General features: G+C 53.5%; 53 protein-coding genes. 36 read left to right on the forward strand and 17 right to left on the reverse strand.

The window, feature by feature from the left end; all coding sequences use genetic code 11:
* Positions 1 to 116 precede the first annotated feature (116 nt).
* The 4 genes from H7F08_RS07055 to H7F08_RS07070 all read right to left on the reverse strand — a co-directional run bounded on the left by H7F08_RS07055 (position 117) and on the right by H7F08_RS07070 (position 3374).
* Complete coding sequence (locus H7F08_RS07055) at positions 117 to 713, reverse strand: pilus assembly protein TadG-related protein (protein WP_227487833.1); 597 nt, start codon at positions 711 to 713, stop codon at positions 117 to 119.
* 96 nt (positions 714 to 809) lie between these two features.
* Positions 810 to 1088, reverse strand: a complete 279-nt coding sequence (locus tag H7F08_RS07060; RefSeq protein ID WP_010637584.1) for a Flp family type IVb pilin — start codon at positions 1086 to 1088, stop codon at positions 810 to 812.
* A gap of 629 nt (positions 1089 to 1717) precedes the next feature.
* Positions 1718 to 2683, reverse strand: coding sequence for an OmpA family protein (locus H7F08_RS07065; protein WP_193640213.1), 966 nt, complete (start codon positions 2681 to 2683; stop codon positions 1718 to 1720).
* Complete coding sequence (locus tag H7F08_RS07070) at positions 2667 to 3374, reverse strand: helix-turn-helix transcriptional regulator (protein ID WP_010637588.1); 708 nt, start codon at positions 3372 to 3374, stop codon at positions 2667 to 2669. The genes H7F08_RS07065 and H7F08_RS07070 overlap by 17 nt, the downstream gene beginning before the upstream one ends.
* A 325-nt stretch (positions 3375 to 3699) precedes the next feature.
* On the opposite strand from H7F08_RS07070, the gene H7F08_RS07075 reads away from it, so the two are divergent.
* From H7F08_RS07075 to H7F08_RS07125, 11 genes are all read left to right on the forward strand, one after another.
* The gene (locus H7F08_RS07075) at positions 3700 to 4551 is read left to right on the forward strand and encodes a type II secretion system F family protein (RefSeq protein ID WP_237747475.1); all 852 of its coding nucleotides are present in this window, start codon (positions 3700 to 3702) and stop codon (positions 4549 to 4551) included.
* Between the two features lie 236 nt (positions 4552 to 4787).
* Entirely contained in the window at positions 4788 to 5429 is a 642-nt protein-coding gene (locus tag H7F08_RS07080) for a type II secretion system F family protein (protein WP_226831342.1), read from the forward strand.
* A complete protein-coding gene (locus H7F08_RS07085; RefSeq protein WP_193640214.1) occupies positions 5429 to 5812 on the forward strand; it encodes a DUF192 domain-containing protein in 384 nt (127 codons plus the stop codon). Before H7F08_RS07080 ends, H7F08_RS07085 begins: the two co-directional genes overlap by 1 nt.
* Before the next feature lie 14 nt (positions 5813 to 5826).
* On the forward strand, positions 5827 to 7203 hold the full coding sequence (gene ffh, locus H7F08_RS07090) for a signal recognition particle protein (RefSeq protein WP_193640215.1): 1377 nt from the start codon (positions 5827 to 5829) through the stop codon (positions 7201 to 7203).
* A 69-nt stretch (positions 7204 to 7272) separates the two neighbouring features.
* The gene (rpsP, locus tag H7F08_RS07095; RefSeq protein ID WP_065974347.1) at positions 7273 to 7533 is read left to right on the forward strand and encodes a 30S ribosomal protein S16; all 261 of its coding nucleotides are present in this window, start codon (positions 7273 to 7275) and stop codon (positions 7531 to 7533) included.
* Positions 7517 to 8032 carry a ribosome maturation factor RimM gene (gene rimM, locus H7F08_RS07100; protein WP_193640216.1) on the forward strand — a complete coding sequence of 172 codons (516 nt, stop codon included), beginning with the start codon at positions 7517 to 7519 and terminating at the stop codon, positions 8030 to 8032. The genes rpsP and rimM overlap by 17 nt, the downstream gene beginning before the upstream one ends.
* A complete protein-coding gene (gene trmD / locus H7F08_RS07105; protein ID WP_035210727.1) occupies positions 8032 to 8775 on the forward strand; it encodes a tRNA (guanosine(37)-N1)-methyltransferase TrmD in 744 nt (247 codons plus the stop codon). Before rimM ends, trmD begins: the two co-directional genes overlap by 1 nt.
* A gap of 22 nt (positions 8776 to 8797) precedes the next feature.
* A complete protein-coding gene (rplS, locus tag H7F08_RS07110; protein ID WP_010637603.1) occupies positions 8798 to 9142 on the forward strand; it encodes a 50S ribosomal protein L19 in 345 nt (114 codons plus the stop codon).
* A gap of 54 nt (positions 9143 to 9196) precedes the next feature.
* Positions 9197 to 10402 (forward strand): hypothetical protein, encoded by a 1206-nt coding sequence (locus H7F08_RS07115; protein ID WP_193640217.1) that lies wholly within the window; start codon positions 9197 to 9199, stop codon positions 10400 to 10402.
* 12 nt (positions 10403 to 10414) lie between these two features.
* Positions 10415 to 11326 (forward strand): site-specific tyrosine recombinase XerD, encoded by a 912-nt coding sequence (gene xerD / locus H7F08_RS07120; RefSeq protein ID WP_010637605.1) that lies wholly within the window; start codon positions 10415 to 10417, stop codon positions 11324 to 11326.
* Positions 11327 to 11413: 87 nt separating this feature from the next.
* Complete coding sequence (locus H7F08_RS07125) at positions 11414 to 12787, forward strand: hypothetical protein (protein ID WP_010637607.1); 1374 nt, start codon at positions 11414 to 11416, stop codon at positions 12785 to 12787.
* Positions 12788 to 12799: 12 nt separating this feature from the next.
* On the opposite strand, the gene H7F08_RS07130 is transcribed toward H7F08_RS07125, so the two are convergent.
* From H7F08_RS07130 to uvrA, 4 genes are all read right to left on the reverse strand, one after another.
* Positions 12800 to 14320 (reverse strand): Do family serine endopeptidase, encoded by a 1521-nt coding sequence (locus tag H7F08_RS07130; protein ID WP_081577626.1) that lies wholly within the window; start codon positions 14318 to 14320, stop codon positions 12800 to 12802.
* A 99-nt stretch (positions 14321 to 14419) separates the two neighbouring features.
* The gene (gene trxA / locus H7F08_RS07135; RefSeq protein ID WP_024892863.1) at positions 14420 to 15289 is read right to left on the reverse strand and encodes a thioredoxin; all 870 of its coding nucleotides are present in this window, start codon (positions 15287 to 15289) and stop codon (positions 14420 to 14422) included.
* Between the two features lie 85 nt (positions 15290 to 15374).
* Positions 15375 to 15929 carry a hypothetical protein gene (locus H7F08_RS07140; protein ID WP_010637614.1) on the reverse strand — a complete coding sequence of 185 codons (555 nt, stop codon included), beginning with the start codon at positions 15927 to 15929 and terminating at the stop codon, positions 15375 to 15377.
* 41 nt (positions 15930 to 15970) lie between these two features.
* The gene (uvrA, locus tag H7F08_RS07145) at positions 15971 to 18772 is read right to left on the reverse strand and encodes an excinuclease ABC subunit UvrA (RefSeq protein ID WP_193640218.1); all 2802 of its coding nucleotides are present in this window, start codon (positions 18770 to 18772) and stop codon (positions 15971 to 15973) included.
* A 102-nt stretch (positions 18773 to 18874) separates the two neighbouring features.
* On the opposite strand from uvrA, the gene H7F08_RS07150 reads away from it, so the two are divergent.
* Complete coding sequence (locus tag H7F08_RS07150) at positions 18875 to 19354, forward strand: single-stranded DNA-binding protein (protein WP_010637618.1); 480 nt, start codon at positions 18875 to 18877, stop codon at positions 19352 to 19354.
* A 435-nt stretch (positions 19355 to 19789) separates the two neighbouring features.
* Positions 19790 to 20368, forward strand: coding sequence for a Fic family protein (locus tag H7F08_RS07155; protein ID WP_254892805.1), 579 nt, complete (start codon positions 19790 to 19792; stop codon positions 20366 to 20368).
* Positions 20369 to 20431: 63 nt separating this feature from the next.
* Here the strand turns inward: H7F08_RS07155 and H7F08_RS07160 are convergent, their stop codons facing one another.
* Positions 20432 to 20620, reverse strand: coding sequence for a YqaE/Pmp3 family membrane protein (locus H7F08_RS07160; RefSeq protein ID WP_193640219.1), 189 nt, complete (start codon positions 20618 to 20620; stop codon positions 20432 to 20434).
* Between the two features lie 85 nt (positions 20621 to 20705).
* Between H7F08_RS07160 and H7F08_RS07165 the strand changes: the two genes are divergently transcribed.
* Both H7F08_RS07165 and H7F08_RS07170 read left to right on the forward strand, forming a co-directional pair.
* Positions 20706 to 22034 (forward strand): DUF445 domain-containing protein, encoded by a 1329-nt coding sequence (locus H7F08_RS07165; protein ID WP_193640220.1) that lies wholly within the window; start codon positions 20706 to 20708, stop codon positions 22032 to 22034.
* A gap of 224 nt (positions 22035 to 22258) precedes the next feature.
* Complete coding sequence (locus tag H7F08_RS07170) at positions 22259 to 22591, forward strand: hypothetical protein (protein ID WP_065973475.1); 333 nt, start codon at positions 22259 to 22261, stop codon at positions 22589 to 22591.
* On the opposite strand, the gene murI is transcribed toward H7F08_RS07170, so the two are convergent.
* From murI to glgC, 5 genes are read right to left on the reverse strand one after another with little or no spacing between them, the layout of a single operon-like run.
* Positions 22588 to 23373, reverse strand: coding sequence for a glutamate racemase (gene murI, locus H7F08_RS07175; protein WP_193640221.1), 786 nt, complete (start codon positions 23371 to 23373; stop codon positions 22588 to 22590). The genes H7F08_RS07170 and murI overlap by 4 nt on opposite strands.
* A 3-nt stretch (positions 23374 to 23376) precedes the next feature.
* Positions 23377 to 24321, reverse strand: coding sequence for an ROK family protein (locus H7F08_RS07180; RefSeq protein WP_193640222.1), 945 nt, complete (start codon positions 24319 to 24321; stop codon positions 23377 to 23379).
* Complete coding sequence (locus tag H7F08_RS07185) at positions 24314 to 26341, reverse strand: alpha-amylase/4-alpha-glucanotransferase domain-containing protein (RefSeq protein ID WP_193640223.1); 2028 nt, start codon at positions 26339 to 26341, stop codon at positions 24314 to 24316. Before H7F08_RS07185 ends, H7F08_RS07180 begins: the two co-directional genes overlap by 8 nt.
* Entirely contained in the window at positions 26338 to 28044 is a 1707-nt protein-coding gene (locus H7F08_RS07190) for a glycoside hydrolase family 57 protein (RefSeq protein ID WP_193640224.1), read from the reverse strand. Before H7F08_RS07190 ends, H7F08_RS07185 begins: the two co-directional genes overlap by 4 nt.
* 4 nt (positions 28045 to 28048) lie before the next feature.
* Positions 28049 to 29356 carry a glucose-1-phosphate adenylyltransferase gene (gene glgC / locus H7F08_RS07195; protein WP_010637652.1) on the reverse strand — a complete coding sequence of 436 codons (1308 nt, stop codon included), beginning with the start codon at positions 29354 to 29356 and terminating at the stop codon, positions 28049 to 28051.
* Between the two features lie 195 nt (positions 29357 to 29551).
* Between glgC and glgB the strand changes: the two genes are divergently transcribed.
* Genes glgB through H7F08_RS07210 form a run of 3 tightly spaced genes read left to right on the forward strand, consistent with a single transcriptional unit; the run spans position 29552 to position 33141 of the window.
* Positions 29552 to 31744 carry a 1,4-alpha-glucan branching protein GlgB gene (gene glgB / locus H7F08_RS07200; protein ID WP_193640225.1) on the forward strand — a complete coding sequence of 731 codons (2193 nt, stop codon included), beginning with the start codon at positions 29552 to 29554 and terminating at the stop codon, positions 31742 to 31744.
* A 30-nt stretch (positions 31745 to 31774) separates the two neighbouring features.
* Positions 31775 to 32236, forward strand: coding sequence for an NfeD family protein (locus H7F08_RS07205; protein WP_024892872.1), 462 nt, complete (start codon positions 31775 to 31777; stop codon positions 32234 to 32236).
* Complete coding sequence (locus tag H7F08_RS07210; protein ID WP_024892873.1) at positions 32212 to 33141, forward strand: SPFH domain-containing protein; 930 nt, start codon at positions 32212 to 32214, stop codon at positions 33139 to 33141. The genes H7F08_RS07205 and H7F08_RS07210 overlap by 25 nt, the downstream gene beginning before the upstream one ends.
* Before the next feature lie 32 nt (positions 33142 to 33173).
* Here the strand turns inward: H7F08_RS07210 and pgl are convergent, their stop codons facing one another.
* Both pgl and H7F08_RS07220 read right to left on the reverse strand, forming a co-directional pair.
* Complete coding sequence (gene pgl / locus H7F08_RS07215; protein ID WP_193640226.1) at positions 33174 to 33878, reverse strand: 6-phosphogluconolactonase; 705 nt, start codon at positions 33876 to 33878, stop codon at positions 33174 to 33176.
* Positions 33879 to 33902: 24 nt separating this feature from the next.
* On the reverse strand, positions 33903 to 34598 hold the full coding sequence (locus H7F08_RS07220) for a VIT family protein (protein ID WP_010637662.1): 696 nt from the start codon (positions 34596 to 34598) through the stop codon (positions 33903 to 33905).
* A gap of 96 nt (positions 34599 to 34694) precedes the next feature.
* On the opposite strand from H7F08_RS07220, the gene cysM reads away from it, so the two are divergent.
* The 17 genes from cysM to pepP all read left to right on the forward strand — a co-directional run bounded on the left by cysM (position 34695) and on the right by pepP (position 52462).
* Positions 34695 to 35579 (forward strand): cysteine synthase CysM, encoded by an 885-nt coding sequence (gene cysM / locus H7F08_RS07225; protein WP_031571745.1) that lies wholly within the window; start codon positions 34695 to 34697, stop codon positions 35577 to 35579.
* Positions 35580 to 35669: 90 nt separating this feature from the next.
* Entirely contained in the window at positions 35670 to 37658 is a 1989-nt protein-coding gene (locus H7F08_RS07230) for a hypothetical protein (RefSeq protein WP_226852276.1), read from the forward strand.
* A gap of 5 nt (positions 37659 to 37663) precedes the next feature.
* A complete protein-coding gene (locus H7F08_RS07235; protein ID WP_010637668.1) occupies positions 37664 to 38356 on the forward strand; it encodes a DUF1318 domain-containing protein in 693 nt (230 codons plus the stop codon).
* Positions 38341 to 39162, forward strand: coding sequence for a 3'-5' exonuclease (locus H7F08_RS07240; protein ID WP_081577622.1), 822 nt, complete (start codon positions 38341 to 38343; stop codon positions 39160 to 39162). The genes H7F08_RS07235 and H7F08_RS07240 overlap by 16 nt, the downstream gene beginning before the upstream one ends.
* Positions 39149 to 40471 carry a 23S rRNA (uracil(1939)-C(5))-methyltransferase RlmD gene (gene rlmD / locus H7F08_RS07245; RefSeq protein ID WP_031571737.1) on the forward strand — a complete coding sequence of 441 codons (1323 nt, stop codon included), beginning with the start codon at positions 39149 to 39151 and terminating at the stop codon, positions 40469 to 40471. The genes H7F08_RS07240 and rlmD overlap by 14 nt, the downstream gene beginning before the upstream one ends.
* On the forward strand, positions 40440 to 40985 hold the full coding sequence (locus tag H7F08_RS07250) for a L,D-transpeptidase (protein ID WP_031571735.1): 546 nt from the start codon (positions 40440 to 40442) through the stop codon (positions 40983 to 40985). The genes rlmD and H7F08_RS07250 overlap by 32 nt, the downstream gene beginning before the upstream one ends.
* Positions 40986 to 40996: 11 nt before the next feature.
* A complete protein-coding gene (locus H7F08_RS07255) occupies positions 40997 to 43135 on the forward strand; it encodes an APC family permease (RefSeq protein WP_031571734.1) in 2139 nt (712 codons plus the stop codon).
* Positions 43119 to 44156 (forward strand): beta-N-acetylhexosaminidase, encoded by a 1038-nt coding sequence (gene nagZ, locus H7F08_RS07260; protein ID WP_031571732.1) that lies wholly within the window; start codon positions 43119 to 43121, stop codon positions 44154 to 44156. The genes H7F08_RS07255 and nagZ overlap by 17 nt, the downstream gene beginning before the upstream one ends.
* A gap of 110 nt (positions 44157 to 44266) precedes the next feature.
* Positions 44267 to 44674: a 30S ribosomal protein S6 gene (gene rpsF, locus H7F08_RS07265; protein ID WP_010637678.1), complete on the forward strand. Its 408-nt coding sequence runs from the start codon at positions 44267 to 44269 to the stop codon at positions 44672 to 44674.
* Between the two features lie 17 nt (positions 44675 to 44691).
* Positions 44692 to 44964: a 30S ribosomal protein S18 gene (gene rpsR, locus H7F08_RS07270; protein ID WP_010637680.1), complete on the forward strand. Its 273-nt coding sequence runs from the start codon at positions 44692 to 44694 to the stop codon at positions 44962 to 44964.
* Between the two features lie 15 nt (positions 44965 to 44979).
* On the forward strand, positions 44980 to 45897 hold the full coding sequence (locus H7F08_RS07275) for a DUF2232 domain-containing protein (RefSeq protein WP_010637681.1): 918 nt from the start codon (positions 44980 to 44982) through the stop codon (positions 45895 to 45897).
* A gap of 36 nt (positions 45898 to 45933) precedes the next feature.
* Complete coding sequence (rplI, locus tag H7F08_RS07280) at positions 45934 to 46380, forward strand: 50S ribosomal protein L9 (protein WP_010637682.1); 447 nt, start codon at positions 45934 to 45936, stop codon at positions 46378 to 46380.
* 25 nt (positions 46381 to 46405) lie between these two features.
* The gene (gene dnaB, locus H7F08_RS07285) at positions 46406 to 47779 is read left to right on the forward strand and encodes a replicative DNA helicase (protein ID WP_024892885.1); all 1374 of its coding nucleotides are present in this window, start codon (positions 46406 to 46408) and stop codon (positions 47777 to 47779) included.
* Between the two features lie 312 nt (positions 47780 to 48091).
* Positions 48092 to 49186 carry an alanine racemase gene (alr, locus tag H7F08_RS07290; protein ID WP_193640227.1) on the forward strand — a complete coding sequence of 365 codons (1095 nt, stop codon included), beginning with the start codon at positions 48092 to 48094 and terminating at the stop codon, positions 49184 to 49186.
* On the forward strand, positions 49183 to 50541 hold the full coding sequence (gene radA, locus H7F08_RS07295; RefSeq protein ID WP_193640228.1) for a DNA repair protein RadA: 1359 nt from the start codon (positions 49183 to 49185) through the stop codon (positions 50539 to 50541). Before alr ends, radA begins: the two co-directional genes overlap by 4 nt.
* Positions 50542 to 50680: 139 nt before the next feature.
* Entirely contained in the window at positions 50681 to 51040 is a 360-nt protein-coding gene (locus tag H7F08_RS07300; RefSeq protein ID WP_193640229.1) for a DUF4168 domain-containing protein, read from the forward strand.
* 87 nt (positions 51041 to 51127) lie between these two features.
* The gene (gene pepP, locus H7F08_RS07305; RefSeq protein ID WP_193640230.1) at positions 51128 to 52462 is read left to right on the forward strand and encodes a Xaa-Pro aminopeptidase; all 1335 of its coding nucleotides are present in this window, start codon (positions 51128 to 51130) and stop codon (positions 52460 to 52462) included.
* A gap of 10 nt (positions 52463 to 52472) precedes the next feature.
* On the opposite strand, the gene H7F08_RS07310 is transcribed toward pepP, so the two are convergent.
* Positions 52473 to 53057: a hypothetical protein gene (locus H7F08_RS07310; RefSeq protein WP_193640231.1), complete on the reverse strand. Its 585-nt coding sequence runs from the start codon at positions 53055 to 53057 to the stop codon at positions 52473 to 52475.
* A 141-nt stretch (positions 53058 to 53198) separates the two neighbouring features.
* On the opposite strand from H7F08_RS07310, the gene H7F08_RS07315 reads away from it, so the two are divergent.
* On the forward strand, positions 53199 to 53457 hold a 259-nt coding region (locus H7F08_RS07315), incomplete at its 3' end, for a transposase family protein (protein WP_413541257.1).

The following is a 53457-nucleotide window of genomic DNA, read 5'->3' on the forward strand; positions in this document are numbered from 1 at the left end:
GGTTTCAACAGTCTGCTCCAGTCCGCCAAATCCAGGGCACGGGGCTATCGCACCCACAAGAATTTTATTAACATGGCTTACCTCGTACTGGGTAAGCTGGATCTCAAGCTACCCACTTAAAACAGCGAGGAACCTTCAGCAACTGCTGTCATTGCTCCACCGGGATGATTGTTGCCTCCTCCTGGATCGAAAACACCGTTAGCAAGATGATAGGCTTCTTGCGAACCACTCAAAGCCGAATCGGCTAAATCCAATGCGGGTAGTAAGACGTTGCTTGCAGTTTCGATGCTTTGATTCAGCACGTTGGTGCTTTGTGCAATGGCATTGGTAATGGTGGCTATGATTGAGCCTACACCTGGAATGATCTGGGCAAAATTTCCAACATTCCGGATATTAACACCCAGACTATTTATGTATCTTCCCCAGGAAACAAGACTGATTGTCTGACCAATAGCTACTTGATTTGCCACCATAGCACGATTGGTGTAAGCAATAAAATTTAGTTCGCGCGCTTCCATTTGCATGGCTGAAAATGCTGCCGCGTCAGCCGCATTCTGGGTTTTAAGTTTGACAGCTGTTTGCTGTCCGGTATTAAAAACAAACAACACTGCTAACAGTATGACTGGAATTAAAGCAACAGAAAATAACGCTGCCTGTCCGGATTCTGCGATTTTTTTCGCAGTAAATATCATATTTATAGACGTTGAACGCATGATAAATTCCATATTTATATGAAGTTGATGATCCGGATAGGTGCGTGTGAAATTATTTGTCAATTGGAATGAATAAAAATTATAAATTAAGAAAAGTTATTTTCCTAAGTCAGATTTGTAATCGCTCATATTTTTCTGAATGGCGGCATTGCCTGTTGCTTGCCCCGCAGTGCCTTGCGCTGCAGTGATTTCGGTTCCTCCACTTTTACCCGATAGTTCCTGGGAAATACCCGCCATTTGATGGCGTAACGTCTGCCCAAAATAGGAAAATACTGCAATTCCAGTTATGGCTATGAGGGCAACGATGATAAGATATTCTGTCATTCCTTGACCGCACTCTTTTTGCTGGTTTGACGTGGATAAATAATGTTTCATGAATCCTCCATAATGGCCGGTTAATTGATTGGTGTTGTATTATTTAAGCACACTATAAAAACATGGACAATATGGTCAATAGTCACGCATTTTATTTTTTAATTATTTGTAAATATTGAATAAATATTTTTTTGTAATTATGGTTTATGATTTAATTTTTTTAACAATTATTACTTTTTATAGTATAAATATTATTTTATAGTTTTTTTCTGATGTTTTGTATTAAATTTATGACAAATAACGTTATTGTATAGTTTAAATATGGTAACTTTTGTTGTTGAGTTATAGTGTGACGTGTGGCAGATTGATGCTCGTTTTTGTTACAATGGTGTATCAGTTTATTTATGGACGCAGCTGCAACTGCGGCTAACCATGTGCTCGCAGATTTTTATCACATAGTAGTGGGCGAGGATATGTGTGGAAGAAATTTCAGGGTGCTGGATCGCTCGGTTTAAGTGAAGCTAAATTTTGCAGCAAATACTTCTGAGCTGCTGGAGTAATAGCATGAGTACAACTTAAGAGTCGGTTTGCAAACTTACATCCTCTGGATGTGGTTGATGGCTGAGAACGAAATAAGGATTCCCGGCTTGTGAAAGGATCCTGCTCGGTACGATAGAATCAAGTTACGATTATGCCATTTTAATAATTTCTACGCGTCTGTTGATGGCTCTATTTGCCTCAGTATCGTTGCTAACTAAGGGTCTGCTTGATCCATAGCCTGTTGTTTCAAGGCGCCGGGGATCAATGCCTTCGGCAATTAAGGCGTTTTTAACAGCTACCGCCCGAGTGACAGATAACTTTTGATTGTAGCTTTCTGCACCTGCCTGATCTGTGTGTCCCTCAATTCGTACATGTAACTGTGGATGCTTCTTTAGCAGATCACTCAATGCCTTCAAGGAGGGTTGGGCATCTGTCCTGAGGGTTGAGCGATTGAAGTCAAAAGGTAAATGCAAAGAAAATTGCCCTTTATTATTCAGTTCATAGAGCATGTTCTCGCTAGTCAGAGGGTCAGACGAACTGGACACCATCCCGTTTTGCATAGGCTGCGTCTGTATTGCATATACTGAAGCATCCTGGGAGTGACCGAACAGGGTGTTGTCGTTGATGAAAACTAAAGTACGTACTCCATCAGCAGCTCGATGTTCTGCTGTTAACATGCGCCCGTCATCAAAAAGAAAATTTTCCACGCCTCCTGTATAGCCTGTCGGCGCGTTTCGCCAGAGAGATGTATTAATGGATGCATCTCCATTGGTTCTGCAATTATGATTGGCGCACTGCCATAAAATGTGGAACCCTGCATGCTGCAAAGCTTGTTGATAGTTGCGAATCACTTCTAATGGCGAGCGATCTCTGGGAACCTGATATTTGATATAGGTGATTTGGCCCTCCAGTGTTTCAGAACGGGTTAGAGCATTTTTACCTAATGGTCCCAGTGGAATTGTTATTTCATCGTAATGAGCACTGCGATAATTATCCACTACGCTTCCGGGGTATCGCCCCAGAAAGGGGAGATCTTGACCATTTTCTGCAAGGATAGATGTTGATCCTGCTAAAGATAATGTCAGAAAGAAGAAAATATTAAATCTGTGACGCATGCTGTTCACTCCAGTCAGAAGTGGCCCCGAAAGGCAACGTGGCGATTTGTTTTTTACTGCCAATGGTCCTTAGGAGGCGCGCGAGGAGCATGCGCCTGTTTGGCACCCCATGGCGTCGGCATAGTGCGGCTATCCGGGAACGTATGGTGCTTTCACTCTGTCCAAGTTGCAGTGCAATTTGGCTTTGACCAATACCATTAACCAGTAATTGTGCAATACGTAAATCTGTTGGGTTTAGTTCAGGATGAAAAGGGTATTCTATTTCTAATCTGCTGTGCAGGAAGGTTAGCCCTGCCTGAATTTTTTGCATTTCTACAGCAGTTAGTATTCTTTGTGTGTCGAGATGAAACAGTATGATCTGCATGGGAGTGTCATTGCAGACGAAGCTTGACGCGATTTCCAGTGAGGTCATGACTGTGTGCGGAGTTGGGGTGTTCCCCGTGGCTTCCCTTTGCGCCCGAACGATCAGTTCCCGTGGTGGGGTGGGCCAGCGCCCCGCAGGGTAGCGCCACCAGCAATGTGTTTGCCAGCTCTTGCTTTGTCGATGAATACGGTAGGTTTTTATCTGTCGCAGCCAGCCTAGATCACGCCAATGTTGGGCCATCTGTGTCGGGGATAGCTGTAAATTGTTGTTCAAAAGCGTTGCATCTGTGCCCTGAAGTTTTGTCTGGGCCAATAGTTTTAACCACATCGTTCGCTCCCTCCATTACGGAAGTTGATACATCTATAATATTTTCAAAAATAATACTGTTATTTTTCATAATGTCAATATCATATATCAAATGGATAAAGACCTCTTTCATGGTTTTATAATTTTTGTTTATCAGTTTATATATAGATAAAAAACATGTAGTTATAATATATTTATTATGATTATTGAACATCTTTTTAGAATTTTTAGCTTATGATTAAATGATTCTGTAAAGCAGCTGTGTGTTATGGCTGAAAATGTAATGCTGATTACAATGTTTATTGTTTTACGATTTGTCTGAGCTTCTTTTTTGAGTGGGAGAGACGTGTTGCGACATGAAGCATTTGCTTTTCTAGTCTTTATGGCCGTTCTGGGCCTGACTCTGCTGCTATCATTTGCTGCCCGTCAGCTTCTGTATAGAGGACAAAACCGCTTCGCTCGGGACAGTCAAATGGGGTTGAAAAGTCTTTTCATTTTTGCGGACCCCGTGTTGCTCTGGAAATTGAATCTTATGTTGCTGGCTGTTCTGCCTGTTCTGACGTGGTGGGCATCGGGGTCAGTTGTGGTCGCTGCCGGGGCTGCCTTTTTGATCCTGCTTCTGCCGCGCCTGATTATGCGTTGGCTGCAGAAGCGACGCTTGGACCGACTGCATGCGCAGTTGCCAGATGCGCTGATGATGTTGGCCAGTGGACTGCGTTCTGGTGCTAATTTGCAACAGGCTATGGAGGGGCTATCTCGTGATCTCAGTCCGCCCATCAGTCAGGAGTTGGGTTTGGTGGTGCGAGAACAGCGTCTTGGAGCTGCTTTTGAAGATGCGATTGATCATCTGGCGGAACGTATACCTAGTCCAGATGTACAACTGGTCGCTTCCGCATTGCGAATTAGTCGGGAAGTCGGAGGCAGCCTTGCAGATACAGTGGCACGACTGGGAGAAACTATTCGCAAGCGACTGATGATGGAACAGAAAATAAAAGCATTGACTGCGCAGGGCCGTCTTCAGGGGATCGTCATGACGGCGCTTCCTGCATTGATTATTTTGGCCCTCTTGCAAATCGAGCCGCAAGCTATGGGTGCATTATTTAGTACGACCCAGGGATGGGCAGTATTGGCCGTTGCCATTCTTTGTGAGTTTTTGGGTTATTTTTGGATACGGAAAATTGTGAGTATTGAAGTATGACAAAGCTAACAATATGGTTAATTGCCGTACTGATAGGGTTGTCTATTGCTGTTGCAATTTATGGCTTGGGTTATCTGGCACGCCAGATGGAGCCCTCGCCCAGGGACTACATGGATCCTTTACCCAAAGGGTTGAGGCTGCTTTGGCCCATAGTTCAATTTGTTCGTTCAACATTGGTTATTTTCATTCCCGATCGTTTGCTGTTACCGGTACATCAACGGTTACAAAGAGCGGGTATGCACTACTTGCTGAGTTCCAGAGAGTTTGTTGCACTGAAAGTTCTGAGTACGACGGTACCCTTGATTTTTTGTGTGTTGTTATATCGGGTTTCAGGGTTGTTCAATGTTTGGCTGTTATTTTTGACTATGTTGTTTGCGAGCTTTTATCCTGACATCTGGTTGGTTGAACAGGCCAAGCGGCGTGGGCGTCTTATTCTAAAAGAGTTACCGGTTTACCTGGATTTCATCACCCTTATGATTGAGGGAGGGCTTAATTTAACCAGTGCGATGCAGGTGGCTGTTGATAAGGGGCCTGCAGGCCCGCTGCACAACGAGTTCGCGATCATGATTCGGGAGTTGCGATCCGGTACGGCAAAAATGGATGTGTTTCGACGCTTTGGAGAGCGCGTATCGTTGACGGAAGTACGCAGTCTGGTCAGTGCGTTGGTTCAATCAGAGGAGCGTGGCGGAGATCTGGGACCAGTATTGCGTGCTCAAGCAGAACAGCGACGGGAAGAGCGTTTTTTGCGGGCAGAAAAATTGGCTCTTGAAGCACCAGTCAAGCTTTTGGCGCCGCTGGTGGTTTTTATTTTTCCGATTACCTTCCTGATGCTGGCTTTTGTGATTTACATGAAATTTTTACAGGAGGGCGGATATTGATGTCAGTAGGCTGTATCTCTCGGGGAGAAGACATTTTATGGACAGAAGTGTCTTGCGCCAGTCATTTTGGAGATCGTCTGCGTGGGCTGTTAGGGAAAAGTCATCTCAATGCTGACGCAGGACTGCTATTGATGCACGTAGGCAGTATTCACAGCATAGGCATGGTTTTCCCCATGGACGTGATTTTTCTGGACCAGAACAGGCGGGTTACTGCTTGTCATAGCGATTTGCCCCCCTGGCGTTGGCGATTTTGCCGTGCTGCAGTAATGACCCTGGAAGTAGCCGCTGGCGGCATTAGGTTTTATGGCGTTGAACCCGGCCAGCGGCTGGAATGGCGTCCGCCATTGCACGACTGCGTCATACAGTCCAAAATCCACCCCTGATATGAGGGGGACCCATGTTTGACAATCTGACCCAAAAACTCACCCAGACTTTTAAAAACCTGCGTGGCCAGGGGCGTTTGAGCGAAGACAATATTCGTGACGCCCTGCGTGAAGTGCGTTTGGCCTTGCTGGAAGCCGATGTGGCGCTGCCGGTGGTGAAAGACTTCATCAACAAGGTGCGCGAATCGGCGCTGGGGGAGGAAGTGGTGAAAAGCCTGTCGCCAGGGCAGGTGTTTATCAAGATTGTCAATGATGAGCTGGTCAAGCTCATGGGCGAGCACAATGACCGGCTGGATTTGAGTGCCCGACCCCCGGCAGTGATTCTTTTGGCCGGGTTGCAGGGTTCCGGTAAAACCACGACCAGTGCCAAGCTCGCTTTGTGGCTCAAGGACAAAGAAAAAAAGCGGGTCATGATGGTGAGTACCGACGTTTATCGGCCTGCTGCCATGGAGCAGTTGGCGCATCTGGGCAAGGATATTGAGGTAGAAGTATTTCCATCCCGTCCAGATCAGCAGCCGGTGCAGATTGCCAAAGATGCCTTAGAGGCAGCGCAGCGCGGGGTATTTGACGTGTTGATTGTCGATACCGCCGGACGCCTGCATGTGGATGACGCCATGATGGCGGAAGCTCAGGCTTTGACCGCTGCCGTCCAGCCGGTGGAGTTGCTGTTTGTGGTGGACGCCATGACAGGTCAGGATGCTGTCAACACGGCCAAGGCTTTTAATGATGCCTTGCCGCTGACCGGTGTCATTTTGACCAAGGCTGACGGTGACGCGCGTGGTGGGGCCGCCTTGTCGGTGCGGGCCATTACCGGCAAGCCCATCAAGTTTATGGGTATTGGCGAAAAAATCCGCAAGGGTCTGGAACCTTTTTATCCGGATCGACTGGCTTCGCGTATTTTGGGCATGGGCGATATTGTCAGCCTGGTTGAGCAGGTTCAACAGGATGTCGATGTTGAGCAAGCGCAGAAAATGACCGAGAAGCTGCGCAGCGGGAAAGGTTTTGATCTGGAAGATTTTCGTCAGCAACTCCGGCAGCTGGAAAAAATGGGTGGCATGTCGAGCATTATGGATAAATTGCCGGGTATGGGTGAGCTCCCCGCCGAGGCACAGGCGGCCATGCAGGATGGTAAACCCATGCGTCGTCTGGAGGCCATTATCAATTCCATGACGCCCGGCGAACGTCGGCATCCGGAAATCATCAAGGCTTCGCGCCGTCGCCGCATCGCTGCAGGCGCTGGAACCACCGTAACGGAGGTCAACAAGCTGCTCAAGCAGTTTGAGATGATGCAGAAAATGTTCAAAAAAATGGGAAAAGGGGGACGTGGACTCAGCCGTTTATTGGGGATGAATCCCAAATCGATGTTAAAGGGCGGTTTACCCTTCCGTTAGAGCTTGTTTTTAGTTACGATACGCGCCTTTCTCCCGTCCAGTGGGAGAGGACATGGTTAAGGAGAACACATGGTAGTTATTCGTATGGCCCGGGGCGGCGCCAAAAAGCGGCCTTTTTATCACATCGTGGTGACGGATAGTCGTAACCGGCGCGATGGCCGTTTCATTGAGCGCCTGGGTTTTTACAATCCCATTGGCGCTACGGCCGAATTGCGCATCGACAAAGAGCGTGCCGCTTACTGGCTCAGCCAGGGCGCGCAGCCTTCAGATACAGTAGCCAGCTTTTTCAAGAAAGAAGGCGTGAGTAAGACGGGTGTCGCTGCCGCCTGAGTCTGAAGAATGGGTGGTGCTGGGAAAAATTTCCGGCATCTACGGTGTGCGTGGAATGGTAAAAGTGTTCTCTTTTACGGATCTGCGTGATGCCATTCTCGACTACTCACCCTGGTTTTTGGGTTCTGAACTACGGCCTTATGTGTTGGAAGAGGGGCGTATGCAGGGTGAGGGTGTGGTTGCCAAGCTGGCGGAAGTCAGTGACCGGGAACAGGCCCGTGCCCTCATTGGTCAGGAGATCAGAATTGCGCGGAAGTATTTACCGGATCTGGAGCCCGGTGAATATTACTGGCGTGACTTGATTGGCATGCGGGTGCTGAATCAGGAAGGCCTGCTTTTGGGAAAAGTGACGGCTTTTCTCGAAACCGGTGCGAATGACGTTATGGTACTGGACGATGAAAAAGGCGGGGAATTGCTGATTCCCTGGTCAGATACAAGTGCAGCTGGGGTGGACCAGAGTGCCGGACTGATTACCGTGGACTGGCAAGCGGACTGGTGATGCGTTTTGATGTCATCACTATTTTTCCAGAGCTGATTCACGGTTATCTGCGCGAGGGGGTACTGGGGCGGGCCCAGGCGCGTGGGCTGATCCAGATACATGCCTGGAACCCTCGCGATTTTAGCGATAATGCGTATCGCCGCGTGGATGACCGACCTTTTGGTGGTGGTCCAGGAATGTTGATGATGGCGCCCCCGTTGTTGGCAGCCATTGCTGCGGCACGCGAAGCAAACCCCGGGGCGCCGGTGATTTACCTGTCCCCCCAGGGGCAGCGTCTGCAGCAGGGAGCCGTGCAGGGCTTTGCCGGTGCAGACGGATTGATTTTGCTGGCAGGCCGCTATGAAGGCATTGACGAGCGGGTGCTGGCGGCGGTGGATGCAGAATGGTCCATTGGCGATTATGTACTGGCAGGTGGGGAGTTGCCTGCCTTGGTATTGATTGAAGCAGTGGCCCGGCAATTACCGGGTTTGTTGGGACATGCGGACTCGGCAGCCGAAGATAGCTTTGCGGATAACGGCTTGCTGGACTGTCCACATTTTACGCGCCCGGAAGTGGTGGGGGACGTAAGGGTTCCGGAAGTTTTGCTTTCGGGAGATCATGCCCGGATTCGTAGTTGGCGCCTGCAACAGTCATTGGGGCGTACGGCTGAGCGGCGTCCGGATTTGTTGGCGCAGCGCGTTTTGAGTGCGCGTGAGCAGAAGTTATTGGATGATTATCGCCGTCAGGACGGCGAAGTGCAGTAATACTAGGCGAAGGAGCAGGGCTGTGAACATCATTGATGAAATCAACAAAGAACAGGTTCAGTCGGAACTTCCGGCTTTTGGCGCAGGCGATACGGTTGCCGTGCATGTCAAGGTGAAGGAAGGCGACCGCGAACGTATCCAGATTTTTGAAGGAATCTGCATTGCCCGTCGCAATCGTGGCCTGCATTCTGCCTTCACGGTGCGGAAAATCTCTAATGGTGAAGGTGTGGAACGTGTTTTCCCCTCTTATTCACCGCTGGTCACCAAGGTGGAAGTCAAGCGTCGCGGTGATGTGCGTCGTGCCAAGCTTTACTACCTGCGTAATCTGTCTGGTAAGGCTGCCCGCATCAAAGAAAAACTGGGCTGATGATTTCTGCTGCGCTTCCTGGCGAAGGCCGGGTTCGCTTTGGATAATCTGATTATGACGCCGGCGTCCAGGGAAATCCTGGAACGCTGGCGTTCTGCGTCTGTTGTTGGGCGGGCCGCCCTGTGGGCCGACCCGGCTCAGCAGTTGTTGCTCCATTCGGCCTGGCAGGAGGATATCCTGCCGTACTGGTGGAGTGCAGCGGGCAATACGGAGGCCTTGCAGGTGGTGGTGGATAGTCAGTCCATCTGGGCCGCTGCTGGGCAGCTTCCTGTCGAGATCTTGGCCGCTGCGGTAGGTATCCAGGAAGAGAAACGCGCGTTATTGACTGCCGCCCCTTTGCCGGATTTGCTCAAGCTGGAAGCCAGTGCACCCATGCCGCTGGATATGGAAGTCGATCTTCTGTCCAAAGCGGTGGAAGAAGCTGATCTGGAGCATCTGGTGCCTTTGCTGCAGAGCATGGCCGATGACGAAAATGCCCGGCGTGTGGTGCTGAATCGGCTGGCCCAGCGGCTGGCGGATGACAGCCATGCGCAAGGCCTTCGTAGTATTCTGTTTGGGGAATGGCATGACGCGGCAGCCGGGCTGCCTGCCCGGTCTTTTGCTTTGGGGGCTTTGGCTTTGCTGCATAGCCATTGGCAGCAGGCTCCCGGTGTTGCGGTGGTCGTGCCGGAAGGGCGGGCGAGCCGCGATCCTGAAGTGGATAAGCCCTTGCTGCATGCCCTGCGCGAGCGTGATCTGCCCGCCTTCATGGGGCGGATCCGGGCTTTGGGCGACCAGCCTCTGGATGCCATTCGGCAGTTGTTTCTGACGGTAACCCTGATGATTATTGAGGGGGATCATCGTCATGATCCCCAGGCGCTGATGCGTTTATACGTCTGGCTGGGAACCCTGCTGACCTTGCCCCATCGCAGTTTGCGCCAGGCTCGTAAGGTGTTGTTCAGTGCTGCCGCCTGCACTTTTGGCTTTGCCGGTTGGCAGCGCCGTGAGGATTGGCCGGATTTCAGTACTCTCGCTGCTTATCGGGATAGGGCGTTGTCCGAACCGGTCCCTGCGCATTTTACCTGGCAGGGAGCACTTTATGCCGCCGCTTCCGGAACGTCTGCTGATTGGTGGCTACAATTGGCCGAACGGGCGGTTGCCCAAGGGAATCCCACGGGTTTCTGGCCGATCTGGCGAACCGCGCAGCGCGCCGGACAGGTCACAGGAGGACCCTTGGCATGGATTCACCCTTTGGTCGTATTGCGTTTTTATTTCGATTAACTAAACCGCCTCATGACGATGGCATCACCCCCGTCTGAGGATCGTCAGCGTATTGATGTCTTTCTGGATGCGCTCTGGCTCGAAAAAAATCTGGGCGAAAACACCCTGGCTGCCTATCGGCAGGATCTGCTCCAGCTTTGCTCAGCACTGGCAGAGCAGGACGCGGATTTATTGAGTGCAGATGCCGGGATGCTGGCGCGTATTCTTGGACAAAAGCTGCAATCCGGCGCAGCAATGCGTTCGGTAGCCAGGATGCTGTCCAGCATCCGCCGTTTTTATGGTTATGCGCTGCGTGAGAGTTGGGTAACCCACAACCCCAGCCAGAATTTGCAAAGTCCTCGTCTTGCCCGCTATTTGCCCCATGTGTTGAGTGAAACACAAATTGAAGCCCTCCTGACCGCGCCCGATCAGACCCGGCCGCTGGGGTTGCGCGACGCGGCGATGCTGGAGTTGATGTATGCCTGCGGCTTGCGGGTTTCCGAGCTGGTCAATCTGGAAATGCGGCAACTGGATCTAAGTGCGGATCTGGTGATGGTTTTTGGCAAAGGCCGCAAGGAACGGCTGGTGCCCATGGGGGAAATGGCGGCTGAGCGAATAGCGGCTTATTTGCAAAATGCCCGCCCCCGGATTCTGGGTGGGCGTATTTCTGCAGCCGTATTTGTGACAGCTCGCGGGGCGGCGATGACGCGGCAGCGTTTCTGGCAGAATATAGAAGCTTATGCAAAGGTCGCCGGTATTGAACAGTCGGTTTCACCCCATAGTTTGCGCCATGCTTTTGCCACCCATCTGCTCAATCATGGTGCTGATTTGCGCAGCGTTCAGTTGATGCTGGGGCATGCGAATCTGGGTACTACCGAAATTTACACCCATGTCGCCCAGGCACGTCTCAAAGCCTTGCACGAAAAGCATCATCCCCGCGCATAGGATTATTTTTCGCTAATTTGGACTTGCAGCCTGGCGCGTTTCGACTATCTGTAAAGTCAGGTTTACGACCATCGAGCGTGGCAGAATATGATGCAGCTTCCTTCCATCCGTCCCCAGCGTGACCCCAACACCGGCATAGTCACCATTGATAATGAGCCGGTGATTTTTCACTGTAATCATTACAATCGCTTTTTGCAGTTGGTGGTCGAAGATTGTCACTACATTCAGCGTGATCCTATTCTCAAGCAATCGGCGGCTGAGGTCAGCTTCCGGCAACTGCAGCAACATTTTAAATCCTGTCCGGACTGGTCAGTGGAAGATCGGCTGGCGTATGCAGAAGCTGTTTACCGATTTTGTGGATTTGGTGATTTGCCTCTGGCCTCTTTTCACTTGCCTGAAAATCCCGAAAATGCTTTTCAGATTATCGAAAAAAATTCCCATTACGGTTTTGCCCTGCGTCTGAATTATGGGAAAAGACGCTGGGCAGGAGAACATTTTGACCTGGGATTTGCTATTGGTGCCTTATCTGCAGTTTATGAGGCACCATTTGCCGGTCATTTGGGAAATCGTCTTGGTGATCAGTCTCTCAGCCGTGGGGACGAACAAACAGAACTATGGATGAGTCAAATCCATATTGCCAATCCGGACGGAAATATAGTGGGTACGCAGGCCATTGCGGAGGTGCGATTACCTTCAGAAGCGGCGGATATCCCTGAACGCACGGTTGGTCTGCATGTGGATGAAGCGGGTATTATCGCGGCAGTCAGCGGTATGCCGCTTCAGGGCGATGAACATGGACTGATACGGGAATTTGGCGTTTGTCTGACACGTCATTATGCGGACTATTACAATTTGGTGTCTTTTCGCTTTGAAGCGGCGCTGGTTAATGCCCTGGCGACGCATCCTCTTCTCGATGAAATGCTCTGGTATGAATATCCCGCCCTGTTTTATTACAAGGAAAAATTTGCGGGATTACAGGGTAAGGATCTCGCTGATACCCTGCTTATTGAAGCCGGTCATATCTGTGGTTTCAATACGATGGGTGGCATTATGCGCTCGGATCCCTGGTATCAACTGGTGGTCCCGCAATTACGCTGTCGTGAGGATTGGCTGGCGGGTATTGTCGCCTGTATTAATGCTCTCGGCTGGGGTGTCTGGCGAATTCATGAACTGGTGCCCAACGAACGTCTGGTGCTGAGGGCCTGGTATCCCTATGAATCTCTGGGTTATCTGCGGAGTTTTGGCAGGGCAGATCATCCCGTGGATTATTTGCTGACGGGTATCGGCGCTTCCTTGATGAACCTGCTGTACAGTGCCGATATTACCGCCAAACCCGATCTGAGCCTGGAATTTTATTATCAGGTGAATCGTTCAAAGGCTGGTTTCTGGGGACGACAAAGCGCCTGCGTGGCAATGGGGGATCCCTATTCAGAAGTGATTGTCGAGCGCAACGTCCTGTAGCGCTCGAACAGATTATTTTTTCGACAGGGTAATGACCACATAGATGCTCGCTTTACCCTGACGGACCAACATGGGAATGGGTTGGTCTTTTGGTAACCCGGCGACAATGTGCGCCAGCTCGCTGACATTTTGGACATCCTGCTGATTGATCTGCTGAATGATCATTCCGGGCATCAGGCCTGCTTCGGCGGCAGGGCCTTCACTGACACCTACCACCACCACACCATGGTGGACATCCAGTTGTTTTTCAATATCTGGAGTCAGATTTTGAACATGAATATCCATCCGGCTGATTTTCACAGTCTTTGCAGGCGCTGCCGGTTGGGTACTGCTGGACTGCTCGTCCATGTTTTTCGGCAGGGCGGTGACCAGGACATTTTTGGTTTCCGCGACACCATGATGGAGGATACCTACGCTGGCATGGGTGCCGGGAACCGTGTTGCCGACCATGGGCGGCAGTTGCCCGACGTTGTAAACCGGTTTGCTGTCATAAGTCACAATGACATCACCGGGCTGAATGCCGGCCTTGGCAGCGGGGCTGCCCGGCATCACCGAAGCCACGAGGGCGCCTACCGGTTCCTGAAGATGCAGGGCCTGGGCCATTTGCGGGGTGACATCCTGCACTTCGACACCCAGATACCCGAACTGAATGGGTTTATGGTCCTTGAAGTCCTGCACCACACGCATGACGGTATTGATGGGGATGGAGAATGACAAGCCCATATATCCGCCGCTGTTGGTGTATATCTGATCATTGATGCCGATCACCTGGCCCTTCATGTTAAAGAGCGGACCACCGGAGTTGCCGGGATTAATGGGCACGTCGCTCTGGATGAAAGGGATGTATTCGTCATCAGGCAACGGCCGGTTCATGGCGCTGACCACCCCCTGGGTGACGGTATTGTAAAAACCGAAGGGCGCACCTACAGCCAGCAACCACTGTCCGACTTTCAGATGATCAGAATTGCCGATAGGGACAGTGGGAAGATCCTTGGCATCAATTTTCAGCAGGGCGGTGTCGTAGCGCACTGAAAGTCCGATCAGTTTGGCGGGATAGGCATGATGATTGGTCAGGGTGACGACAATATGATTGGCACCCCGTACTACGTGACCGGCGGTGACAATGTAACCATCCGGGCTGATGATAAATCCGGAACCCAGTGATTGAATTTTTTCGTGCTGCTGATGGCCGGGACCGGCTTGTCCGGGTGCGCCGAAGTGCTGAAAAAACTGGTAAAAAGGAGAATTTGGCGGAAACGGATTGTGCTGTTGGTGGATGACTTTGTTGGTGGTGCTGCTGATGTTCACCACTGCCGGACCATAGCGATCAATAATGGGGGTAAAGTCCGGGAGGGCAACCAGCGCCTGTTGGGGTGCGGTGTTGGTGTTGATGGATAAGGCGGGAGCCGTAGGGGTGGCATCGGCCTGTGCCCATTCGGTGGCGCCCAGGGTAAAACCAAAGCACGCAGCGACAACAGCAGTAATCAGTAGTTTCGGGCGTTTCAACAGGGTTTTCGGGCGACTATTCGCCATAGGACTCTCCTTTGGAGTTTTGGTTCTGCAGCATTGACGCATTTGCGTTTAGACTCGGTAATAAAGCATCTAGTTCCTGCCTGAGGTCTACCATAACACTTAATATAAGGCGCGGGATAATTTGGTGCGGTATTGCTCAACCAGTGGCCCCTGATTGCTGTGGAGGGCAAAAATCTTCAGAATGGTTTTGCGGGCGAGTCCATCGTCGTAACTTTTGTGTCTTTCCACCATTTCAATCAGTTGATCCAAAGCGGCGGCTTCCTGGCCTTGCAAAAGCAGAACCAGCGCCCGCTGATACATGGCCAGAGCGCGTGCATCGCCTTTTTCATGGGCAATGGTTGTCTCCAGCGTGGTCATGGGGGGAGCTTTGCGCGCTGCATCCGTAAATTCCAGTAATGCTTTCAGGCCCTCGACCTCGATTTCCATCTGAAACAGAGGGGACATGGCATCAATTTGTACCTGGGCATCCGCATGGCGTCCCTGTTGTATGGCAAGATGGGCCAGTGCCAAACGCGCCTGATCGTTTTGGGGATTCGTCTGCAGGGATTCTTCCAGAAGTGACTGGGCTTCATCGGTTTTGCCCTGGGCCATGGCGGCCATGGCCTCGGCGCGCAGATCATCGCCGGGCTTGGGTAAATGCTTTTCAAGAAACTGGCGGATGGCAGACTCCGGGAGAGCACCGGTGAACTCATCTACCACTTTACCGTTTTTGAAAGCCTTGACGGCGGGAATTCCGCGCACCTGATATTCCCGGGAAAGTTCCGGGTTTTCATCAGAATTGATTTTGGCCAGAACAAAAGCACCCTGCATTTCCTCCGCCAGCTTTTCGAGGACAGGACCCAGGGCGCGACAGGGTCCACACCAGGGTGCCCAGAAATCCACGAGGACCAGGGCCTTTTGGGAAAGCTCAATAACGGCTTCCTGAAAATTACCTAAGTTGACTTCGAGGATGTGTTCACCAGTGGCCATGCAATACTCCTGAAAATAAAAAGACGTTGACTCGGGAAATAGGGGCGATAAAGCAACATTTCAAGCTTTTCGGGTTGAATGGACCTTATTGCAATTCGGCTTTGGCGAGTTCGTCCAGTACCCCCTGAAGCAGGCTGCGACCCAATGGTCCCATGCCTTTTTCCAGCTTGCGGCGATCATCCAAACCTCGGGACAAGGGGCCGAGAGCGGCCCCCATACGGGCCATGTCGCCCCCGGCTTTTTGCATTTGACTGGCCATTTGCCCCAACCAGGCGACGGCCTGGGGGTCGCCCCGGCGGGCGGCAAGGATGACACTGGCCAGCCCCGGGGCCGCCAGTCCCGGGTCGGCCTGCCCCGTACTTTTGGGAAGAGTTTCGGGATTTTGCAGACCCATCAAAATGGATTCGACGATGACACTGTCTTCTTCATCCAGTCCCTGCAGTAAACCCAGTTCACGCTTGCCAGCCATAATCTGTTGAATGACGGTTACCAGCTCTCCCCAACCATTCGCAGCGGCGACGCGCAGGTGGTCGTCGACAGCGCCGCGCAACCGGGGGTTCTGGCAGGCTGCAACTACCTGCAGGATCAGGGCGGCGTGGGCACTGCGGATTTGTTCACGGCGTTCGGGGAGAACGGACATATTCACGGCTCCAGGTCATGTTTACAGGACTATTGTGCAATTTATCGGGATAAATGTCGCGCCAGATAGTGACCGGTGTGTGAAACCGGATTGCGGGCGACTTCGTCAGGGCTGCCCGTGGCGATGATTTGCCCGCCTCCGGAGCCACCCTCGGGACCCAGGTCAATAATCCAGTCGGCGGTTTTGATGACATCCAGATTATGTTCAATGACCACAATGGTATTGCCCGCATCGGCGAGCTTCTGCAGGACTACCAGGAGCAGGGCGATATCATGAAAATGCAGGCCGGTGGTAGGTTCATCAAGAATGTATAGGGTGCGTCCGGTATCCCGTCGGGATAATTCCCGGGAGAGCTTTACCCGCTGGGCTTCGCCACCGGAAAGTGTGGTGGCGGACTGGCCGAGGCGCAGATAACCCAGCCCTACATCGAGCAGTGTTTGCAATTTACGGGCAATGGCTGGTACCGGATCAAAAAACTGGCGGGCATCTTCCACCGTCATTTCGAGAATTTCGTGAATATTTTTGCCCTTGTAATGCACATCCAGTGTTTCCCGCTTGTAGCGTTTTCCGGCACAAACGTCGCAGGATACGTAAATGTCCGGCAGAAAATGCATTTCAACGCGAATGACGCCGTCGCCCTCACAGGCTTCACAACGGCCGCCCTTGACGTTAAAACTGAAGCGCCCCGGATTGTAACCTCTCGCCCGGGCCTCGCTGGTGGCGGCAAAAAGCTCGCGAATCGGGGTGAACAGTCCGGTATAGGTGGCCGGATTACTCCGGGGGGTCCGGCCGATGGGACTTTGATCAATGGCTATGACCTTGTCGAGGGCTTCCAGGCCACGCAGTTGCTGATGCGCAGCCGGACTCTGCGTGCTGCCCATCAGAACCCGCGCGCAGGCGGGATACAAGGTGTCATTGATCAGCGTGGATTTGCCCGAGCCGCTGACGCCGGTGATGCAGGTAAACAGGCCGATGGGAATTTTTGCATCGACTGATTGCAGGTTGTTGCCCGTCGCACCGATGACTTCCAGCCAGCGTTGCTGGTCGTGACGGCGGCGTTCGGGAATGGCAATGCACAAATCACCAGTCAGGTAACGACCAGTGAGGGAGTCCGGATTGGCGCGAATCTCTTCGGGAGTACCCTGAGCGATGACTTCACCTCCGTGGGTACCGGCACCGGGGCCCATATCCACTACATGATCTGCAGCGCGGATGGCATCTTCGTCGTGCTCTACAACAATGACGGTATTCCCCAGATCACGCAGATGTTTGAGGGTGCCGATCAAACGATCATTGTCACGCTGGTGCAAGCCGATGGAGGGTTCATCCAGAACATACATGACCCCCACCAGACCGGCACCAATCTGGGAGGCCAGGCGAATGCGCTGGGCTTCGCCACCGGAAAGGGTTTCTGCGGAACGATCCAGACTCAGATAGGCCAGACCCACATCTACCAGAAACTTCAGGCGGCTACTGATTTCCTTCAGGATTCTCTCGGCGATAATGGCTTCCTGGCCCTCCAGTTGCAAATGCGCAAAGTGTTGCAGGGATTCGCGAATGGGCAGCGCTGACACTTCCTGAAGGGCCAGAGGCCCCACCTTGACCATACGGGCTTCTTCACGCAGACGGCTGCCGTGACAGGACGGACAGCGCAGGCGGCCCATGTAACGCATGATTTCTTCCCGAGCCAGATTGGACTGGGATTCGCGCAGGCGCCGTTCCAGTCCGGGAATGACTCCTTCAAAATGAATCTGATGCGTCCGTGAACCTTGCTGCACGGTAATACGTTCGTCGGAACCGTGCAGAATTTGCTCACGCACCTCAAAAGGCAGGTCTTCCCAGGAAGACTCCAGGGAAAAGTGAAAATGAGCGGCCAGCGCCTTCAACAAGGGGGTGTAATGTTCCTTGTGGCGCTTGGTCCAGGCGGCGATGGCCCCGGCGCTGAGGCTGGCACCCGGATCAGGAATAATCAGGTCCGGATCAAAAAAGGTAATTTCTCCCAGGCCGTCACAACGTGGGCAGGCCCCTGCCGGATTGTTGAAAGAAAACAGCCGGGGTTCGAGGGCCGGAAAGGAACGTCCACAACTGGGACAGGCATGGTGGGCGGAGAACAGGCGTTCTTCCTGATGTTGAGGCCCCATCAACACGGCGATGGCCTGGTCATCGGCGAGGCTCAGGGCGGTTTCCAGGGATTCCGCCAGACGCGGCCCACTGTCCTCGCGCAACACCAGGCGGTCAATGACGGCCTCAACGCGATGTTTGCGTTTTTTGTCCAGGGTCGAAATTTCATCCAGTTCGAGCATTTCCCCATCTACCCGCGCACGAATCAGGCCTCTGGCCCGCAGCGCGCTGATCACCTCTTCATGACTGCCTTTGCGATCACGCACCATGGGGGCGAGAATCATCAGTTTTTCGCCTTCAGGCAGGGCCAGTAATTGATCTACCATCTGGCTGATGGTCTGGCTCTGAATGGGTGCTCCGCAACACCAGGGCGTGCCAGTGCGGGCATACAGCAGACGCAGATAGTCATGGATTTCCGTGATGGTGCCGACGGTAGAGCGGGGATTATGGGAAGTGGATTTCTGTTCAATGGAAATGGCGGGCGATAGCCCTTCAATGGCATCCACATCAGGCTTGCCCATCAGCGACAGAAACTGCCGGGCATAGGCCGAAAGACTCTCCACATAGCGGCGCTGACCTTCGGCATAGAGCGTGTCAAAAGCCAGTGAGGATTTGCCCGAACCGGATAAGCCGGTGATGACAATGAGGCGGTCCCGGGGCAGGGTCAATGAGATGTTTTTGAGATTATGGGTACGTGCGCCCCGGATCTGGATATGTTCCATGTAGCCGTAGCCTTTTTGGGTTCAGGAATGAGTTTTTCTCTGGATGGGTTAGTATAGAGCTTTCGGGGACGGCCGTCCCCTTGTACTCAAGGAGATCTGACAATGGCGGGAGTGAACAAGGTCATATTATTAGGACATCTGGGCCGGGACCCGGAGATGCGCTATCAGCCCAGTGGTGCTGCTATCGCCAATTTCAGTATTGCCACCTCTGAAAATTTCAAGGATCGCGAAGGGAATAAACAGGAACGCACCGAATGGCATCGTATCGTGCTATTTGGACGTACAGCCGAAATTGCTGGCGAATACCTGCGCAAGGGCAGTATGGCTTATGTGGAAGGCCGATTGCAGACCCGCAAGTGGACCGACAAGGAAGGTCAGGAGCGCTACACCACTGAAATTATCGGTGACCGGCTGCAATTGGTGGGTCCACGCGGGGGCGGTGGTGGTGCAGCCAGTTTTGACGAAGAAGATCATGGCGGCGGTCATTTGACGGGTGCTTCTTCAGCCCCGGCCAGCAGTGGGCGCAAACAGGATACCCCACCCCCGCCGATGGAAGATTTTGATGACGATATTCCTTTTTAGGATTCACCAAACATAAATTGTAAACATAATCCCGGAACGTCTTGTACTTTCTGGGATTTTTAATGTGCGCGAAGCGGGCTACACAATGCCAACCCGGTAGACAGATCTTATTCCGACTAAGCTTGACGTGTATATAAGAATGGGTTTTCCTATGCATATTTCTCGCGATGTGTATAGGTCGAGTTGTTTTTCTTTGCATGTTTCGCCATTCCATCTATTCGGGAGCAACCATGATACTTGAGCCGCTGCATCAGCTCGATCCGGTACGGTTCGAAACTGCTCCTATTCTGAAGAAGCTAGCAGCCTGTCGGACTTTCGGTTTTGAAGAAACGTAATGCATTGATTACTAAGCGTTTAAATAAATTTCCAGAAAATGGCAGATGCAATAAAATCAGTGGGTTACGCGAATAATCCGACAGGCTGCTAGAGCGATTTATCAATGACGATGCTCTATTCAACGTTGACCCGTTGATCAAGATGGCTCTGATTCATCATCAGTTCGAGAGTATCCACCCGTTTTACGATGGCAACGGTCGAACCGGGCGCATCATCAACGTGCTTTATCTGGTCAAGGCTGAGTTGCTGGACATCCCGTTGCTTTATCTCAGCAACTACATCGTTCGGAACAAAGGGGAGTACTATCGCCTGCTTCAGACCGTTCGGGATGATGAAGCCTGGGAAGAATGGGTTATGTACATGCTGGATGCTGTGGAACAGACCGCAGAGCAGGCCATCAAAATGATTAAAGCGATCAGCCTCGCCCTGATGGACTATAAGCAGCGAATCCGGAATCAGTTTCGCTTCTACAGCCAAGACTTGATCAATAGTCTGTTCCAGCATCCTTACACCAAGATTGCCTTTTTGGAGCGCGATCTTCAGGTTTCACGTCTGACTGCAACAAAATACCTCGACGATCTGGCCGAAGCGGGTTTTGTCGAAAAGGTCAAGGCAGGACGAAGCAACTACTACATCAATCTGGCATTGATCCGCGTCATTAAGGAAGACGAACGCTGACCGAATGCCAACTTGAGCAGGAAGTCTTATCTTGGTTAACCGATATCGGCTTAATTAGGGCCTTTAACGTCCCAGCGCTTTCTGGATTTTCTGATCGGTCTTGTACTGGCTTAAGGCGTAAACCGCCCAGATAGCCGCCGGTATCCAGCCCAGTACGGTGATTTGCAGAAGCAGGCAGATGATGCCTGCGAGCGGCCGGCCAATGGTGAAAAACACTAGAAAAGGTAAAAAAATCGCCAGAACAAGACGCATGATCCATACTCCCTGCCAATAGTTATGTTTGCATATTAAATGGCGATTTCTACAGAGTGCAAGTCTCCGTGCTAAACTCGCTCACATGATTGCCGATAATAATGAACCCCCAAAAACACTTCTGAATCCCCGGCCAGGAGAGCGCCTGCAAAAATTGCAGGTGATGCGCCGCTGGGCTTTGGTTTTACTGTTGCTGGCGTTGCTGTTGTTCTTATTTTCGACCAGTCAGGGATTTTCGGGCGTCTGGGCCTGGACCGGGGCATTTTCCGAGGCCGCCATGGTGGGCGGGCTGGCGGACTGGTTTGCGGTGGTGGCCCTGTTTCGTCATCCGCTGGGTCTGCCCATTCCCCATACGGCCATTTTGCCGAGAAACAAGGCGCGTCTGGCGAAGCGTCTGGCCACGTTCATTCGTGATCATTTTCTGGAAAGCGAAGCCATTGTCCGCCTGTTGCGCCGCGCCGATCCCGCCACTTGGCTGGCACAGTGGCTGATCCAGCCGGAAAGCAGTCATCTGCTGGCCCGGCAATTGACGACGTTGCTGCAAAAAGCCCTGGCGCTGACTGATGATCAGGAATTGCGTGTTGCCCTGAGAAGCGCGCTGGGTCGCCAGCTGCAGCGCGTGGATGGGGCGCGCTGGATGGGAAATATTCTGGCATTACTGACGGAAGACCACCGTCATCAGGCCCTTCTGGAAGATGGTATTCAGCGCCTGCGCGAGTGGCTGGATGGGGAAGAAACGCAGGGGCTGCTGGCCGAGCAAATAGCAGCCATTCTGAAACGCGCCTATCCCACCTTGTTCTCCTGGATGAGTGCGCTCATGGACCCTGCCACCCTGAGTGATAATCTCGCGCGAAATCTGGTAAAGGCCGCGCATCAACTTTTGCAGGAAATCGAGGACGATCCCGAGCATCCGCGCCGTCTGGCTTTTGATCGCTGGATGGCTGATGCGATTGTGCGGCTGCGGACAGACGCCGGGTTTCAGGAGCGTATCCAGCGTTGGCAAAATGGCCTGATTTCCCATCCAGCTGTGCAGGAGTATGCAGATGGTTTGTTGCGCGACCTGCGCACCTGGCTGGACCATGATCTGGGCAGCCCTGATTCCCGCCTGCAAGGACAGATTCAGGTTTTGGCCGGACAGTTGGGGACATTTTTGGCGGAGCAGGCAGTCTTGCGGGAGGCCATTAATGATTATCTGGAAAACAGTGCCCGCCGTTTAGCCCCGGCCATGCGTGATGGTTTGGCGCAGCATATTGAAAAAACCATTCAGGATTGGCCCGAAAAAGACATGATCCGCCTGCTGGAAGAAGGAGTGGGGACCGATTTGCAATATATTCGGGTAAACGGAACCCTGGTCGGCGGCCTGGTGGGTGTCTTGATTCATGCCCTGGCGCTGGCTGTGCCTCTACTCATTTAGAGATGCTGCCGATGGAATCAAATGGTCCGGTATGGCCCGCATGGGCATTGGGTCTTCTGGCCCAAATTGGCCATTTCAACATGAGCAGATTGCTGGAATGATGCTGAGTGATCCATTTTTTCAGATGCTTACAAAGAAGGAACAGATTTTGCTGGATTGTGCATCGGAGTAATGTCCGGTCGGTGGTTTCATTCTGAACAAGGTTTGTAGAGGGAGGTGCATTTATGAAGCGTGTATTGATGAGTGTGATGGCAGCAGGCACCCTGATGATGGCGGGTTTTGCGACGGCGGCGACGGTTACCGCTACAGACGCACAGCATGCGCTGGCGGCGGCCAAGACGGCCATGGCAAAAACTTCAGCCGTGCATTATTTGTGGCTTTCCACCCCGAAAGTTTATAAGGAAGCCGAAGCTGCAGACAAAGCCGGTAAATATGATGAAGCCGTGGTCAAGGCCAAGCATGCCGAGGAACTGGCTAATCTGGCTTACGCCCAGGGCGAAGCTCAGGCCAAAAAATATGGTGTGAAGTTGACGGATCATGGGGTCCAGATGGACTAGGTTTTGACCCCGTGAGCGCGCAGCAGGCGACGGGCAACTTGCGTCTTTTCAGCCGCGGCGGCGGTAAAATAAAAATCAATCGATGCTTCAACGGGTAAATCAGGTGGCGTGTCCGGGAGTCTCTGCATGTCGAGCCTGCGACATAATTGCCGCGCCACGCCATCATTTCCATCCAGGGTGGGAATATTCCGTCCATTTAGCTCTGACAGCCAGTTGCTGATCCAGCAGTAATGGGTGCAGCCCAGCACAATGACTTGAGTGTCTGTCGAGTAAAAAGGCAGAACATGATTGTGCAGATACTCCTGGACTTGCTGCTGCCAGTCATGGCTCTGGGATTCAATGCGTTCTGCCAGACCCGGGCAAGCAAGAGGCTGCACGCGTTGTTCGGCATTTGGTAATTGCGTCAAGAGATTACGCAGTTTTTCACCAGTGACGGTCATGGCTGTGGCCAGCAGGAGAATCCTGCCTTCGGGATAAAGCATCAGAGCTTTTTTGATGGCGGGTTCAATACCGATGATGGGCACGTCCGCATATTCCCGCAGAGGTATGGCTGCCGCGCTGGTAGCCGTGTTGCAAGCCAGTACCACGGCATCTACGCCTTGCCGGACAAACCAGGCGTAAGCATCTTCCGTCCATTGTAGTACTTCGCCGGCGGTTTTGTCGCCATAGGGACTATGAGCGCTATCGCCGTAAAACAAAAAATGGGCATTCGGCAAATAACGCAGGCAGGAGAGCAGGGTGCTGAGACCACCCAGTCCAGAATCAAAAACTCCGATACGCATCGGTTATTGGCTGAGTTCCTGATCGGCCAGCAGGGCGACCCCGCGCATTCCGGCGAGATCATCATGATTGCCGCGTTTGACTTCCACCTCGCCGCGTAGCGCGGGAATCAGATCGGCGTCCAGGCGTTGCATGAGTGCTGGTGCAAAACAATCCCAGGCCGCACTAACCCCGCCTCCCACCCGAATGACCCGGACATCGGCAACCTTCAAAATGCTGGCCAGGGCTTGTCCCAGATAATCACCGGCCATCTGAAAGGTTTGACTGGCTTCGGGGCGCCCATCGCAGGCCATCTGGGCAATAACGGCAGTATCCGGTGCTGTGCCGGTCAGTTCCACATAACTGGACTGGATTCCGCGTGCCGAGGCATATTGTTCCAGGCAACCCTGATTACCACAGCCACATCGTCTTCCGCCGGGGACCACGATGATGTGCCCTATCTCCATGGCGGTTCCATGTTCACCGCGCCAGGGGCGGTCGTTATGGACCCACCCACCACCGACACCGGTACCCAAGCCGACGTACAAGAGATCGCGCAATTCGGGATTTTCCTGTTTTTCTTCCCAGAATTCGCCATATCCGGCAGCATTAGCATCATTTTCGATGAGTACGGGTAGTTGGCAGGCGTTCTGGACGGCGCTTTGCAAATCAAAGTGGATGAGTTGCGGAATGTTGGGGGATTGCAGTAATACGCCTTTGGCATTCACAAAACCGGGCACGGCCACCCCGACACGAACAATTTCCGGATATTGATGGCGAAGCTGGGCGATACCCGCTTCGAGCAAATCTGTAAACAGTTGGGCAGCGCTTTCTGAATCGGCTGCCGCAGCGCATTTGGCGTGCAGATCGACTTCATGGCGAATACTGTCCAGACAATCATTGCCCCGGAAAACCCCAAAACGTAAATTGGTGCCACCGACATCAACACCAATGGTCAGCTGCTCAGTCATCGGCGATGATCTCCGTCAGTATCTCAATATGTTGCGTCTTGCCAGCCGTCAGGTCCCAGTAAAAATCCAGTTGCAGGGCCTGCATGATTTTTTCAAAGCCCGCCTCGGATTGGGAAACGGTCATATGGGGCGCAGCCTCCCAGCGCGCAGGCGGATTGCAATGGAGGGTGATTTTACCGCCCATTACGGCATCTTCTAGCACTATTTGTCGGGTTTTTTCACCCTGGATGGGAAGTCCGAAGCCACCCTGGGATTGCTCATCCGCAAAAAACTGTCCCGCCGGCCCATCACAACTGGGCATGGCCAGAAATAGCCGAGTCTGAAAATGGTGAGACTCCACATTTTGTTGGGAAGCTGGTGATTCTATCCGGAAATGCACCATCAGTCCTTTATGGGTGAGGCTGTAGGCTTTACTGACTGCCCAGCTGTCAGCGACACCGCCCGTAAAGTGGGGAGTATCCTGAACGATGCTGTTTTCCGGATATGTGACTGCGACATTATCCAGCCACTCCTGAAAACTGTGACAGGGGGCGGTGTCGGCAAGCAGATCTTCTGCCGTAATTTCTGTTTTGAAGCTGATGCGGTCATGGGCGGAAGCAATGCCTTCACTGGGAGTCGCATGATCCACTGCCCCGTGACGAATTTTGTCGTAGTAGGCCTCGTCGCGTCGTGCCAGGGTATCCCCAAGATTGTGATGCAGTTTGTAACAATCCCACTCGGCCACGGCGCCGGAGGGCGTCGGGCGAATGATTAGCTGTTGATGGTCATTGTGATAATACAGCTCTTCATGACCATCCATATCCACGTCAATGAACTGTAAACCCGGACGTTCCTGGATTTTATCGAGCTGCGCTTCCAGTCGTACCATGGCCTGGTACACCGCCCGGCGCAGGTGCGGCAGATAAATGCCGCCAAACAGCCCGTGCCAATAGGCATCATTGGCTTGGGTTTCATGTAAATCCGCACGCATCTGCTTACTTTGCTGACGCTTGGGCAAAGCATGAAAGCGCTGGGATAATTGCAGCATGCGTTTTTGCATCCAGTTGGACTCGGGATAACGGGTCAGAAAGTTTTTCCATATCCCGCCACGGATGAGTGGCTTGCGTAAGTCCAGGCGGCCCGCAGCCTTTTCCTGTTCCAGAAAAGCCGCGTAGTTGCGGGCAGCATCCGGTGCCAGTGTCCATTCGTTCATTTCACTGTAGGACACCGTGGGCAGATAAATCATACCCTGGGGTCGATGCTGGTGCAGATAATCCTTGAAATGCATGGGTTGAATGTGTGGAGAATTCAGGACGCCCCGCAGAAACTGTTCCAGCCAGCCTTTTTCATAAACCCAACTATAAGTCTCCGGCCAGACCCCGAACTTTTCGATGTCATCAAAATAAATCCCGGCGCTGCCCGGGTTATGCGCGGATATTTCTTCGATATAAGTGACTGCAGCAGCGGCCTCCGAGAAAGGCAGGCGATAACGCAAGGCTTCGGAAATAGGAAACACATCAATAGTCTGACCATTTTCTTCGGTGCGATGAAAACTGCCGAGTTGGTCGGTAGAGGCCCCAGCGCAGAGAAAGTGATAATCATCCACCATCACATATTGAATTCCCGCCTCTTGCAGGGCAGGAACCACGCTGGGATCCCAAACGCGCTCGGTCAGCCAGGCACCCACCGGGCGCTGTCCGAAATTTTTGTCCAGTCGGTCGGCCATGGCCTCCAGTTGGGTGATGCGATCTGCATGGGGAATAGCCGCCAGTACCGGTTCGGTGTCCCCGGCGCCCACCAGCTCCGCCTGCTGGCGGGTGACCATCTCTTTCAGCAGTTTTATGGTGTTGGGGTGCTGTTGCACCATATATTGGAGTAACCAGCCGCTGATATGAATGGCAAAGGGAAATTCAGGAAAGCGATGCATGGCTTCAAGAAAGGGGTGATAACAGCGCAGTACGGCGTCATCAATCACCTGCGGAAAATTACCAACCGGCTGATGGGCGTGGACGCCCAGGAGGAGGGGGGTACTGTGGGTCATTGCTTATCCTTCCATTGGGTGCGGCGCATGGTACCTCCAGATTCGGTGGGTCCCCCACCATGACTGATGGGTTCGTTGAGAGTTTCTGGAGGAGAAATTTGCATCAGGTTATAAAGTTTGCGCAGGTTCATCCTGAACAGGTGATCAAAATCCCTGACCGAATCGGCAGGATTGTAATCCCCGAACCACCAGAACCAGTCCGAGCCCTCGCAGCGACCTAACTGTTCAGTGATTTCTTCCTGCAGTTCGGGGGTGAGTCCGGCAAAATGCTGGTCAACATCCTGCTTGGCGGTGCAGAGCATATCCCAGGCCCGGTTTTTGGCTCCATCGCCAATCCAGGTGCTGAAATTGCCATAGACCCAACTCCCGGCGGCAAGATCCGGAATGCTTTTGATGGCTTCCGGATGGTCCTGGACATAGTCGCTGAAGGTACACATTTTGATATGGGGATGATTGGAAAGGGCCCGGTAGAGCTCGGAAAGAAAATAGTAGCCATTGTAGGGGTAGTATTCCCAAGCATTTTCTCCATCAAGAATAATGCTGACAACGGGATGATCCTGATCTTCCGTCTGGCGCCAGATGGCTTCGAGCTTATGCACGAAATCGATGACTGCATCGTGGCCAAACCAGGTTTTATAGTCAAAACCGATGGTGTCAGAGAGCGCGTCATCCCGAAAAAACAGCGCCGGTCCCTGATTTTCGAGGCGATAAGCCTTGTATAAATATTCGGCCCGACCGCGTGGTGCCGAGTCGTCATCACTGCGCAGCAGGCTATGTGTGAGTACGCCTTCTCCCGAAGCCGTCCAGGTCACTTGAGCCTCACCCAGCATTTTGACGAAGGCGGCAGAAACCCCGCCCTCTGCTGGCCACATGCCCCGGGCGGCAATGCCGAAATGTTGCGGATGATAAGTCTGAGCGCGTTTAATATGCCAGCGCGCACGCTCGACCCCGCCGGGGTACTCAGGGGATTCGGGCAATGGCGCATCGGGTACGGCTTCCCGGGCGGCGGCAAAGTCCAGCAGCAGGGGGCCAATGGGGTGGTAGTAGGGGGTGGTGGATATTTCGATACGTCCTGCTTCTGCCAGGGCGCGGTAACGGGGAATCAGTCCGCCGATCAGCTCACCGAGAAATTGCAGTAAATCCTGCCGGTCTGCGAGCGTGAAACCGTGTCCCTTGTCCATCAACTTCTGAATGAGCGGGCTGCCGCGTCGCACCGTTTCACCGGTCCAGGCCAGGTGATACCAGACCAGCAGATCGGCCAGAAACTGAATGGACAAATAGTCAGAAAGCTCCGCCGGATCACTGTGCATGATGGTATAGATTTCATGCAGTCGGCGGTATCCGGGAAAGGGATTCAGCATATGTTCCGGATCCAGACGAAAACATTGCTCCATGAGGTGATGACGTTGCTCGTTGTTCAGACTTTTTAGATCAGGGCTGGCCAGGGCGATGAGTAGAGGGTCGCGAAAATGCCCGCTTTCAAATTGGCTGGTGTAATCTTCAATTTGCTCAACCAGAATAGGCACGCAGTTGAATACACCCCGAGCCATGGGGTTTTCCTCATAATGCGCGATCATGTCTGCATAATCCTTGCAGGCGTGCAGGTACGTCCAGGGCAATGCGTATTGCCCATCTGCATTGCGATAATCGGGCTGGTGCATATGCCAGCAGAAAATGACATGAAGTGCGCGTGCGGGGGGCATAAGGTCACCTCACAAAATGTAGTTGCTGGCCTAGTAACTCCGGAGTAATCAGAGTGACGCCATTGGGCGTTCGATAAAAGCGGCGGGCGTCTTCGGCAGGATCTTCGCCCACCACCAGCCCGTCAGGGATGATAGTACCCTTGTCGACGACGACTTTACGCAGGCGAGCCCCTTCACCCATGCGCACGTTGGGCAAAATCACCGAATCTTCGATGAGGGTGTGGCCATCATTGACCCGGACATTGGAAAACAGCAGGGAACGACGGACCGTAGCCCCACTGATGATACAACCCCCCGAGACAATACTGTCCAGGGCCATGCCACGTCTTCCTTCGTCGTCAAAGACAAATTTGGCAGGCGGGAGTTGTTCCTGATACGTCCAGATGGGCCAGCGGCTGTCGTATAAATCCAGATCCGGGGTTACATGCACCAGATCAATGTTGGCAGCCCAATAGGCGTCAACCGTACCGACATCCCGCCAGTAGCAACGACTGGCCTTGCCTTCATTGCTGGAAATACAGCTGTTACGGAAGCGGTGAGCCATGACCCGATAGCGTGACACCATGTAGGGGATCAGATCGTTGCCAAAATCATGGCTGGACTCGCGACTGTCCGCATCGCGGATGAGCTGTTCATACAAAAAATCCGTGTTGAAAACATAAATACCCATGCTCGCAAGCGCACGGTCGGGGTTGTTGGGTGTGGGTGTGGGATCGCTGGGTTTTTCGGTGAAACCGGTCACCCGATCTTCGTGGTTGACGGTCATGACCCCAAAACCTTTGGCTTCTTCCAAAGGGACCTCAATGCAGGCGACGCTCATATCTGCCTGACTTTGCACATGCTCGGCGAGCATCTGACCATAGTCCATTTTATAAATATGGTCACCAGCGAGAACAATCACATAACGCGGCCGATGGGCACGCAAAATGTCAATATTCTGAAAAATCGCGTCTGCGGTTCCCTTGTACCAGCCGGTATTCATCCGCTGTTGGGCAGGGAGGATTTCAATAAACTCGCTGAACTCGCCTCTCAGGAATCCCCAGCCCAGCTGAATGTGACGAATCAAGCTGTGCGCTTTGTACTGGGTCAGCACACCAATACGGCGAATGCCAGAGTTCATGCAGTTGGATAAACAAAAATCAATGATGCGGAATTTGCCCCCGAAAGGCACGGCGGGCTTGGCGCGCCAGTCGGTCAATGGTCCGAGGCGACTACCACGACCACCCGCCAGGACCAGGGCGAGGGTATTTTTGGTCAGGTTACTGACAAAGCGCGGGGAATTGCTGGGGCCACTCTGGTTTTCTTCGGACATGCTCTTCTCCTTGTCGGGCACTGGTATTACACCTGACCTGGAGTATAGACAGGATTCCCCCGTGCTTTCGGTTTAAAGGTACTGAACTTGGAGGATGTCGGCAAGCACTCAAAGGGGACAATGGTCTTTTCCGGCGATGTGTTATGCTCTTAGTGGGAGTGGCTCCTCAATCACAATGATGAAAAGGAGATTGTGGTGACGAAATTACCAAAAAAAAATCATGGCGAAGATTGGAATCATGATGAAATAGCCATTCGCGAGGCCCGTCATCACGATCCCTTCGCCTGGTTGGGGCAGCACCGGATCGGTAACGACAATCAAGCTGTGCAGCGCGTTTTTCTGCCAGGGGCCGCTCAGGTAGAGCTGCAAACCCCGCAGGGATGGGTGCTGATGACCATGCAGCATCCCGACGGGATTTTTATTCATACCGGAGATAGCCTGCCCACCCCCTATTGTTACCGCTGGCAGGATTCCCTGGGCACACACGAAGCTTATGATCCCTACGTGTTCAGTCCGGTGCTGGGCGATCTGGAAGTTTACCTGTTCAGTGAAGGCCGATTATATGAAGCCTATCGACATCTGGGTGCCCATAGTCGTTATCATGAAGGTGTCGAAGGCGTTTTGTTTACCGTTTGGGCACCCAATGCGGAGCGGGTCAGTGTCGTTGGCGATTTTAATCACTGGGATGGTCGTTATCACCCGATGCGGGTCCGGGGAATGAGTGGCCTCTGGGAATTGTTCATTCCCGGACTGGAATTGGGTGAAATCTACAAGTTTGAGCTCCGCCACCGGGAGTCCGGCGCGGTTTTTGTGAAAACCGATCCTTATGCCAATGCTTTTGAAAGACGTCCAAGTACTGCAGCCCGGGTAGTGGATAGTCAGCATGTCTGGAAGGATCAGGACTGGATGACTGCGCGGACGCAGGCCGACTGGCAGCACGCCCCGATGAATATTTACGAAGTGCATTTAGGATCCTGGCAGCGCGACGAGAAAGGGGACTTTCTGGGCTATGCCGAGCTTGCCGAACGCCTGCTGCGCTATGTGCAGAACATGGGTTACACCCATATCGAACTGATGCCGGTGATGGAGCATCCTCTGGACGAATCCTGGGGGTATCAGGTCAGCGGTTATTATGCACCGACCAGCCGCTTCGGGAACCCGGATGGTTTTCGGGCCTTTGTAGATGCTTTTCATCAGGCCGGTATTGGCGTGCTGCTGGATTGGGTGCCGGGGCATTTCCCCAAGGATGACTGGGGACTGGCCCGTTTTGATGGCACCGCTTTATATGAATATGCAGACCCCCGTGAAGGTGAACACCGTGACTGGGGAACTTATATTTTCAACTTTGGCCGCAACGAAGTCCGTAATTTTCTGCTGGCTAATGCCTGCTATTGGGCGGACAGTTTTCATATTGATGGTTTGCGGGTAGATGCGGTGGCCTCCCTGCTCTACCGGGATTATTCCCGGAACGAGGGAGAATGGATTCCCAACCAGTACGGTGGCAGGGAGAATCTTGAAGCCATTGATTTTCTAAGGGAAATGAATGTGGTGCTCAATGAGCGCTATCCGGGTATTTTGACCATTGCTGAAGAATCGACCTCCTGGCCCATGGTCTCCCGCCCTACCTATGTGGGCGGGCTGGGTTTTTCCATGAAATGGAATATGGGCTGGATGAATGACACCCTATCTTACATGCAGCAGGATCCGGTTTATCGGCGTTTTCATCAGAATGATCTGACCTTCAGTCAGCTATATGCGTACGCAGAAAATTTTGTACTGCCCCTCTCTCATGACGAGGTGGTGCATGGAAAATACTCTTTGCTGGATAAAATGCCTGGCGATACCTGGCAGCGTTTTGCCAATTTACGTCTGCTGCTCAGTTATCAGTGTGCTCATCCGGGTAAAAAACTGAATTTCATGGGCAATGAATTTGCTCAGGGAACGGAGTGGAATTGTGGAAAAGCCCTGGACTGGGATTTGCTGCAAATACCCTGGCATCAGGGGATACAGTGGCTGAGTCGGGATCTCGGGCACCTGTACCGCGACCTGCCAGCTTTTTATGACCTGGATTTTGCCCCGGAGGGTTTTGCCTGGGTGGATTGTCATGACGCGGACCAGTCTATACTCAGCTTTCTGCGCCGCGATCGCAACGGTGCTTTTATTCTGGCCGTGTTCAATTTTACCCCGGTACTGCGCAAAAATTATCGTATCGGCGTTCCAGAGTCCGGGCGTTACCGGGAAATTTTCAATAGTGATGCAGCGGCGTATCAGGGCAGTAATGTGGGTAACCTTCCGCTGTTTGCCGAAGCGCGGAGCTGGATGGGATTACCCTGTTCACTGGAATTGACTCTGCCGCCCCTGGCAGCACTGTTTTTGCAAATGGACTGAGGAGAATGACTCCCGGCGTGGGTGATTAGCATGCTTTATATTTATGTCATTATTGCTTTCGCAGCGGGAATATCCGAATTGTTCACCGGAACTTTTTATCTGGCGGCGGTGGCTCTAGCCGCCTTGTTTACCGCCATTACCGGGTTGGTGCTGCCTGGCGCGGTTTTGCACTGGGTGTTTCTGGGCTTCTGTCTGGTGTTGTTGCCTGCCGGAATGTGGCTGCGCCACCGCCTCGCCGGAAAATCTCAGGGACTGACGGATTTTGATTTGGGTCAGGGCGTGGATGTGATTCGTGGTCCTGACCAGAATGAACATTATACGGTGCGTTACCGGGGCAGCGAATGGATGGCGGTGGTAGATGATGGCCCGGCCCCCTGTGCCGGTGATCGCGCCGTGATCGTGGGCAAGACCGATAACCTGCTACATTTAGGGGTGCTACCCCGGCAACCCTCCGACAAGGAGTCTTTATGTCCTCCCTCATCATCATCCTGATTGTTATTGTCGCGGCTTTTCTGATTTTACGCACCACCATCCGGGTGGTTCCCCAGCAGCGTGCCTGGGTGGTTGAAAGACTTGGTAAATATCACGCTGTTCTGGAGCCGGGCCTGAATTTTATTATTCCTTTTCTGGACCGTGTGGCCTTTCGTTTTGATATGCGCGAAGTACCCATGGAAGTGCCCGCGCAGGCCTGTATTTCCTTTGATAACACCACCATGACGGTAGACGGGATTCTCTATTTGCAAATTACGGATTCCGTCAAGGCGGCTTATGGTTCGAGCAACCCCTTTACTGCGGTCATCCAGTTGGCACAAACCACCATGCGTTCAGAAATCGGCAAGTTGCATCTGGATGCAGCCCTGTCTTCCCGGCAGCTGCTCAATACGGCGGTGGCGGCTTCGGTGGATGAAGCGGCCCTGAACTGGGGCGTCAAGGTGCTCCGCTACGAAATACGGGATATCACCCCACCCCAGGAAATCATCCGCGCCATGGAACTGCAAATTACCGCAGAGCGGGAAAAGCGCGCCCTGATTGCCAAATCCGAAGGACAAAGACAGCAGCAAATCAACACTTCTGAAGGTCAGCGGCAACAGGACATCAATGTGGCAGATGGCCGCAAACAGGCGGAAGTATTGCGTGCCGAAGGTGAAGCCAAGGCCATTCAACTGGTTGCCGAGGCTACCGCCGAAGCCATCCGTGTTATTGGTTCGGCAGCCCGTGAACCCGGAGGCTACGAAGCCCTGCAAATGCAGCTCGCCAAGGACTACATCGAAAAGTGGGGATATTTGGCCAAGAGCAGTACCAGCTTGGTGATTCCCTCCGATCTCGGCAATATTGGCGCTCTGGTGGGAACGGCGCTTTCTATGGTTAAGCAGTCGCAGAAGACGGCTGCAGATTGACCACGCCTATAGTGAGGTTCGTATAGAGTAAACTACTTGGGCAGACTTTCCGGCCACGCAGCCATATCCAGCCAAACATCCGCGCCACGACCCACCACCGCTGCAGGAATGTTTTCACCGCGTAACCAGGAAGCAATGGCATCCTGCTTTCCTGAGCCGCAGGCCAGAAAAAACAGGGCGTGCGTGTGGCGCAGTCGCCAGGCGCTGAGGCTGACTCTCTGCGGGGGGGCTTTAGCAGCATCCAGAATACTGAGGGTGGGAGAACTGCCTTTTTCCTGTCCCCAGTCATGTCCGGGAAACAAACTGGCCGTATGTCCATCCTCCCCCAAACCCAAAAGAACCAAATCAAAACGTTGTGCGGGCAGAATGGCAGCATAGCGGCGGGCCGCTTTACTGGCTCCCGCTTCGGCGGGTATGGTATGAATCTGGGCGCCTGGAATGGGTACCTGGGACAACCAGGTTTGTGCAAGCATCAGACTATTACGTTCGGGATCTTCGGGTGGCAGGCAGCGCTCATCGCCATGATAAATATGCCAGCGTTGCCAGTCGCGGCCCATGGACGGCAGCCGGGCATAAGTGGCACGTGGCGTATTGCCTCCCGCTACCACCAAGTGAAAAGCACCGCGCAGGGCGATGGCCTCGGCCGCCATGCGGGTGATGGCCGCCGCAAGATGGGTACTGATCTGTTCCTGGTCTGGATAAATATGCCATCTTGGTAGTGAGTTTTCTTCCAGCATGCTGAATACCTCCGAAAAATAGTCCTAGCCGATAGCCTGACCGAGAAGGTGACCGATCAGTGCCGTAAAGGCGAGTGCGACTGTGCCCCAAAACAGGATTCTCAAGGCACCCTTCAAAGGGTTTGATCCACCCAGTTTGGCAGAGATGACCCCCAGTATGACTAAAAGAATCAATGTGCTTACAAAGAGCATGGGTAGCGCATAGGCGTGCGGGACAAAAGCGCCGATCAGAACCGGCGGTACCGCGCCGCTCACAAAAGAAACAGCGGAGGCTAATGCCGCCTGAACAGGGCGCGCTTCAGCGACTTCAGTCAGGCCCAACTCTTCCCGCGCATGCGCTTCAAGAGGATCACGCTGCATCAATTGAAAAGAAACTTGCCGTGCCAGAGCTTCATCCAGGCCCCGGTCCATATAAATTCGACAAAGTTCGAGTTGTTCCAGTTCAGGATTTTGCTTTATCTCATGGGCTTCCTGCCGCAGCTGCGCTTTCTGGCTGTCGCGCTGAGAGCTGACGGAAACATATTCACCGGCAGCCATGGACAGCGCTCCGGATAACAAGGCGGCAACTCCGGCCAGCAGAATCTGATCATGATTGGCCTGACCCGCAATGACTCCACTGAGCAGTCCTGCAGTAGAAAGGAGACCATCGTTTGCACCCAGCACGCCAGCACGCAGCCAACCCGTGTTTTTCTCGTGACTTTCTGTGTGGTTGTTTTCCATTCCAAGGATTCCAATCCCGACTTGAAGGGGGTTCAGGATAGCCCCGGTTTAGGGCTTGGGTCTATGATGGCGTCATGTTCAGGCAAGGAGAAGCATATGGGCGGATTGGAAGATTGGGTGGGGAATACCCCGCTTTGCGAATTCAGGAGTTTGACACCCAGAGCGGGTGTCCATATTTTTGGCAAGCTGGAGGGGAATAATCCGGCAGGTTCCGTCAAGGACCGCCCAGCCATGAACATGATCCGGCGGGCTCTGGAGCGCGGCACCATCACGACTTCCACCCGATTGATTGAACCCACCAGCGGCAATACCGGCATTGCTCTGGCCATGGCGGCTTCGGTGCGGAAGATCCCGATGACCCTGATTATGCCGGAAAACATGAGCATCGAGCGGCGTCAGGTGATGCGGGCCTATGGCGCTGAGGTCATTTTGACGCCAGCTGAACGCAGTATTGAAGGGTCTATTGATTTGGCCCGGCAAATGGTGGCCGCCGGAGAAGGCTTCATGCTTGACCAGTTTTCCAATCCCGATAACCCGGAAGCCCATTATCTCAGTACAGGGCCGGAAATCTGGCGGGATACACGCGGCAGCATCACCCATTTTGTATCCTCCATGGGTACCACCGGGACGATCATGGGTACCTCCCGCTACTTGCGGATGGTCTCTCCGGATATTCAGATTGTCGGCGTACAACCTGCTGAAGGAGCTAAAATTCCTGGTATTCGCCGTTGGCCGGAAGCCTATTTGCCAAAAATCTACCATCGGGAGATGGTCAGCCAGATAGAAGACGTGACCCAGGAGGAAGCCGAGGACATGACCCGGCGTCTGGCGCGTGATGAAGGGGTACTGGCCGGAATATCTTCTGGAGGCGCGGTGGCCGCCGCGCTGCGTGTTGCTCAAACCCTGGAGTCTGGGGTCTTGGTGGCGATTATCTGCGATCGCGGTGATCGCTACCTGAGTACAGGCGTTTTTCCGGCCTGAGTGCTTATGCAGGATTCTAAGCCCTTGCGCCTGCCAAAGACCACCGGGTTCAGACTCAGGTATTGGCTTATATTTTTTTGTGCGGGATTTTTGCTATCCGGTCCGGCATGGGCGCAAACGCTGGAAATCACGGCGGCACGGGTTCAGGGCGCTGCCTGGCAAGCGCAGCATCTGAAGGTCGTGCTGCGGGCGCATGCGCGGAAAAATGCCAGTCTGGAATTCCTGGCCGGAACCTTGCAGATTGGCAAACAACGTCCCTGGCAAGCCATACAGGGTAACTGTGTCCTGCAGACCCAGCAGGGTTGGTCGTGTTCAGCCTTGCACCTGGCGATTTCGGGAAGTCCCTGGGGAGCTTTGCAAGGTACCGGACGTTTTCAGGTGCTGCGTTCCGGGGGGCTGGGCAGTCTGCACTTTCTACTGGAGGGGGCAAAATTGGGCAAGCTGACCCTGCTTGCGCGCAGTGCGGCTTCAGGTCGCTGGCAATTACAGACCCAGGGAGAAGTCGCTTTAAGCGATTGGGTTTCCGCCCTGCATCTGCTCCCGGCCCACTGGCAAAGTGGCGGAGAACTCGCTTGGCAGATGCATTCTTCGGGTGCTAGTTGGTCACATATTTCTGCAGTTCATTTCAGGGCGCAACTGCACAAAGGGCAGTTCAGTAGTCCCGATGGGTTGCAGGCAGCCCAGAATGTCGCCGCACAATTGTCGGGTGATGGGCATCTGCAAGGACACTGGCAGGGACACGTTCAGCTGCGTTGGGACGAGGGGGGCATTTTATGGAGTCCCTGGTACTGGGCGGCGCCGGTGCGACCGGTCGTCATGGAGAGTCGCTGGCGCCAGTCGGCAAAAAGCTGGCATCTGGAGCGGGGTCAGATAAATTGGCCGAATCTGGGAACTGCAAAATTTGCCGTCAGTGAACCCGTTCAGGGGAGTAAGCTGGACTGGCATTTGCAGGATGCAGATGTCGCCTTGGCACCCCTTTTTACGACCTGGATTAAACCGTTATTGCCAGCCAGCAGTTTTGCAGCACAGGCTTTGCTGGCGGGTCATTTGCATTTTTCGGTGGCGGGAAACCCGGCTTTGCGTTCTGTGCATTGGGATTTACAGCACGGTGATTTTTCTACTCAACAAACGAGCCTGGCAGGCGTCTTCAGTCATGGCGCCTGGGATGCCAATGTACCTGTGGAAAAGGCGGTTTTTAAATGGCAAAGTGCCACTTTATACCATATTCCTCTGGGTCCGCTGGCCGTGCGAGTGGCGTTGCATCCTGGAGGATTTGCCCTGCAACAACCGGTGGATCTCCACCTTCTAGGTGGGGTGTTGCATTTTCAGGAGCTTTCCGGTCATTGGAGGGGACCCCATTCCGGTTTTTCAATGCAGGGTAACTTGCAGGGGGTGAGCATGAAATCCCTGACGCAGATTATGCACTGGCCGCCCTTCACCGGCACGATTGAGGCTTCCATTCCGCGCTTGACGTATCACGCCGGGACAATACAGACCAGCGGAGAGTTAAGTGCAGGTATTTTTGGCGGCAAGCTGCGGGTAAGTGACCTGCAGGTGCAGAATTTCCTGGGCGTGATGCCGTTGTTGCGGGCTAACGTGTCCGTTCAGGGCTTGCAATTGAAGCCGCTCACGGACGCTTTTCATTTTGGGTATATCAGCGGGGTTTTGGATGGAAATCTCCGCAATCTGTACTTGTTGAACTGGTCTCCAGAAGCTTTTCAGGGACATTTTGAAACCGTCAAGACGCCTGGGGTTCCCCAAAAAATCAGTTATCAGGCGGTTCAGAGTATTACCAAACTGGGCGGGGGAGACGGGATCAGCGGCTTCTTCCAGGGCATGTTTTTGCGGATGTTCAATACCTTCAGTTACAGTCATCTGGGGATGGGCGTTGATCTATCTAATGGCGTGGCAGAACTTTCCGGCGTCCATCCGGAAAATGGTGGCTTTGTCATTTTGCAGGGACAAGGACTGCCCAGGGTGGATATAGTGGGGTACAATCGCCGGGTGAGTTGGGATGAGTTGCTGGCAAGACTGAAAACGGCCATGGAAACCGGGCCGCAGATGCACACAGGAGAATAGACAGAATGATGAAGCAAGCTTTGCTGAAAAACCGAACCTGGCAGGCACTGCTGATGCTGGGCATGCTGATGGGGCTTTCGGCTTGCGTCACGGTAAATATTTATTTTCCGGCAGCTGCTGCCAAACGTCTTGCTGATCAGGTGGTGGGTGAAGTGTACAAGGCAGCAGCCCATGGCGCCGTTTCGACGCCCACAGCGCCCACTCTTTCGGCGCCTGCTCAGGTGGCTCCTGCTGCGCCCGCCGCTGCACCAGCCCCCAGTGCTTTTGAGCGTCTGACACCGGCTCATGTGGCCGGTTATCTTCTGGCGACGAGCTTTTCAGCATTGAGTACACCAGCCGAGGCGGCAGCCGATCTGAATGCTTCCAGTCCCGGGGTGCAGGCCGCACGGGCCCAGCTGGAATCTATTGCCGCGCAGATGCGCCCCTATTTTGACAGCGGTGCCGTCGGCTGGACGGCCAACGGGTTGGTTGCCATCCATGATGCTTCGGCAGTGCCTTTGCAGGCCCGCGCCGGCCTCAGTGGCCTGGTTAGTAGTAATAACAGTGCCTTGCAGAATCTTTACCAACAAATCGCCAATGCCAATGGTCATCCTGATTGGGAAGGGCAAATTCAACAGACTTTTGCCCAGACCTGGATCAGCAAGGCCCCTGCAGGATACTGGTATCAGAACGCCAGCGGTCAGTGGCAGAAGAAATAAACACCATTTTGCAGAATATTCTGGTTTTTGATATCGAAACGATTCCGGATATTTCCGGAGGTCGGCGCCTGCATGGTATTGATCTTGCCGATGATGCAGGAGTGGCCGAATTGCTGCAGCATCAACGCCGAATTGAAACTCAGGGTGCCAGCGAGTTTTTACGCCCTTATCTGCATCAGGTGGTCGCCATTTCTGCGCTTTGGTGGCAGGGCGATCAGGTTAAACTCAGCAGCTTTGGCGCAATTGAAGATCCGGAAGCGACGCTAGTGCATGCTTTTTTTCAGATGATTCAGCGTCACGCTCCACAGTTGGTGTCCTGGAATGGTGCAGCCTTTGATTTACCGGTGTTGCACTATCGGGCTTTTTTGCACGGCATTCCGGCAACGCGGTACTGGGAACAGGGGCAAAACGAACCCAACTATCGCTGGAATAATTACACCAGTCGTTATCATGAGCGCCATTTGGATCTTATGGATGTGCTTTCTGCTTACCAGGCGCGTAATGTTGCGCGCTTGCAGGACATGGCTCTGTTGCTGGGGCTGCCGGGCAAACTCGGCATGAGCGGTGCGGAGGTCCTGAATCATTATCAGCAGGGCGAAAAACAAGCCATTCGCCAGTACTGCGAAGTGGACGTTCTGAATACTGCGCTGCTGCATTTGCGCTTTGAGTTGACCCGGGGGCATCTGGACAAGTTGGCTTATGAGACGTGTCAGAACCAGTTGCGCAGCTATTTACAGGGCCGTGATGAAGCCCATATCCGCGAGTTTCTGGACTTGTGGCCGGAGAACCTGCATGTCGCGTCCTAAGCCTATTCGTGATGCAGTGCCTGAGCGGGTACACATTGAAAGCCTGGATGCAGAAGGACGGGGTGTTGCCCGGGTGGACGGCAAGGTGCTTTTTGTCGATGGCGCTCTGCCGGGCGAAGAGGTCATGGCCCGGCGCACTGAAAATCACAAAACTTTTGAACGGGCCGAAACGGTCACGCTCCTGAAAACTTCTTCATTGCGGGTAACACCCCCCTGTCCTCATTTTGGATTGTGCGGCGGTTGCAGTTTGCAGCATCTGGATGTGAGCGCGCAGGTAGCCATCAAGCAGCGGCAGTTGGAGGACAATCTCTGGCGCATTGGAAAAGTGCGTCCGCAGAGAATTCTCCCGCCCATTTTTGGTCCGGGTTTGGCTTATCGAAGCAAGGCCCGCCTTTCGGTGCGGACCCCCAAAACCCGTGGTGCTCTTGTGGGTTTTCGAGAACGCAGTAGCAATTACGTGGTCGATATGAATCAGTGTCTGGTGCTCGACCCCCGCGTTGGCCAGCGTATTCCGGAACTGCGGGCCCTGATTGGCAAAATGCAGTCTCCCCAGGATTTTCCCCAGATTGAAGTAGCTTGTACCCCCGACGCTGTAGCTTTGGTGTTTCGGCATATGCGTCCTCTGGCGGACAGTGACCTCATGCATTTACGTCAATTCGGGCGGGATCACGACCTGCAAATCTGGTTGCAGCCGCGCGGTCCCGATACTTTGCATCCGCTGATCCCCGAACAACCGTCCGCCCTGCATTATGAACTGCCGGATTATCAACTGCGGATGCGTTTTGATCCGTTGGTATTTACTCAGGTGAATCAGTCTGTCAATCAGGTAACCGTGCGTCGTGCCATGGCTCTGCTCCGTCCTCAGGCCGGTGATCATATTCTTGATCTGTTTTGTGGTTTAGGGAACTTCACCTTGCCCATGGCGCGTTTGGGCGCGAATGTGCTGGGCGTTGAAGGCGATGCACGGTTGGTGGCACTGGCTTCGGAAAATGCTGCTTCCAATGGGCTCTCGGCGCAAGCCCGATATCAGGTGGCTGATCTGACCCAGGCGCGGATGAGTGACTTTCAGATGGCAGGAACTATCGACAAAATGCTGATTGATCCGCCCCGAAGTGGCGCCATGGAAGTGTTACAAAGCCTGACTCCCGGGGTGTCGCGTCTGGTCTATGTTTCCTGTAATCCGGCGACTCTGGCTCGGGATGCCGAATATCTGGTGCACGAGCGTGGTTATCACTTGAAAGCAGCAGGTGTCATTAATATGTTTCCACATACTGCCCATGTCGAATCCATTGCCCTTTTTGAAAAATGAAACGCCAGTAAACTGGTTTTGGGTGGATGTTTCCACTCAGAACCTGCGGGTTATGAAAGCCGCGCACGAAACAGTGCGATATCCCATTTCAACGGCCTTTAACGGACTTGGAGAAAGGCGTAACAGCGCCTGTACGCCACGCGGTTGGCATCAAGTCAGGGCAAGAATTGGCGCGGGATTGCCAGCTAATGCCATTCTGCGCGGACGCCGCTGGACGGGAGACTGCTATGATGCCAGTAAGGATCCAGACGAAAACGGCCATCAGGACTGGATACTGGGGCGGATTCTCTGGCTTTCCGGTATGGAATCCGGGGTTAATCGCGGCGGGTATTGCGACACATTCCGGCGCTACATTTATATTCATGGCACCGCCGATACCGCTCGACTCGGTCAGTCCGTCTCGGCAGGCTGTATTCGCATGAGCCCGGAGGATGTATGCATTCTTTTCCCTGAAACTACTCCAGGGCTCCCTGTTTTTATTGGGCTACAGCCCCCTGTTGATTTCCCCCGTTGAGGAGGTTCTGAATGGCCTGGATTCGCTTACCCCGATTTCGTCGTGCCGTAAACGTATTCAACCCGAAACTGTTTGAAAGCTTGTCTCTGGCTGCCTTTCTGGCCTGGGTAGGTCTTGGCTCAGATGCTTTGACTTCATCCGCCTATGGCCCGCCGGAAATTTATTATGCCTTGAAGGGGCATGAGTATCTCGCGGTTTTCCTGGCCATTGGTATTCCGGTTTCAGTGTTCATCATCTCGGCGGGTTATAAGCAGGTCATTGCCTTATTCCCGGATGGTGGCGGTGGTTATCATACGGCTTCCACGCTGCTCGGTCCGATAGCCGGTCTGGTCAGCGGTTCCGCCCTGATCGTGGATTACATTCTGACCGCAGCCGTTTCCGTGGCCTCCGGTACCGAAACATTACTCAGCAGTTTGCCCGCCTCCTGGTACAGTGAGCGCATCCTGATTGATGTAGCCGTACTCCTCTTTTTGATTTTAAGCAATTTGCGGGGCATGAAAGAGTCCATCAAGATTCTCCTGCCCATTTTTATGGCTTTTATCATTACGCATATCATCGTGCTGGGTTTTGGTCTGGTCAGTCATGTCGGCGATTTTCCGAGTATTGCCCACAAAACGGTAGTTGGGGCCCAACATGATAACCAGTTGTATGGCTGGATATTCATTGCTGCACTGATCATGCGTGCCTTCAGTCTGGGTGGTGGAACCTATACGGGTCTGGAGGCCGTGGCCAACGGGGTCCATATCATGCGCGAACCGCGCATCCAGACTGGTCAGCGGACTATGACCCTGCTGGCCACCTCCCTGTCACTGGTGGCTGGAAGCCTGATATTTCTCTATCTCATGTATCATGTGCATGAACATCAGGGGCAGACCCTCAATGCCGTCCTTTACACGGCCATCACCAACGACTGGACTATTGGCGGCATTCATTTCGGTCCTACGGCGACGATAATTACGCTAATTTCGGAAGGAATGTTGCTATTTGTTGCGGCTAATAACGGTATTATCACCGCCCCCATTGTCATGGCCAATATGGCGGTAGACCGCTGGCTTCCAGAACGCTTTTCCTATTTGTCGGATCGCTTTGTATCACGAAATGGCATAATGCTGGTCGGTTTTGCGGCGGTGGCCATTTTACTGGCTACCGGCGGACATGTGAGTGTTCTGGTGGTGCTTTACAGTATCAACGTGTTTATTACCTTCACGCTGACCATGGCAGGGCTGAGTCGTCACTGGTTTACCCAGCGTCACCATGAACCGCGCTGGAAGGGCCGGCTTGCAATGAGCATTATCGGTTTTATAGTCACTGCATCCATTCTGGCGATTACCATTTTCGAAAAATTCGATGCTGGTGGCTGGTTTACCCTGCTGGTCACGGCGATTTTAGTGGGGCTTGGATACCTGATTTATCGGCACTACAAAAGTATCCGCAAAATTACTGCTGAGCTGGATGAGACCATGCTGGACGTGGTGCCGGAACATCTGGAACCGGGTCCCAATTTGCCCCTGGACCCCCGGGGAGCAACAGCAGTCTTTTTTGTGAGCCGCTTTGATGGCCTGGGTTTGCATACCTTGCTGACGGCACATCGTATGGTCGGTGGCTTTGTCAAAAATTACGTGTTTTTGCTGGCCGGTATTGTCGGGCAGGGTGAGTTCAAAGGCATCAAGGCGCTTGAAGACCTGAAGGTTTATGTGGAAGCAGAAGCCAATCAGTATATGGCCTTCTGTCGTAATGAAGGGATGGCTGCCACCTGGTTTGCTACCTACTCCACCGACCGCATTCTGGCCATGGAAGAACTGGCGGATGTGGCTATTCGCTACTTTCCACAAAGTATCTTTTTTGCGGGACGGGTGATTGACAATCGGAGTAAGGGGCCTTTCCATGGTCTACTCCATGACGAAGTCAGTTTCATCGTGCAGGACCGCCTCCAGCATGACGGTTTCAGTATGATGATTGTTCCAGTCCATGTGCACGGTATTCCCAGTCAGCCTCCGCGTATTGAGTTACCGATTTCCATGTCGCCGGATATGGAATTGGTCCAGCAGGAGGAGGTGGATAAGGAGGGGGGTAAGGCAGCGGCTCAGGCCTCCTCTGCAGCAAAAGCCGATTCGATCGTGGATACCGGCCCGGATGCCCCACTCCGCTGAACCGCGCTTGCTCATGCGTGGTCCCTTGATGGTGGATATTGCTGGTCTTTGGCCAACACCTGAAGAGTGTGAGCGGCTTCGCCAGCCGGCGGTGGGTGGCGTCATCCTGTTCGCCCGTAACTGCGAAGATGCGCAACAGGTTCAGGCACTTTGCCGGGAAATTCATGCGCTGCGCAGTCCCCCACTCCTGATTGGCATCGACCAGGAAGGTGGCCGGGTGCAACGTCTCCAAAAGGGCGTGACACGCTTTCCACCCATGGCCAGGCTGGGCCAAAAGGCGGAAGTTCTGGGTCTGGAGGCGGCGCAATCTTTGGCTTATGACTGGGGGCGTCTGCTGGCCACTGAATTGCGGGAAATTGGCGTGGATTTCAGTTTTACGCCTTGTGTGGATCTGGATCGCGGGATTTCCCGGGTGATCGGTGATCGCGCCATTCACCGTAACCCGGATTGGGTGGGTGCCATTGCAGCGCGTCTTTGGCAGGGGATGTCTGATTCCGGTCTGCAGGGGGTGGCCAAACATTTTCCGGGTCATGGTGCTGTGGCGGCCGATTCGCATCTGGCTTTGCCTCGCGATGATCGACCACTTGCCGCTATTGAGGAAGACTTGCAGCCTTTCCGTTCTATGATTCAGGCAGCCATTCCGGCGATCATGCCAGCCCATTGCCTGTATCCGCAAATAGACCCCGAGCAGCCCGCCGGGTTTTCCTCGCGTTGGCTTAACGGCGTGTTGCGTGGAGCAATGGGTTTCACAGGTGTTATTGTCAGTGACGATTTGAGTATGGTGGGTGCCCATGTGGCGGGAGACATGGCTGCACGGGTAGATGCGGCACAGGCTGCGGGCGCGGATTTGCTCCTGGTTTGCAATGATCCCAATGGTGCCTATGCAGCCATTGAGCACCTGCAAAATCAAGGAATGCAGACCGGGACCAACACGCTTGCCGCTCTTGCTGGAGCCGCCGGAATTCCCCTGTCGGCCCCTGAGCGTGCCCGCTGTATGCGCGAAATCACCGAATTATCCTGATAAGCTCTTGTTTTTCCCGCGTCGCGTATTAGAATACGCCCTCACCATTTTTTACTCCTTGTTCGGGCGATGGGCGTCCGGACTCCGCAGTGAACCATAAGGAGCAACGTTTGCGTCATTATGAAATCGTGTTTCTGGTCCATCCTGATCAGAGTGAACAAGTCCCCCAGATGATTGAACGCTATCGCGGCATGATCGAAGGCGATGGCGGTCATTTCCATCGCCTGGAGGACTGGGGTCGTCGGCAACTGGCTTATCCTATCAAAAAGGCCCATAAGGCTCATTATGTGCTGATGAATGTGGAATGCAGCGGTGCTGCACTGGCTGAAGTGGAAGATGCTTTCCGCTTTAATGATGCGGTACTGCGGCATTTGATTCTGGTGCGTGAAGAGGCAGTGACCGAAGCGTCTTTTCTGGCCCGTGACGAAAATGATCGTCGGGAACGCGTCGAAACCGACAGCGAAGAAGGCGAAAGCGAATCCATTCACAGTGATAATGAAGCCGTTGAGACGGCCTGATTCAAGGAGCAGACAAGATGGCATTTAATCGGGATAGAGATCGGGACGGTGACGGTGATAAACGTGGCGGTGGAAATTTTACCCGGCGTCGCAAGTTCTGTCGTTTCAAGGCAGAAGGCGTCAAGGAAATTGACTACAAGGATCTGAAAACCCTGCAGGCTTATGTGGGCGAGACCGGCAAAATTGTCCCCAGCCGGATCACAGGCACCAGTAATTTGTATCAGCGGCAGTTGACCACAGCTATCAAGCGTGCGCGCTTTCTGGCCCTGTTACCATACGTCGTTCGTTAAGGCACTGACGGAGCGGTGACGGCGCAGCCACAGGGCGGAGTTCTGCGCTGGTTTCTCAGCGGACGCTGGCAAGCCGGTTTAAGTATTGCTGTCCTGTTCAGTCTGGCCGGGTTGGTACCCTTTCTGGCTGCGCCCCTCTTCTTGAACTGTGTGGCTTTGGTGGCTCTGGTCACTATACAGGCAGGACGCAAGGAAAGTCTGGAAGTGCTGGTTATCGCCGGCATCGCCAGTATGCTCTTTACCTTTAACCCCTGGTTTGGGGTGATATTTGCACTGGTGGCCTGGTTGCCGGGGCGACTGTTGGGTGAGGGGCTGCATTGGGATACGCAGTGGAGTGGTGTGGTCTGGGTGCTGATTGGCTTGTCTCTGCTGATTCTGGTACTGATGTTGTGGGTAGTCCCGCTGGGGGCCGGGCCAGATTTCTGGCAGACCCAGATGACGCAGATGCTGAAACCCCTGGCCAAGGAGATCAGCAAAGTACAGATGGCGGCAGTTTTGCGTATGGCACCCTTGTTGCCGGGCATCATGGCAGCGGGTTTGGTTTTGCTATGGACCCTTGCGGCATTGCTGGCCAGTCGTTGGTACGAGCGTTATCAAGGTCTGGATCGACCGCAACGCGTTTATGGCAGTCTGGAATTGCCGGGTATGCTGATCTGGCTGGTGGTGGCAACTCTGCTGGGCATTAGTCTGCTCCACGGTGCATTGGCCTGGCCACTGCAAAATCTGGCGCTGCTGGTCGGGACCTGGTACCTCCTGCAGGGCTTGAGCTTTGTGCATTTGTGGTTTGCTGCCAAAGGCTGGCCCACCATAGCCTTGTTAGGACTATATATTGCCCTGATTTTGTTGTCACAGTTGCTGCTGGTGCTGAGTGTGCTGGGAATTCTGGACAGGGTGTTTCACCTGCGGCAAAGACTATTGAGACCACGTTCCTGAGGAACGTTTTGCAAGGATTTTTGGGAGGAATTGAACATGAAAGTGATTTTGCTGGAACGTATTAACAAACTGGGTCGCCTGGGTGATGTTGTCGAAGTCAAACCCGGTTATGGCCGTAACTTTTTGGTGCCCCAGGGCAAGGCAGTAGTGGCCAATCAACGGAATCTGGAAGAATTTGCCGAGCGCAAGGCGGCTTTGGAGCAGGTTGAAATGGAACGCCTGCAGGCCGCCCAGCAGCGTGCAGCCGCTCTGGCTGATGCCGTCGTGAAAATTGCCCTGCAGGCAGGTGAAGACGGTCGTCTGTTCGGTTCTGTGGGTTTGCACGATATCAGTGCTGCTCTCAAGTCACAGGGTCATGAAGTGGCGCATACCGAAATTCGTCTGGTAGATGGCCCCATCAAGCGGATTGGTGAATTCCCCGCCCGTATCCATCTGCACCCTGAAGTCGAGCTGGATGTCATGGTTTTTGTCGAGCGGGCCTGATTGCCGGGCACGCTGAGACGCGACCTTGTACGAAGAGGATGACTACGGCGGCGGGGTGAAAGCTCCGCCGCATTCCATTGAGGCCGAGCAATCGGTGATCGGTGCGTTACTGATTGACCCGGAATCTGCGGATCAGGTCATGGAAGCGGTCGCCGCAGAAGATTTTTATGAGCGTCGGCATCGTCTGATATTTCAGACGATCAGTAACATGCTCAATGCCGGTCGCGTCGTGGATGCGGTCACGGTGTCAGAAACCTTGCAGGATCATGAGCATCTCGCTGATGCCGGCGGTGTACAGTATTTGCTCTTGCTGGCCAATGAAACGCCCTCTGCGGCCAATGTGCTGGCTTATGCCCGCATTGTGCGTGAGCGGGCCACCCTGCGCCAATTGATTCGTGTCGGCCGGGAAATTGCCGAGTTGGCTTACCGGCCTGATGGGCGCGAAGCGCGTATGCTTCTCGATGAAGCCGAAAGTCGGGTTTTCCAACTGGCAGAAGGGCAACAGCGGGCAGGTAAAGGTTTTGTGCAGCTGAAAGAAGCCTTGCCCGCCGTAATTGATCGTATTGAGGCGGTCGCCCGTGACAAAAAAGGGGTTACCGGTCTGGCTACGGGTTTTGCTGATCTGGATGAAAAAACTTCGGGTTTGCATCCGGGCCAACTGGTAATTGTGGCAGGTCGTCCCAGTATGGGAAAAACATCCTTTGCCATGAATGTGGCCGAGCACGTCGCCTGCGTTGAAGGCAAGAATGTGCTGGTGTTCAGCATGGAAATGCCTACAGACGAAATTGTTTTGCGGGCCTTGTCGTCGCGGGGGCGAGTAGATCAGCACCGTCTGCGTAACGGCACTTTGGGAAATGACGATTGGCCAAGACTGGCCCATGCCATTGGCGAATTGGGCACCGCCCCGCTTTTTGCCGATGATTCTGCGGCCCTGTCTCCTGCCGACCTGCGCTCCCGGGCACGCCGTCTGAAGCGCGAGCAGGGCCTGGATTTGATTGTGGTCGATTATCTGCAGCTCATGCAGGTTCCGGGTAGAGGCGATAACCGGGTGGCCGAAATTTCCGAAATCAGCCGTTCATTGAAAGCCCTTGCCAAGGAGTTGTCCATTCCTGTCATCGCCTTGTCCCAGCTCAATCGCAGTTTGGAAAACCGCACTGAAAAGCGTCCACAAATGTCGGACTTGCGCGAGTCCGGGGCCATCGAGCAGGACGCCGATCTGATCCTGTTTTTGTATCGGGACGAGGTGTACAACAAGGATAATGAAGAGGTAAAAGGCATCGCCGAAGTCATTATCGGCAAGCAGCGCAATGGACCCATCGGAACCGTGCGGATGAGCTTTTTCGGTGAATATACCCGCTTTGAAAATTATGCGCCAACGGGCGGCGAATACGGTCACTGAGTTTCTCCGGTTGCGCGCACAGCCATAATCCTAAAAACGGCAGTTGCTATGAGTGCTTTTTGCTCCGTTGTTCCTCGCCTGTTGTTCTAGGGCTCATCCTGCTGTCAGGAGAGAACTCGCCCTACGGGCTCAAACAGCTCTCCTGACGGGCGCAGGATTTCACCAAGAACAACAACGGCTCAGAACAAAAGTCGCTGCAAAGCACCCATAGCAACTGCCGTTTTTAGGATAATCATGAACATCACAGCCGCTGTAATGCTTCCCTCCGCCTGCCGTTTTCAGATTTAACGGCGCTTGGATTATCATAGCCCCATGACCCGCCCCATCATCGCCGAAATCTCCTCTTCAGCCTTGCGCCATAATCTTCAGGTGGCTCGTAATCATGCGCCTCAGGCCAGAATCATGGCGGCGGTCAAGGCCAATGCCTATGGTCATGATGTGCGTGTTTGTGCTCCGGTTCTGGCTGCAGCCGGTGTGGATGCTTTTGCCGTGGCCTCTCTGGAAGAAGCCGAAACGCTGCAAGCTTTGGCATTGAACAAGCCCATTTGTCTGTTGGGCGGTCCTTTTACAGCGGAAGAAGTACTGCTCGCCACCGAACGCGCTTACTGGCTGGTCATTCATGAAGATCGCCAACTGGCCTGGCTCGAAAGCCAGATCCCGCATCGTGCCCTGCAAATCTTCATCAAGGTGGATACGGGCATGCACCGTCTGGGCTTTGCGCCGGAACGATTGGGGGAGGTTTTTGCAAAACTGCAGTCCTATCCGCACTGGCAGGTGCTGGGCCTGATGAGCCATCTGGCGCGTTCTGATTGCCCGCAAGATCCATTCAATGATCAACAGATAGCGGTATTTGAGCGCATGGTCAAAGCATATTCAGGTCGCACGCTGGGCCAGCATAGTCTGGCCAACTCCGGGGCTGTTCTGAGTCTGCCTTCGACCCATCAATACTGGGTACGGCCGGGTTTGATGCTGTACGGATTATCGCCCTTCACCGGTAAAAATGGTGTGGATCTGGGCCTGCAACCGGTGCTTTCCTGGCAAAGTGAAATTGTCGCGACGCGCCATCTTCAGGCGGGTGACTGGCTGGGTTACGGCGCCACCTGGCAGGCAGCAGAGGCCTGTCGGGTGGGGGTTGTCGCAGCAGGTTATGGCGATGGATATCCGCGTCAGCTGGGATCAGGTGCTGCCATCAGGGTGGCCGGTCAGGAAACCCGTACTCTGGCGCGGGTCAGTATGGATATGCTGTTTGTGGATATTACCCATATTCAGGCAGACATCGGCAGCAAGGTGACGCTGATGGGTGGCGAAGGACCTACTCTGGAGACGCTCGCTCAGCAGCTGGATACCATCCCTTATGAAATGAGTTGCCGCATCCAGATGCGCGTTCCCAGGAGGCTGCGGGCATGAGTCGCGATAAAAATGTATTTGTGTGCCAGGATTGCGGCAGCAGCAGCAGCAAATGGCTGGGCCGCTGTCCGGATTGCGGGGCCTGGAACAGCTTTGTGGAACAGCGTGTCGAAAAAAGCAGTCCGCGCTCGCAGACCGCTTTTGCCAATGCGAGCCCGCCCCAGTTTCTCCATGCGGTACCTTTGGAAGATGCTGGCCGAAGAACGACCGGATTGTCAGAGCTGGATCGGGTACTGGGAGGTGGGCAAGTCCCTGGTGCGGCTATTTTGCTGGGAGGCGAGCCGGGAATCGGTAAATCGACCCTGCTTCTCCAGACGGCCCATCATCTCAGTCTGAGTAGCAAAGTGCTCTATGTGACGGGTGAAGAATCGGCAGCTCAGGTGGCCATGCGCGCCCAGCGTTTGAGCCTGGGGAAAAGTCCGGTGCGGGTTTTGGCTGAAAACCATCTGGAAGCCATCGAAGCACTACTGCAGGCTGAAAAACCCGATTTGTTGCTGATTGATTCCATACAGACCTTATATACCGATAGCCTGCAGTCGGCACCCGGATCTGTAGCCCAGGTGCGTGAATGTGCCGCCCGTCTGGTGCGTTTTGCCAAGGCCAGTACAACCACCGTCTGGCTGGTTGGGCATGTGACCAAGGAAGGCGCAATTGCCGGTCCGCGTGTTCTCGAACACATGGTCGATACGGTACTGTACTTTGAAGGCGAAGCTGGCAGCCCCTACCGGATTGTGCGCGCCATCAAAAATCGTTTTGGTGCAGCCAATGAGTTGGGCGTATTCCAGATGCAGGAAGCTGGACTGAGTGAAGTGGCCAATCCCTCGCAGTTGTTTCTCTCCCAGCATGAAAAACCGGTACCCGGAAGTGTGGTGCTGGCAACGCAGGAGGGTACACGGCCGCTGCTCGTCGAGGTGCAGGCGCTGGTGACTCCCAGCCCATTGGCTAATCCCCGCCGCGTCGCCATTGGCTTGGATCCCAATCGCCTGTCTTTGTTGCTGGCGATATTGCATCGGCATGGGGACAGCATGTTTTTTGATCAGGACGTATTTGTGAATATTGCCGGGGGAATTCGGGTCAATGAACCCGCCGCCGATCTGGCTGTGGCCTTGGCCTTGTTAAGTAGTTTTCGCAACAAGGCCATGACGGGAAGACGGGTAGTGTTTGGAGAACTGGGTCTGGCCGGAGAGGTGCGACCCGTAGCCGATGCCCAGGGGCGTATTCGCGAAGCGGTCAAACTGGGCTTTAAGGGCGCGATTACTCCGCGTGGAGATCAGTTGCAGGCTCCCGGCACCTTCCAAATCACTTCGGTACTGCGCCTGGGTGATGCTATGGATGATGCCTTTTCGGGATCTTAGAGAGATCTTCCCCAATGGGTTTTCATGGCTTGCAAAATCTTCAAGGAGTCGTTACGGTAGCGACTCTACAGTCGACGATTTGTCACGTAATTTGCTGATATATGTGGTTTATTTTTGCTTTCACAAGAGGAGAAACACCATGCAGAAATCGTTGGGTCATTCTATTAAATTCGGACTTGTCGTGTTGGCGCTGGGAGGATTGGGACTAGTCAGCAATGTGGCTTTTGCCAGTGATGCCATGGCCGCAAGCCCGGCCCAGATTAAGGATTTTGCCCATGCTGTTGCGCAGATCAAACCCCTGAACGCGCAGGCTCATGCTGAAATCAGTCAGAAAGGCGTGAGTAAAGCCAAGCAGGACGCGGTCAAAAAATCCTATGTGGAAAAGTTGGACAAAGTGCTGGCGACCAACCATCTGAGCGCTGAACAATATTCCAGCATGCTCAAGCAAACCCAGACTGACCCAGCCTTTCTCAAACAGGTTGAAGCGGCGATGCACTAAAATCCAGATTGGTGCTGCAAAGCCTTCAGGCCAACTGTCGTTTTCAGCGTTATTTATGTGATAATAGGGGCATAGGAGGCCTGCCTTATGCCCATACTTGATTTACCTACTCCCGATTATCCATTCCGACGCCGTCAGCTCATGCAGAAAATGCATGACTCTGCCGTTGCCATTATTCCTACGGCTGTCCCCAAACAGCGTAATAGTGATGTGCAATATCCGTTTCGCGGCGACAGCGACTTTTTATATCTCACCGGATTTGAGGAGCCTGAGGCCGTCCTCGTCCTGATTCCTGGATATTCTGAGGGAGAGCAAATTCTGTTCTGCCGTCCTCGTGATCCGGCTCGGGAAACCTGGGATGGGCGCAGGGCGGGCCTGGAGGGGGCGCTGGCCCAATGCCAGGTGGATCGCTGTTATTCCATTCATGACTTGAATGAGCAAATACCGGCGCTTCTGGAAGGCCGGGAGCTTCTGTTTTATCCCATGGGGCAAAACAGTGATTTTGACGCCAGAGTCATGCATTGGCGAAATCTGGCGAAAAGCAAGATTCGTCAGGGTATTCGTTATCCGCAGGAAGTAGTGGATGTCGGCGGTCTGGTTCATGAAATGCGCCTTTTTAAGGATCCTGCCGAGCTGGAGTGCATGCGGGCCGCCGTGGGCATCAGTGGAGCCGGACATCGTCATGCCATGCGCCAGTGCCAGCCGGGAATGATGGAATATGCCCTGTGTTCGGAAATTGAACATGTTTTTCGGCGCCTGGGTTCACCGAGTGTGGCCTATCCCAGTATTGTCGGCGGCGGTGAAAATGCCTGTATTCTTCACTACACGGAAAATAATGCGGAATTACGCGACGGAGATCTGGTTCTGATTGATGCCGGGGCAGAAGTTGCCGGATATGCGGGGGATATCACCCGTACTTTCCCGGTGAATGGTGTGTATAGTCCTGCCCAGCGGGAAATCTACGAAATTGTGCTGGCTGCTCAGGAGGCTGGAATTGCTGCGGTGCAGGCCGGGAGGCCGGTTTCTGATTATCACGATGAGGCGGTCAAGGTTTTGGTAGATGGCCTGCGTGATCTGAAAATCCTCTCAGGCAGTCGTGATGCCCTGATTGAACAGGGAGCGTATAAAGCTTTTTATATGCATGGTACCGGTCACTGGTTGGGCCTGGATGTGCACGATGTGGGACATTATCGCAATAAAGACAAGACCTCACGGAAACTGGAATCCGGAATGGTGTTGACGGTAGAGCCGGGTCTGTACTTTGCTCCGGCGAATCTTGCGGTACCGGAAAGGTGGCGGGGAATCGGAATCCGGATTGAAGATGATGTAGTGGTAACAGCGGCAGATCCCGAGATTCTTTCGCAAAATGTCCCTAAAAAGGTGGCAGACATTGAGGCCATGATGGCTGCGGGGCCGGCCTGAGCTGAAGTGTTCAGACGCCGCTGGTAGCGGGTTTGCTGGAATGCACAAAACGCAAGCGGGCTTTTCGAACACCAAAATCCATGGCTTGCTGGACGCTGCCCATAAGAATATCTGCGGCCATGTGGTAACGGGGATTCATGGTGTCCCATACGATGCCATGAATGATTTTTCCCGAAGAGAGAACGATGTTGATTTTTTCTCCACAGCGATTGCTGCCATTGCTGCGAAAGAAAAGATCAGGTGACAGGGCGATCTGGTCAGGCCGGGTGGGTCCGCAGGCTGAGATGCCAGGATTGCTGTTGGTTTGGCTGGGTAAAGCGTTATATGCCGTAACCCGGCGCAAATAAAAAACTTGATGGTGGATGATGAGAGCGCCATCCCCTTGTGCAGCAGTGGATTCATTGCGGGTGTTACTATCTTGATCGCTGGTTTTTTCCAGGGAACCAGATTGAGAAGGGTTCATGACGATGGCTGTTTTCGGAGTGAGTTGAGTGAGCATCCCGGCTGGTAATCCGGAAGAATTAAGTGCCAGCGCATTCGGTAATAATAAAGCCATCAGGGCAACGCCCATTCCTGCAGACAGACTTTTAATCATAGGGTTCTCCCACTTTGAGCTGGCATTCTGGAGCCGGTTTCCAGTCGAAACACAGACGGGTATTGTTCTCAGGCTCCTCGCTACTTGGAGTGGATACGAGGGTACGGTAGTCTTAGGGCATTGCTGATCTAGGGAAGGTTAATGATGGACGAAGACAAGCTGTTTACCTTGGCGTTGGGGTTGGTTCCGCYGTGGATGGTGGACGATGTGACTTTCAAGCTGGAGGAGAAGCGGTTGGACCTGCATATCAACTTTCCCAAGGGAAGTCGGCTTGCTTGCCCTGTCTGCGGTCAGGACTGCCCGGTCCATGACACGGTGGAACAGGAATGGCGACATATGGATTTCTTCCAGCATGAGACTTATCTGCATGCTCGTGTACCCCGGGTGAAGTGCCTAGGGG

Source organism: Acidithiobacillus sp. HP-11, assembly GCF_015100075.1.
Taxonomy (GTDB): domain Bacteria; phylum Pseudomonadota; class Gammaproteobacteria; order Acidithiobacillales; family Acidithiobacillaceae; genus Acidithiobacillus; species Acidithiobacillus thiooxidans.

What these genes read in the sequence shown, in the direction of transcription:
- H7F08_RS07185 (WP_193640223.1), bottom strand. Translation starts at nt 26,341, where the DNA reads ATGACCCACAGTACCCCCCTCCTCCTGGGCGTCCACGCCCATCAGCCG.
- trmD (WP_035210727.1), top strand. Translation starts at nt 8,032, where the DNA reads ATGCGTTTTGATGTCATCACTATTTTTCCAGAGCTGATTCACGGTTAT.
- H7F08_RS07180 (WP_193640222.1), bottom strand. Translation starts at nt 24,321, where the DNA reads ATGACTGAGCAGCTGACCATTGGTGTTGATGTCGGTGGCACCAATTTA.
- H7F08_RS07125 (WP_010637607.1), top strand. Translation starts at nt 11,414, where the DNA reads ATGATGCAGCTTCCTTCCATCCGTCCCCAGCGTGACCCCAACACCGGC.
- H7F08_RS07300 (WP_193640229.1), top strand. Translation starts at nt 50,681, where the DNA reads ATGCAGAAATCGTTGGGTCATTCTATTAAATTCGGACTTGTCGTGTTG.
- trxA (WP_024892863.1), bottom strand. Translation starts at nt 15,289, where the DNA reads ATGGCCACTGGTGAACACATCCTCGAAGTCAACTTAGGTAATTTTCAG.
- rpsP (WP_065974347.1), top strand. Translation starts at nt 7,273, where the DNA reads ATGGTAGTTATTCGTATGGCCCGGGGCGGCGCCAAAAAGCGGCCTTTT.
- H7F08_RS07255 (WP_031571734.1), top strand. Translation starts at nt 40,997, where the DNA reads ATGGCCTGGATTCGCTTACCCCGATTTCGTCGTGCCGTAAACGTATTC.
- pgl (WP_193640226.1), bottom strand. Translation starts at nt 33,878, where the DNA reads ATGCTGGAAGAAAACTCACTACCAAGATGGCATATTTATCCAGACCAG.
- H7F08_RS07140 (WP_010637614.1), bottom strand. Translation starts at nt 15,929, where the DNA reads ATGTCCGTTCTCCCCGAACGCCGTGAACAAATCCGCAGTGCCCACGCC.
- H7F08_RS07250 (WP_031571735.1), top strand. Translation starts at nt 40,440, where the DNA reads ATGTCGAATCCATTGCCCTTTTTGAAAAATGAAACGCCAGTAAACTGG.
- H7F08_RS07205 (WP_024892872.1), top strand. Translation starts at nt 31,775, where the DNA reads ATGCTTTATATTTATGTCATTATTGCTTTCGCAGCGGGAATATCCGAA.
- H7F08_RS07150 (WP_010637618.1), top strand. Translation starts at nt 18,875, where the DNA reads ATGGCGGGAGTGAACAAGGTCATATTATTAGGACATCTGGGCCGGGAC.
- H7F08_RS07060 (WP_010637584.1), bottom strand. Translation starts at nt 1,088, where the DNA reads ATGAAACATTATTTATCCACGTCAAACCAGCAAAAAGAGTGCGGTCAA.
- H7F08_RS07085 (WP_193640214.1), top strand. Translation starts at nt 5,429, where the DNA reads ATGTCAGTAGGCTGTATCTCTCGGGGAGAAGACATTTTATGGACAGAA.
- nagZ (WP_031571732.1), top strand. Translation starts at nt 43,119, where the DNA reads ATGCCCCACTCCGCTGAACCGCGCTTGCTCATGCGTGGTCCCTTGATG.
- H7F08_RS07310 (WP_193640231.1), bottom strand. Translation starts at nt 53,057, where the DNA reads ATGATTAAAAGTCTGTCTGCAGGAATGGGCGTTGCCCTGATGGCTTTA.
- H7F08_RS07065 (WP_193640213.1), bottom strand. Translation starts at nt 2,683, where the DNA reads ATGCGTCACAGATTTAATATTTTCTTCTTTCTGACATTATCTTTAGCA.
- radA (WP_193640228.1), top strand. Translation starts at nt 49,183, where the DNA reads ATGAGTCGCGATAAAAATGTATTTGTGTGCCAGGATTGCGGCAGCAGC.
- alr (WP_193640227.1), top strand. Translation starts at nt 48,092, where the DNA reads ATGACCCGCCCCATCATCGCCGAAATCTCCTCTTCAGCCTTGCGCCAT.
- glgC (WP_010637652.1), bottom strand. Translation starts at nt 29,356, where the DNA reads ATGTCCGAAGAAAACCAGAGTGGCCCCAGCAATTCCCCGCGCTTTGTC.
- ffh (WP_193640215.1), top strand. Translation starts at nt 5,827, where the DNA reads ATGTTTGACAATCTGACCCAAAAACTCACCCAGACTTTTAAAAACCTG.
- H7F08_RS07190 (WP_193640224.1), bottom strand. Translation starts at nt 28,044, where the DNA reads ATGCCCCCCGCACGCGCACTTCATGTCATTTTCTGCTGGCATATGCAC.
- H7F08_RS07055 (WP_227487833.1), bottom strand. Translation starts at nt 713, where the DNA reads ATGCGTTCAACGTCTATAAATATGATATTTACTGCGAAAAAAATCGCA.
- murI (WP_193640221.1), bottom strand. Translation starts at nt 23,373, where the DNA reads ATGCGTATCGGAGTTTTTGATTCTGGACTGGGTGGTCTCAGCACCCTG.
- H7F08_RS07220 (WP_010637662.1), bottom strand. Translation starts at nt 34,598, where the DNA reads ATGGAAAACAACCACACAGAAAGTCACGAGAAAAACACGGGTTGGCTG.
- rplI (WP_010637682.1), top strand. Translation starts at nt 45,934, where the DNA reads ATGAAAGTGATTTTGCTGGAACGTATTAACAAACTGGGTCGCCTGGGT.
- rpsR (WP_010637680.1), top strand. Translation starts at nt 44,692, where the DNA reads ATGGCATTTAATCGGGATAGAGATCGGGACGGTGACGGTGATAAACGT.
- H7F08_RS07115 (WP_193640217.1), top strand. Translation starts at nt 9,197, where the DNA reads ATGACGCCGGCGTCCAGGGAAATCCTGGAACGCTGGCGTTCTGCGTCT.
- pepP (WP_193640230.1), top strand. Translation starts at nt 51,128, where the DNA reads ATGCCCATACTTGATTTACCTACTCCCGATTATCCATTCCGACGCCGT.
- H7F08_RS07210 (WP_024892873.1), top strand. Translation starts at nt 32,212, where the DNA reads ATGTCCTCCCTCATCATCATCCTGATTGTTATTGTCGCGGCTTTTCTG.
- xerD (WP_010637605.1), top strand. Translation starts at nt 10,415, where the DNA reads ATGACGATGGCATCACCCCCGTCTGAGGATCGTCAGCGTATTGATGTC.
- uvrA (WP_193640218.1), bottom strand. Translation starts at nt 18,772, where the DNA reads ATGGAACATATCCAGATCCGGGGCGCACGTACCCATAATCTCAAAAAC.
- H7F08_RS07165 (WP_193640220.1), top strand. Translation starts at nt 20,706, where the DNA reads ATGATTGCCGATAATAATGAACCCCCAAAAACACTTCTGAATCCCCGG.
- H7F08_RS07235 (WP_010637668.1), top strand. Translation starts at nt 37,664, where the DNA reads ATGATGAAGCAAGCTTTGCTGAAAAACCGAACCTGGCAGGCACTGCTG.
- H7F08_RS07130 (WP_081577626.1), bottom strand. Translation starts at nt 14,320, where the DNA reads ATGGCGAATAGTCGCCCGAAAACCCTGTTGAAACGCCCGAAACTACTG.
- H7F08_RS07160 (WP_193640219.1), bottom strand. Translation starts at nt 20,620, where the DNA reads ATGCGTCTTGTTCTGGCGATTTTTTTACCTTTTCTAGTGTTTTTCACC.
- cysM (WP_031571745.1), top strand. Translation starts at nt 34,695, where the DNA reads ATGGGCGGATTGGAAGATTGGGTGGGGAATACCCCGCTTTGCGAATTC.
- rlmD (WP_031571737.1), top strand. Translation starts at nt 39,149, where the DNA reads ATGTCGCGTCCTAAGCCTATTCGTGATGCAGTGCCTGAGCGGGTACAC.
- H7F08_RS07170 (WP_065973475.1), top strand. Translation starts at nt 22,259, where the DNA reads ATGAAGCGTGTATTGATGAGTGTGATGGCAGCAGGCACCCTGATGATG.
- H7F08_RS07080 (WP_226831342.1), top strand. Translation starts at nt 4,788, where the DNA reads ATGCACTACTTGCTGAGTTCCAGAGAGTTTGTTGCACTGAAAGTTCTG.
- H7F08_RS07070 (WP_010637588.1), bottom strand. Translation starts at nt 3,374, where the DNA reads ATGTGGTTAAAACTATTGGCCCAGACAAAACTTCAGGGCACAGATGCA.